This window comes from Psychrobacter sp. Arc29 (assembly GCF_041431175.1).
In the GTDB taxonomy this organism is placed as follows: Bacteria; Pseudomonadota; Gammaproteobacteria; order Pseudomonadales; family Moraxellaceae; genus Psychrobacter.
In genome coordinates this window covers 528,971-586,641 of sequence record NZ_JASMRR010000001.1, presented here as the reverse complement: position 1 = coordinate 586,641, position 57,671 = coordinate 528,971, and the positions used below count along the sequence as shown (strand labels likewise).

Sequence of the window (57,671 nt, the reverse complement as noted above, 5' to 3'; positions counted from 1 at the left end):
CCTGACGCATTCAGCATTGACTTCAAATCAATACTGGCGCCAGCGCAAATCAATGCTAATGGCAATGCGACCGCTGCCAACAAATCACCAGTCGTGTGAATCACACCCGTAAGTGGCGGCAATGGCAGCGCCTTATAGGCAAATGCTGATAGCAATGCTAATATCAGTGGATTAGTAAATACCTTTTTGATGATCATAATACTGCGACTGATCAAAGTATCATCCACACTTTTAGAGACACGACTTAACGTAATGACCGCTAAAATATTGAACAATATGGTGACTACGCCCATATAGACCGCACCAATACTTAAACCACGCTCACCATAAGCATTAGCAACGGTTGCGAGGCCAATAATAGCCATGTTGCTACGGAAAATACCTTGTACGAACACGCCTTGGTCGGCAGGACATTTGACAAAACGCTTGGCATATAACTCTGCCCCAAAAAACAGGACAAATGTCACCAAAATACCAACAAAAATTAGCTTAACTTGCTGACCATAATCAACATCGCTATCAACCACGCTAAAAAACAACAAGCAAGGCAGGCAGTAGTTAAAAACAAAGCTGGATGCCTGATCAATGAAACTTTGGCTCGCTTCGCCACGTCTTTGCATAAAAAAACCCAACCACATCAAAGCAAGGTTGGGGAATACAATAGTAATAGCAAAAACAATAGCATCAATCATAAATAGGCTCAATTCGGTGACAAGCCCATCATGATATGAGCATCAACAAGAAAATTTAATAAGTAATAATCAGATTTTATGACCTAGTATAGAGACAAAGCAGCAAGTAAGACAAGTTTGAATGAGACTTTATTTCAATAATAGAGTAGATTTTAATAAACAAAAGCCCGTAATAATATTTTATTACGGGCTTTTTATTTCATGGATGCTTTGTTATAAAAGGCTTTAGCACACTACCGTTACGAGTCAAGCGCAGCCTTTGCTTTTTTGTGTTTTTTGACCGTCATCGCCAATAACTGTATGGCCGCAGGTGTGACACCACTGACGCGTCCCGCTTGAGCAAGCGTCGCAGGACGAACTTGCGTGAGTTTCTGTACAATCTCGTTTGATAGCCCTGACACGATACTATAGTCAAAATCTAGCGGTAGCGCCGTGTTTTCTAGGCGCTTCATTTGATCAATATCTTCTTGCTGACGATCAATGTAGCCGGCGTATTTGACAGAAATCTCGATCTGCTCGCCCACTTGTGCATCAACGGTTGAATTAGTGATAGCAGCAATATCTGCAAAGTGAATCTGCGGACGCTTGAGCAAATCAAAGGCCGTCGATTCTTTAGAGAGTACCTCACCCGTCTGCTCAGTCACTTGCTTACCTAGTGCGTTGGTAGGCGTGGCCCACATGTCTTTTAAACGTGACGTTTCTGTTGAGATCGCTTCCATTTTTTCTTGATAAGCTTGCCAGCGTACATCATCTACCAGTCCTAATTTACGACCCGTCTCAGTTAAACGCTGATCGGCATTGTCTTCACGTAAGAGCAAACGATACTCTGCGCGGCTCGTAAACATACGGTATGGCTCGGTGGTACCGTGCGTAATCAAATCATCGACCAGCACGCCAAGATACGCTTCATCGCGGCGCGGTGTCCATGTTTCAAACTCACTATTGTTGGTCGTGACCAATGCCGCATTGGTACCTGCGAGCAAACCTTGTACGCCCGCTTCTTCATAGCCTGTCGTACCATTAATCTGACCCGCAAAGTACAGACGATCAATCGATTTGGTCTCTAGCGTGGGCTTTAGATTTTGTGGATCAAAATAATCATACTCGATGGCATAGCCGGGACGAGTAATATGCGCGTTCTCTAAGCCTTTCATACTGTGAATAAAGTCTAACTGCACGTCAAATGGCAAGCTCGTTGAGATACCGTTCGGATACAGCTCATGCGTGGTCAAGCCTTCTGGCTCGATGAAAATCTGATGGCTGTCCTTATCCGCAAAACGATGAATTTTATCTTCAATCGATGGACAATAACGCGGGCCTACGCCTTCGATTTTGCCAGAGAACATTGGTGAACGGTCAAGGTTTTCACGAATAATGTCGTGAGTACGCGCATTGGTATGCGTGATATAGCAATTGACCTGCTCAGGATGCATAGAGACATCACCCATATAACTCATCACCGGCAATGGCGTATCACCCGGCTGTACCGTCATCACGCTAAAATCAACACTTCGTGCATCGATACGCGCTGGCGTACCTGTTTTTAGACGACCGACTGGTAGCTTAAGCTCACGCAAACGATCCGCAAGCTTGATAGACGGCTGGTCTCCTGCGCGTCCACCATTTGAGTTTTCCATACCGATATGAATGACACCGCCTAAAAAAGTCCCTGAGGTTAATACGACTGTTTCGGTCTTAAAAACAATACCTGTAGAAGTCACAACCGCTGTCGCACGACCATTTTCTACTAAGATATCATCAGCGGCTTGTTGAAATAAATCCAGATTGGGTTGGTTCTCTAGTGTATGGCGAATGGCGGCTTTATACAGGATACGATCTGCCTGCGCACGCGTGGCACGAACGGCAGCCCCTTTACGGCTATTTAGCACGCGAAATTGGATACCAGCCTTGTCTGTTGCTAATGCCATTGCACCGCCCAACGCATCAATCTCACGCACCAGATGCGATTTACCAATACCACCAATCGCAGGGTTACAGCTCATCTGCCCGAGCGTCTCAATGTTATGCGTCAACAATAAGGTCTGTGCGCCCATACGTGCAGATGCCAGCGCAGCTTCTGTGCCAGCATGACCACCACCGATCACTATCACGTCGTAATGTTTTGGGTATTGCATGTTTGCCTCACTTGACTCATAACGCTGCCGATGGTCATGTTCTATTAGTAAAGAACACGGCAATCGACAAATAAACGTCAGTCGTATTTATAAAAAAGATAACGACTCAGATAAGTCGTTCATAATTGGTCAGGGCGTGTTTTTATTTTGAAAATGGTGATAAAAATGAGATAAATTGCGGTCAAACAAGGAAAATAGTTCAGATAATATCAGGATATTAACCAGCTATTTGACATAGTTTGGCAATATTTAACCATTTTTAGCCCATTTAGATGCTTTCGTTCAGATTAAAGACACGCCCTAAATAACCTACTATTATAACAATTTTTTGATGCTTAAAAAACGCTAGGACAAAAACTATTATAATTAAGCGAAAAGATATTTATGCCAGCAATAACAATGTTAACCATAACATCGTCATTGCTGATGTAGCCGCCATCACTTTAGTGGTTAGCTTTTTAGTTTATGATGCTGTCTTAGCCATTACCGTTACCACGGCTCAGCGGTACAATTTGATCTGACTGACCACTAGACAGCATATGATGGCTACCATACCCTTCCGGATTGATCTGTAAATAGGCGTTCATTTGACCAATGGCATCGCCGTCATCACTTGCTAAGATCTGCGCTTTGATGAGTTCAACTGGGGGTAATGGCAAGTTTTTGAGTAAAGCCAAGCGTTGCTGGTTATCGCCTTTATTAACCACCAATTCAATGAGCTGGCGTGCATCAATAGGCAAATCCGGTGTGTTCTGTGCTAATAATGCCAAATGATAAGCGCCTGCAGGATCTTGATCTGCGACAATGCGCTGTTCTATAGCGATGTACGTTGCTTCTGTCGCGCCGCCTGCCACACTCAGCTGATGTATGCATTTTAGTGCGGAGTTTGATTCGCTATTGGCAATCTCAATGATGCGCGCAGATTCATTTTTTAGGCGCGCGCGACGCTTTTCGATTGCTGCTTGCTCAGCTGCTTGTTTTTGCTCATTTAACTGTTCACTAGTTTGGTTGTTCATAAAGCTCTCTTAATCATCTGATAATTATTATTTATATATATTTATATCTTGGACAATATATGGGGGTAAATCCTATAAAAACAACAGGGTGTAGAGACCATGATACAGAGGCAATAAAAAACCCAACTGGCCATTAAATGACCACTTGGGTTTGCTGTGCTTGTACCTTATAAAGGCTAATTGGACATTAAAGACATCCAAATAACACTAATAAGTATTAAGCTGCAGGGCTGTTTGCTTCAACCAATGGCTTTAACTCGCCTGACTGATACATCTGTAGGATGATATCTGATCCACCCATTAGCTCACCATCGACCCATAATTGTGGGAATGTTGGCCAATTAGCAATCTTTGGCAAGGTGGCACGGATTTCTGGGTTCTCTAGAATATTAACAAAAGCAAAGGGACGGCCGATTTGTGTCAGCACTTCAATGGCTTTGGCAGAAAAACCACACTGCGGAAACTGCGGCGTGCCTTTCATATACAAAATAACTTTGTTGTCACGGATTTGATCACGGATCAATTGTTCAACGTCGTTTGCAGCAGTATTTGGGGTTTGCTCACTCATAAAAGCTCCTATTGATAAAGCGGTTCATTAAAATATTATTTGTATAAAAATAATTATGTAAAGATATGGCTGATACATGGGGCGACTGCCACTATATTACAAGCACGAATTTTCGACCTATATAGGTTCAACAGCATTAGGGACTAATAATACCACGGCATTGGCCATGATGCCCTCTTGTCGACCAGTAAAACCCAACTTTTCCGTTGTGGTCGCTTTGACACTGATATTGCTAATATCCGTTTGCAAATCACTTGCGATATTGGCGCGCATCGCTTGATTGTGCGGTGCTAGCTTTGGACGCTCACACATCACCGTAATATCGGCATTACCTAGACGATAACCTGCCTCTTGTACTTTACTATAAACATAACGCAGCAAAATCCTTGAATCCAATCCTGCGTGGGCGGCATCCGTATCAGGAAAATGCTGACCAATATCACCAAGTGCCAATGCGCCAAGCAGTGCATCAGCAAGTGCATGGAGCACCACATCGCCATCAGAGTGTGCCAGCAAACTATGAGAATGCTCAATAGGCACGCCTGCTAACACGACGTATTGCTGCTGCTGACCGTTGTTATGAAAAGCGTGAACATCGATACCTTGACCAATTTTTATCATGGTTATTCCAAGCTAAGTTGAAGGGGATTAAAATAATTCAAAACCAGTATATAAATTTTCAAAGTGGTTTTGCCATTACCGAGACATCATCGGTCGCCACCCGTTTTAATTAACTGGTATAATGTGACGTTTATTTTATCATAATACCCGATCCAAAAGATAAGCTGACGTGGCTCTGCTAAGACTCCCTATTGTAGCAATGGCATGGTTTTTTGCGTCACCATCTCCTTTGGATAGTATATAAATAGTTGAGCCGCTCTATGTCAGCCTTACAAAACACATCAAGCACCACCGCTTCTGAGTCTTTCAATGCGCATCGCCCTCTCATACTTGCCGATATTGACAACCCTAGCACCAAACATGTAATCGTTGGTATGTCAGGTGGTGTCGACTCTTCTGTGTCCGCCGTACTACTTCAACAGGCAGGGTTTAAAGTCGAAGGCCTGTTTATGAAAAACTGGGAAGAAGATGACGGCACTGAATACTGTACGGCAATGGATGACCTAGCAGATGCGCAAGCGGTTTGTGACAAAATCGGTATCAAACTGCACACTGCTAACTTTGCGATGGAATACTGGGATCGCGTGTTTGAGCATTTTTTGGCGGAATATAAAGCAGGACGTACGCCAAACCCTGATATCTTGTGCAACAAAGAAATCAAATTTAAGGCGTTTTTGGACTATGCGTTGACCCTTGGGGCAGATTATATCGCAACCGGTCACTATACAAGGCGTAGCATCAATTATAAAAATGATAACGGCACTGAGGTCGCACAATTATTACGCGGCCTTGATAATAATAAAGACCAAAGTTACTTTTTACATGCGGTTGGCGGTGACAAAATTGCTAAAACGCTATTCCCAGTTGGTGAGCTTGAAAAACCTGTGGTGCGACAAATCGCTGAAGAGCATGATCTGGCTACTGCCAAAAAGAAAGATTCTACGGGTATCTGTTTCATTGGTGAGCGCCGTTTTAAAGACTTCTTGCAACAGTATTTGCCCGCCCAAAAAGGCGAAATCCTTACTGATGATAATAAAATCATCGGTACTCATGACGGCCTCATGTATTACACACTGGGTCAACGCGGCGGCATCGGCATTGGCGGTGTTAAAGACCGTGTAGAGGCACCGTGGTTTGTATTGGCAAAAGACTTGGAGAAAAATCGTTTAATCGTCGGTCAAGGGCATGAACATCCCATGCTAATGAGCAACGAGCTAAAAGCCTATAAGCTCGATTGGACTGACGGTCTACCGCCTGCGGATGTGTTTAGCGACGAAGGTCTAGCCTGTATGGAAAAATCTCGCTATCGCCAGCCAGATCAAGCGTGTCGAGTGTTTGCGACCAATGCTGATGGCAATGAAGTGCGTGTGGTATTTGATGAGCCGCAGCGCGCTGTGACCCCTGGACAGTCAGCGGTATTTTATATCGATGAAGTATGTCTGGGCGGCGGCGTGATTGAATCTATTGATGCGCCTTGTGGATTTTAGAGAGGATTAATTTAGTTTTTGACAGCGGCAGTAGTAACCGTTACTGTACTGCTTGTCATACCCTCGTCTGTATTTGAATTAGTATCATCAACTGTATATATTTGATAAGTCAGCTGCGCAACAGGCTGCAGCTCTGATGTAAATTGATAAAAACGAATGTCATAACTGCCTTTAAGCCAGCCATCGTCTGGCTTAAAGCTAACCCAATTTTGATTGCTGTTAGCAACAATATCTTTTTTCTCAAACAGTAATACTTGTCCTGTCTGATTATTGACCCATTTCACAAACACAAAAGGACTGGCTGGCACTTTGCCTGCGGTATCAAGATGCGCAAATATAGTGGCATTTTTTTCTATTGTTGAGGTATCCATGGATACCGATGGCATCACAGGCGTTAGTGACAACTTAACATCACCGACGAGTGGCTGATTGTCATTTTTTTTGTACAACTCCTCAACTGCACGCTGCGCAAATTGTCGCTTATCTGCAAGCGCCTCGCCTGCACCTTGTGACATAAACCGATCAATGTACTGTCCTAGCATATAGTCAGGCATTTTATTGACGATATCCATCGCTTGTTCTTCTGAGTAATCATGCATAGAACCTACTGGTTGCGATCCTACCGCTGGTATATTGCTACCATTTTGATGTTCAAGCGCTTGCAATTCTGCAGGTACAATACTTTCTTTTTTCTCAAACCCTGAATCAGTATTATCTTGCAGCGATGATATAGGCTGCTGCCTGCCCTGCATAACTTGATCCATCTGTTGCTTAGTCATCAATAAGTAAGTGCCTAGACTACCAAGGATAAAAGAAATAAGGATGGATGAGAAAAATAAAGTTTTGTCTTTCATAGTTATATTCTAGAGATAAGATACTTGAGTAATAGAGTTTGGTTCAATAAGCGCTATTAATATGGACAGCCTTTACTTTTAAGATGTTTTCATTTTTTATGAAAAAAGCCATTTTTATTTTTAATAAAAACGGCTTTTTTATTTTAAAACACCTGTTTTAACCAGAGAGCCCACTCGTTGGAAACTGACTGCTCATAGGTTTACAAATATAATCATATTTACCATTAGCACTTTCTATATCGCGCTTAATCTCATCACTATCACCATCTTTCGTAGTTATGATACTAAAGTTTACATAGCCACGAGGTGGCGTACCTACAATCTGACAGCTTAATGAGAATTTCTTGCCATTGTTGATATTAGATTTCTTAACTAAACAACCTCTACCAATCTCATTGACTGTAATGGTATTGCCACTGATTGCACAATTTGATAAGCCTTGAAACTGAACAGGCTCAGAAGATCCATATGAACCACTGCTATCACTATCACCGCCGCAAGCGCTAAGCACCAATGCTGAGCCTAACACTAAAACGCTAAAGAATTTATTCATGTATTGATTTCCATTTAGTGAACTATTGACGACAAAAGAAACATTAAATCACTTTTACATTAGAAAAACAATACCGTTACAAATATAATTGAATTATTTTCAATACAAAAGTTAGTAGTATTGAAAATAGTTAGTATTTCGATGAAACTAGAAAGCTCGCAGTCATTTCCTATATCAACAACCTTTTCAACTAATAATTCCTAAGCAATATCGCTAACTTTTTTGTATGAGTTTTTGCTATAATTGCGCCACCAAAATTTACTACTGTAGTAAGCATTCATTCACTTTCTGTTCACTCAAAGGCGATACCATGACCCCACTTACCGCACTCTCCCCAATCGATGGTCGTTACGCATCAAAGGCTGACAGCTTACGTCCTTATTTATCTGAATTTGGTCTAATCAAAGCTCGCGTTACGGTAGAAATTCGCTGGTTGCAGTCTTTAGCTGACAACAGCGCAATTGGTGAATTAGCAGCATTTGATGACCAGACCAACGCTTTTTTGAATGCAATCGTTGATGACTTTAGCGAAGCCGATGCTCAAGCTATCAAAGACATCGAAGCGACGACCAATCATGATGTAAAAGCGGTTGAGTACTTTATCAAAGACAAGTTCCGTGGTCAGGATGCCTTGATTGACTCACTTGAGTTTATTCACTTTGCCTGTACCAGTGAAGACATCAATAACCTATCGTATGCATTGATGCTCAAAGACAGCCGCGAGCTAGTCGTTGCCAAAATGCAGCAAGTGACTGATAGCGTCGTTGACTTATCTATTGCTCACGCTGATCAACCAATGCTATCACGCACCCATGGTCAGACAGCCAGTCCAACGACATTGGGTAAAGAGATGGCAAACGTGGCCTACCGCCTAGCCCGTCAAATCAAACAAATCAATCAAGTAGAACTATTAGGTAAAATCAACGGCGCCGTTGGTAACTATAATGCGCATTTTTCAGCGTACCCTGACGTCGACTGGCAGAGCCATGCTGAAACATTCATCAATCAGCGTTTAGAGTTAACATTTAACCCTTATACGACTCAAATTGAACCACACGACTATATCGCTGAGTTGTTTGATGCCGTTAAACGCTTTAATACAATCTTGATCGATTTTAACCGTGATATCTGGCAATATATTAGCTTAGGCTATTTCAAACAGCGCCTAAAAGACGGTGAAGTTGGCTCTTCTACCATGCCGCATAAAGTTAATCCAATTGACTTTGAAAACTCTGAAGGCAACTTAGGCGTTGCCAATGCGATGCTGGCCCATTTGGGTGAGAAGCTGCCTATCTCACGTATGCAGCGTGACCTATCTGACTCAACCGTATTGCGTAATATCGGTGTTGGTCTAGCACAGAGCATGATTGCATTTGATGCGTGCCTAAAAGGTGTGGGTAAACTTGAGCTAAATGCACAGCGTTTAAATGATGATTTGAATCAAGCGCAAGAAGTGTTGGCAGAGCCAATTCAAACGGTTATGCGTCGCTACCGTGTTGAAAACCCGTATGAAAAGCTAAAAGCCTTGACTCGCGGTAATGCCATGACTCGTGAAGCCATGCTAACCTTCGTCGAAAGTGATGAGCTATCGGCAGTTAGTGATGCGGACAAAGAACGCTTGCGTGCATTGACGCCTGCAACTTATACGGGTAATGCTGCCGAGCAAGCACGCGCTATTAAAGAATGGATCGCCAAGCTGTAATTTTAACGATTAATAGCAGCCAGCGAGCACTATGCATCAACATACAAAATCTGTGCTTGCTAGTACCATTGCGGTATTTGTCGTCATGGTACTAGCAAGCATTGAGCCTCTAGAGTGGTCGAGCTACCTGCTACATCAGCTCGGTACGCTATTTTTCTTAGCATTAATGCTAGGTGCTTATCGCTATCGCTACGTTAGCTCACGCTCCTATGTACTCGCTTCGCTGTTTTTAGTCATCCACATCATAGGAGCACGTTATCTATACTCTTATGTGCCCTATAATGACTGGACACAGCACCTATTCGGTATACGTTTAGACGAATTGTTTGGTTGGCAGCGCAATATGTACGATCGTCTTGTCCATTTTAGCTACGGGCTTTTACTGTTCAATGCGATGGTAGATGTCTCAAAATCTATCTTCAAAGTCCAATCCGTCAAACTACTCATCGCCCTTGCCCTCATGATTAATATGTCATCAAGTCTGCTCTACGAGCTACTCGAGTGGGGCATTGCAATGACGTTATCACCAGAAGCTACTGAAGCGTATAACGGTCAGCAGGGTGATGTTTGGGACGCCCACAAAGATATGGCTTTAGCATTGATCGGTGGGCTAATTGCGGCAGGTATTATACTATTTCAAACTTGTCAAAACCAAGTGGTATCTAATTAAGTGATTAGTCGTCTTTTTTATCATCATCGCTGTCGCCCGGTATGATGGCTTTACCTACAGCAACGGTTCCTTTGACCACACCTTTGGTGGTTTTATAAGCGATTTTGGCAGGTACGGTGACAATTTTATGTACACAAGCCTGTAGTAAAAATATGCTTGTGAGAATAACGATCAAATGCATTTTTTTCATAACTTTCCTACGATTCAGTGGCTGCTCTGATGATAGCCATCAGATAGGTGACAATCATAAACGATTAAAACCTTTCTATAAAGCATCTCTTACTATCAATCTCATACGCATTTAAAATATGGACTTGCCCATGACTTCTATTCCTCTTTGTCTACCCGACTCTATCACGCCTGAGCAGTTTTTGGCTGAATACTGGCAGAAGAAACCCTTACTTATCAAGCAAGGCTTAACGCAGCTGATTGATATGTTTGAGCCAGATGACATGATTGGTCTTGCTCTTGAAGAAGACGCTAGCGCACGCTTATTGACCCAAGCGGCAAGTAAAAAACAAGGTCAAGCGCAGTGGCAACTCAAAAAAAGCCCACTGAGCGAAACTGACTTTGACAACCTGCCAGAACAATGGACTGTACTGGTACAAAATCTAGAACAGTGGTCGCCAGAGCTCGGTCAGTTGTGGCAAGCGTTTGACTTTATTCCACAGTGGCAGCGTGACGATATTATGGTCTCTTATGCGCCAAAAGGTGGTTCCGTTGGTAAACATTATGACGACTACGATGTGTTTCTGGCACAAGGCTATGGCTCTAGGCGCTGGCAGTTGGGCAAATTCTGTGATGAGCAGACAGAGTTTGTCGCTGATGAGCCTATTCGCTTGTTTGATGACATGGGTGAGCTTATTTTTGATGAGATACTAGAAGCGGGTGATGTGCTTTATGTACCGCCTAAATTATCGCATTTCGGTGTGGCGCAAGACGACTGTCTGACTTTCTCTTTTGGCTGTCGTCGTCCAAATTTGATGCAAATCATCGATAGTGTGGCGGATATTGCAACCAATGACAGCCAGTTATTTATCCCTATGCTACTACCACAAGCGTTGCAAAATTCAGGTGAACTGCAAGCGGACAGCATCGCTGCGATCAAAGCGCAATTGCTAGAGATGCTACAATCTGAGCGCGGTGATGATATGATTCGTCAAGCCGTCTCTGAAGTGGTTGGTAAGCGTCAATATGATGCGCTCATGCCAGAGGAAACACTGGATACTGAAGCGCTCATGCAGGCATTGTCTGAGGGTGCGACACTACAAGCAGATTATAGCAATCGCCTACTCTATGGCAAAACTGATGATGGTATTGTGCTATATGCCAATGGGCAGCGTCTCGATGGACTTGATGATGCAGCAATAGCAGTGTTGGTACGTTTGGCTGATGGAGAGCTATTACAGCATACTGATGTGAAGGATATCGATGCAGATGATTTAAGCGAATGGTTAGAGAATGGCTGGATATGGATTGAAATGGCTGAATAAGACCGCGTCATTGTTTTCAGTTAAATCACTCAAATAAAAAAACCGCTATCTGATAATTACTCAGATAGCGGTTTTTTCTTATGCATATTATACAATTACTCGTTCAATACTCATGATGATGTATCAAACGCCGCTTAGTATTTATTAAAACCACTATAAACACTAAGCGGGTTGGTCGTTAATACTATTACTCTGTACCAAGCTCAAGCAAGCTCGCGTTACCACCGATTGCTGTGGTGTTAATAGTCTTAACACGCTCAGTGACAAAACGATGCAGATAATCAGGCGTTAACATTTCTGATAAGCCTTCCATATCAGTGACGCTAATCACTTGCGTCAAAATACCGTCTGTCTTAGCAAGCTCTTGACTGATGGCTTGTACTTCGCTGTGGTTACCAGAAACAGCCACTTGGGCAAGACGATCGATATACAGAAGCGTGGTGGTCTGAGAGTCATTAGCCACACTCAATACATCTTCACTAATACCTGTATCGTACAATATCTTAGCAGCTTCATTGCACATCTCATCTTGGCTTGGGCAATGCAATATGACTTCATTACCAGTCAATAATGCGGCTATCAGCTGCCCTAGCACTGCCATTGCTCTGGCAGACTCTTCACCAATGACCATTGTCTTACCACGACCAGTAACATATAAGTCATTCGACTCGCCAGTTGCGCCAGTCATACGATGCGTCTCATCCAAACTAGGAGCCGCGCTCAATAGGTGATTGAACAGACGCTTTGCTTTGTTAGCATCACCAGTCAATAGAGACAACTTTGGAATTGCCGCCTCTAGGTACGTTGCGCGATTGACCGCGCCAAGTAGTCGCCAAGATTCACAAACCTGGGCATGATTTTTTTTGAATTCAGTCGCCATGTTGCTACTCCTTATGCGAGTTCTGTTTGAGTGGTTGTTTGGGTGTTAGCATTTGTTTGGTTGCTGCCATTTGATTCTGAGCTAAGCTGCATCAGACGCGCAACATAATGCGGGCCACCAGCTTTAGGACCAGTACCAGATAGACCACAACCACCGAATGGCTGGACGTTTACGACCGCGCCGATTTGGTTACGGTTGATATAAGTGTTACCTACAAAAGCACGGCGCTCGATATGCTCAACAGTTTTTTCGATACGGCTATGGATGCCCATAGTCAAACCAAAGCCTGTGTTATTGATAGAATCAATGAGCTTATTCAGATCACGTGCTTTATAGCGCAATACATGTAGGATTGGGCCAAAATGCTCACCACCAATAACGTCTATGCTTTGTACTTCAATCGCTGTTGGCAGTACAAAGGTAGAGTTTTCTTGGCTGACAACCGAGCTTGAGCTCATTGGTGTTTGAGCCAAGATAGTCGCAGTTGGCTCAGCATCCATACGCGCGATGTGCGCCTCAAGTCCATTTTTAGCATCAGCATCAATCACTGGACCTACATCTGTGGCAGCGTATAGCGGGTTGCCAACAGAAAGCTCAGCCATATTACCTTGCAATAGCTCGATCAAATCATCAGCCATCTCTTCCTGTACACATAGTATACGGCAAGCTGAACAACGCTGACCTGCTGAACCAAATGCAGATAGAACAGCATCTTTAACGACTTGCTCTGGCAGTGCTGTTGAATCAACAATCATCGCGTTCTGACCACCAGTCTCAGCGATAAATACAGGCAGCTCGCCACTCGCTTGTGCATGATTATTCAAGCTTTGGTTGATACGCTGAGCAGTTTGAGTTGAGCCAGTAAATATCACACCTGCTATGTTGTCAGCAGCCGTTAGCGCTCCGCCCACGTCACCAGCACCTGTTACCAATTGCAGTGCTTCTGCTGGTACACCCGCTTGATACATTAGTTGCGCACCAAAATGAGCAATCAAGCTGGTTTGTTCAGCAGGCTTAGCAACTACGGTGTTACCTGCTGCCAGTGCCGCCACGATTTGACCCGTGTAGATGGCCAATGGGAAGTTCCATGGGCTAATACACACAAAAGTGCCACGTGGTTTATAAACTTGACGAGATTGCTTACCAGACAAATCTGTAAACTCATGCACGACATCGTCTAGGCGCTCTGCTTCATCAGCGTAAAAACGACAGAAATCAACGGCTTCTTTGATTTCATCGATACTGTCTTGCATGGTCTTACCAGCTTCGACTTGGCAGAGTACCATTAGCTCAGCGTAGTTTTCTTCAAATAGCTCAGCCATCTTACGCAAGATTGCTGCACGTTTGGCTACTGTCACGTTCTGCCACGTACTTTGACCAGCAACAGCGACATCAATCGCTTGACGAGCCAGTTCTGCGTTGGCATATTTGACTTCACCAGCGCTTACGTCATGATTCCAAGGCGCAAGTACAGGCTGAGCATCAAGCTGATGGGTGACACCATCTACTTCATATTCATTCACTGCTTGACCGTTGATGATAGGTGTCGCTGACCATTTTTTATTGAGATGGCTATCAATAGCTGCTTTAAACGGCAACCACTGTGACTCTACAAATATGTTAGGGCCAAAACTTGCACGTCGCGAACCATAAATCTCTAATGGTAGCGGGATATCTGGGTTGTGCAATGTTGGATTGGCAAGTAGCTTGTCATATGGATGTACAGTTAGTTTTTCAATCGGATACGACTTGTCTAATAACTGATGGACAAACGAGCTGTTGGCACCGTTCTCTAACAAACGACGTACCAAATATGGTAGCAAGTCTTTGTGCGCGCCAACTGGTGCATAGATACGTACAGGAATCTCATAAGCTTGCAAAATATGGTCATAAAGTGCATCACCCATACCGTGCAAACGCTGGAACTCAAACTCTTTATGCTGACTCATGGTCATGATTGAAGAAAGCGTGTGCGCATTATGCGTTGCAAACTGTGGCCAGATAAGACCGCGCAGATGATCTGACAACAAGAAGCGTGCACAAGCAAGATATGCGGTATCTGTACCTTCTTTACGCGTCCAAACAGGATAGCCTGACAGACCTTTTTGCTGCGCAAGTTTGATCTCAGTATCCCAATAAGCGCCTTTTACCAGACGTACTGGAATGCGATCACCGACTTCAGAAGACAAACGAGCAAGCCAAGCCAATACAGCGATAGCACGTTTAGAATAACCCTGTACAACGATACCTAGGCCATCCCAACCAGCTGTTGAGTTATCACGGTACAGAGACTCAAACAGTTTTAAAGAAATCTCAAGACGATCGGCTTCTTCGGCATCAATACTAAGATCAACATTGACTTCGCGTGCCGCTTCAATAAGGAGCAAGCAGCGTTGACGCAATAGACCCATGACCTGAGCTTCTTGTGTCGCTTCATAGCGAGGATGTAGCGCAGACAATTTGATAGATACTGATGGCTTTGGCATACCTTCTTTGACTTTGACGTTGGCCGTCGCTTTGATCGCATGCAAGTAGTCATTGAAGTATTTTTCAGCATCTCTATGCGTGATAGCCGCTTCACCTAGCATATCGAATGAATAGGTATAACCTTTATTACGATATGGCTGGCTGTTTTTATTGGCGTCTTCAATGGTTTCGCCCAATACAAACTGGTGGCCCATGATACGCATGGCCTTTTGCATGGCACTACGAATGACAGGCTCGCCCATCTTTTTGGTCATGCGATCCAAGAAACCTGATGCAGTGGTGCTGCTATCAATACTGACGACACGGCCTGTCATCATCATGCCCCAAGTAGAGGCATTGACCATGAAACCATTGTCATTTTTGATGTGCTTTTTCCAATCAGCCACACTCATTTTGTCATGAATCAATGCATCAGCAGTATAATTGTCTGGCACTCGAATCAAAGCTTCTGCCAAGCTCATGAGCAAGATACCTTCTTGGGTATCAAGGCTATACTCAAGCAATAATGAGTCAACCATCTTGACGGCTTTACCATCGTTACGCACATGCTCAACCAGCTTGCGTGTCTGCTCAGCGGCAGCATCACGCTCTTGTGTACTAGGCTTGGCAAGTGGCAATAAATCAGACAACCAACGCTGTTCATCAACGCTATATAGTGGCGAAATACGCTTATATAGCTCTTCTATTGGCTGGGCAAGATACTCTGGCGACAGCATATCAACAGGATTGAACAAAATCGGCTCTTGCGGGGTAAACTGGTCTACTGGGTTCATAACAACTCCATAACTATCGTTTAAAAACCATAATAAATGGTGCTTTAGGAAGTCTGATCGTCCTGCATAACTGCTCGTAACCGCTATCAAAATAGAGGTTATTGACGGATATTCACAGCAATAATCAAAAGACCAAACGGCGCCATCACAAAACTAGAAAATCCAGCACATGCTGGAGATGGTTAAGTAGGTCGTTCAACTGTTAAACGGGCTACGTTAACAATACAAAGGCAACAACGAAAAATTAAGCGGCATTAGTGCCTTCTTCTTGTTAGTAGTGAAAGGAGTGTGATGGACAAATATCGCTTGAATGAAGTGATAGAAAATCACTTGAACAAGCCCAAACATACCATCTTAAATGTGCAAATTCACTGTAAGAAAAACCTCTACGGCGTTGATTGAGGTGATGCGCTTAACTCGGCTATAATATCATGAAAAAAAAATTCAAACTAACGATTTTTTTTATTTTTATAAATTAATTTGCCTTTAAATAACAAAGACTTACAAGCACTTTATCAGTCATGACGCTTTGGTTATATTTTTTAGTTTACTATTACTGATTAATTATTACCAAAATTTTGGGTTCTAATCTCACAAATTTTAGGCTCACTAGTAAGCTAAGTACTGTCTCCAAATAATAAAAACCCTCTTTACCATCAAGTGATAAAGAGGGTTCTATTGTTAGGTCTCATACCTAGCACAATACGCCTTACAAGAAGATGATTTTAACCAATAGCACAAGGGTCAAAAGCCATACAGCAATGCTGATATCAGCGAACTTGCCAGCGATTGCTTTGACCGCGGTAAAGGTGATAAAACCAAGCGCGATGCCATCAGCGATAGAGTATGTCAGCGGTGTGAACAGCAATACAACCACAACAGGCGCCGCTTCTGTTAAGTCGCTCCAGTCGATGTCTTTTAAGGTGCCCATCATCAGTACGGCAACATAAAATATGGCACCGGCCGTCGCGTAGGCTGGGATCATACCGGCTAATGGAGAAAAGAAAATGCTTAGTAAAAATAACACACCAACAGTGACTGCCATCAACCCTGTACGGCCACCTGAGGCAATGCCAGAGATACTTTCAATATAACTGGTTGTCGATGACGTACCAAGTAAAGAGCCTGCGACCGTCGCTGTTGAGTCTGCTAATAGCGCCTTGCCCATATTCGGGATATTGCCGTCTTTATCAGTTAACTTGGCTTGGCTAGTGGTTGCAATGAGCGTACCTGCAGTATCAAATAAATCCACAAATAAGAAAGCGAAGATCACACTGATCATACCGACATCAAATGCGCCAGCGATATCGAGCTGCATCAGTGTTGGCGCGATTGAAGGTGGTGCCGATATGATACCGGTAAACTGTGTATAGCCCATTAGCAAGCTAATCAGAGCAACCAGCAAAATACCAATGGTTACCGCGCCTGGGACTCTTTTATAAGACAGACCGATAATGACGACAAAACCTAATGAAGCCAATACAGGGCCAAATGACGTCATATCACCAAGGGCAACCAAGGTCGCATCATGATTGACGATGATACCTGCACTCTGCAAAGCAATAAAAGCCAAGAATGCACCAATACCAGCGACCACGCCGTTTTTGAGAGAGTTTGGAATCGCATTAATGATCGCTTCACGAATTTTAAATAGACTTAATAGTACAAAGATACAACCTGACAAGAACACCGCACCCAGTGCGGTTTGCCATGCATAGCCCATACCTAGAACCACGCCATACGTAAAGAAGGCATTAAGTCCCATGCCTGGCGCTAACGCTACTGGTAGTCGGGCATAAATACCCATGATAAAACAACCTACCGCTGCGGCCAAACAAGTTGCAACAAATACAGCCCCTTTATCCATACCCGCATCGGCTAAGACATTAGGGTTAACAAAGATGATATAAGCCATCGTTAAAAACGTGGTTATACCAGCGACGATTTCTGTTTTGATTGTGGTATTGTCACCATTAATCCCAAAATAGCGTTCAATTGCATTCATAAGTGTCGCCCCCGACTGGATAATAAAAAGTCACCACTACCTAAAATCAAACATAACCTCAGCAAGAATAGCAATGCCGCAGTAAGAATAATGTAGTAACAAAGCGTAACATATTAGACGAGTTATCTTACAAACTCAATCGCTGATAATGTCTAACTCGTATAAAAAAGCAGTTAAAAACATCACTTTTATAACGACGAAAAGTCTATACAAATTTGAATTTTCTTATATCCTCTAGATCAAATCATTTGTGCATATTAATAATAAGATAGTGAGTTACCATCACAACGTTAAGATACTTAATATTTGATATTTCGTACTTTTCATCTGGTTAACACATTAATAATGACGTTTCTTTCATTTAGAAGTAAACTAACAGGCTATTATGTTGATGTCTCAGTGGTTGAGCGTGGTCTCAAATAGTCTCTTACTAAACCAGATTGCCGAGATCTTTACTGCGCTTAAGATTCAACGATAAAGTATGCTTATTATTTTTAGGGTTCGTTTGGTTTGGATATCTTTATTTAAACCAGCTGTTGTCAATTATCCGTGAGTCCATTACATGCCTGAATCATTAAATATTATTGATCTTATTACCCAAGCCAGTCTATTGGTACAGATTGTGATGGCATTATTGCTGTTAGCTTCTTTGTTCAGTTGGGTCATTATTTTCCGTATGAGTGCGCGACTCGGTACGGCCAAAAACTTTGATCAACAATTTGAAACTTGGTTTTGGTCAGGCGAAGATTTAGCAAAGCTGTATCAAGGCGTACAAGGCTCACCTGATCGCCAAGGACTTGAGCAGATTTTTTATGTGGGTTTTTCAGAATATCTAAGAATGCATAAAAAGCGTCAACCTAAAGATGACATCATCGACGGTGTCGAGCGTAAACTGCGCGTCGGCTTGGGCCGTCAGCAGCAATTACTCGAGTCAGGACTGACGACACTAGCAAGTGTCGGCTCGGTAGCTCCTTACATCGGACTGTTTGGAACCGTTTGGGGCATCATGAATGCGTTTTTGGGACTGTCGCAAACGGAGCAAGCCACCCTAGCCTCTGTCGCGCCTGGTATTGCTGAGGCGCTAATTGCGACAGCAATGGGCTTGTTTGCCGCTATTCCTGCTGTATTGGCATACAACCATTTTACGGCAAAATCGAGCCGTCTTTATGATTCACGAGCATTGTTCTGTGACGAGATGACAGGCATGCTACAGCGCGAGACCAGTGTACAAAGCCCTGTTACGAGAGAAACCCAAGTGAGTGCCACTCAGGTGAATGGGTTATGAAACCAAATCCCTATCGCCGTGAGAAAAAAGCGCTGAATGCAGAGATGAACGTCGTTCCTTACATCGACGTTATGCTGGTGCTATTGGTGATATTTATGGTGACCGCACCCATGCTCATTACGGGTGTCGATGTTGATTTGCCAAAAGAGCAAACCAATACCATGAGTCAGAGCCAGTTGCCCGTCATTGTCTCATTGACTGACAGTGGTGAGATTTTTATCAGTTATGAAAATAATATCGACCTGCCTATTAGTGAGCCTGAGCTAATTAACACTTTGTCGAACTTACAATCTCAGAGCGGTAATACTGATGCCGAGCCATTGCAAGTGATGATTAATGCTGATCAAAATAACCAATATGGCGCTATCATGACGCTCATGGCAACTTTGCAGCAGGCAGGTATTGAAAAAGTAGGGTTATTGACTGGTGCGCCTCTACCGACGCCATCGCTTCAATAGCTATATCTTCTATATAGGCATGTCACATCATAGCAGCCAATCCGATAAACCACGTTCATGAGTATCCATACCATGCATAATGCGCCTGCCGTCTATGTCCCCACCGAACCTGAAGGTAACGGGCTAACATTGCCTACGTTACTCAGTTTGCTAGCACATGGTCTTATAATCGGCATACTGGTTTATAACTATCAAACCACTGAGGTTGAGACTGCGGGTAGTATTGAGACGGTCATGGTATCTCCTGAGCAGCTCGCTGAAATGCAAGGACAGATATTGGCCAATCGTGCAGCAGCCAGCGCCATGCAAATGGACAGCAGCACCAGCGACTCAGCCAGTAGCGCTCAACAAGAAACCTCAAGCAGTAGTAGCACAAGCGCTCAAAATCCAAGCCAGCCGAACTCTCAGCGTGTCCCTGTGTTTACGCGATCTGATGAGCCTGCCAGTCAGCCCATGCTTATGAGTGAAGAGCAACATCAACGCTTGCGTGAACAAAACCAAGAGTATGAGCGCAGAATGGCAGAGTGGGCAGCGCAGCTAGACGAATCCGCGATAGAGGAGCTTGATCAAGTAGAGCAAGACAAAAGAGAGCAGATGATCGAGGAGCAAAAACGGCTTGGAGATTTTCGTCAAAAGCAAAACAATCCACCCAAGATTAAACGCCCTACTGCTAACGATCGTAACATAGAGATTGATACCGATGGCTCTGGCAACGCAGGCAGAACCTTTAGCCTGTCAGATGGCCAGTCAACCCTCTCTGGCGACACATCAACCTCTAGCACCTCGAAAGGTAGTAGTCGCTCTGCCTCAAGTGGTAGCCGCGGTGCCAGTAACAGTGAGATCATAAACCTAATCAAACGTAATTATACCCCGCCGACCGCAGCGAGAGGCTCTACCCAGCGTGCAACGTTGACGATCACCGTCAATGCAAATGGCGATGTGGTCAATGTCACCGCATCTGGTCCTGATAGCGTCGTTAACGAAGCCGCCAGACAAGCAGTGCTCAACACAGGCAGCTTACCGATTGATGCTGATGACCCTAAATACCCTACCTTTACCATACAGTTTAAAGGTAGCAATTAATCAGTTGCTAGAGCCTTGTATTATTGATAACGTGACATTAAACGGCTTGTATCGCATAGGTTTTTGTTTCATCTAAATGCTTGCCTAATCGACTATAAAAATGACTATCATATTAATTTTAGGAGCGCCATTGACCCATGCATACTCATAAAAAACTACTAGCCTCTTTACTTGCGGGTAGTTCAGCATTACTTATCTCGCAAAACGTGCTCGCAGCCCCTGTCGTATTAGAATTGGACTATGAAATTCCTGTCCAACAAAACCAAGTCGCGTTTGTACCATTTGCAGGTGATTCTGTTTTGTCCCCTATTATTTTAAATGATTTGAATAATACAGAACTAAAAGTCACCAGCCAAAACCTACCGCAGCAGCCACGCAGCAGTAGCGAGCTGGCAGGCACACTGCCAGTATGGCAAAGCATGGGCATACCTTATTTGGTCGTCGGCAGCACTCGTACCAATCGCGGCAAAATCGTCACCGATTACGAAGTCATCGATGTCAAATCTGGTCGCGTGATAGAGGGCAAGCAAAGCCTAACCGCTGACAATAATAGAGAAAGCATGCGCTACGCCGGTCACGTCATCGCAGATAAAGTCTATGAGCTGATTACGGGCATTCCAGGGGATTTCTCAGGGCGTATTGCTTATATAGAAGAAACAGGGACTGGCAAACAAAAAGTCTCTCGTCTAAAAGTGATGGATGCAGATGGCGAAAATGCCAAAACCATCACTGAGGTAGCAGGGTCTATCTTCTCACCAGCATGGTCACCTGATGGCAATCGCATTGCCTACTCAGTACAACGCGAAAAATCATATCCTGTTATCTACATTCAAAATGTCAGTGGTGGCGGCGCAAGTGCGCTCACGCCTTTCGCTGGTAGTAACATGAGTCCGTCGTTCTCTCCTGATGGTAGCAAGATACTATTCTCTAGTAGCTTTGAGGGCAGTGCCGATATTTATGAGATGAGCGCAAGCGGCGGCACTCCTAGACGACTCACTAATTTGCCAAGCAGTGAAGTGCAACCAAGCTACGCCCCTGATGGCAAGTCATTCGTATTTGTCAGTGACAAAACTGGCTTTAACAAACCACAAGTCTATCGTTATGAATTTGGCTCGGGACGCATGACCAAAGTATCAAATGGTGGCTATGCGACTAGCCCGCAGTTCAGTAGTGACGGGACACAAATTGCCTTTTTAAGTGGACGCTCAGCCGCTATTATGAATAGTAATGGTGCGGTAACGACCAACCTTGGTAATACGGGTATCGATGAAGCCCCAAGCTTCTCACCCAATGGCAAGCGCGTGGTCTATGCGTCTACCCAAGGCGGCAAAGGCGTACTAACGATTAAATCATTGAATGGTGGCGAAGCGTTCGGTAAATCAGGACAAGGCATCATCCGCTCACCTGTGTGGTCATCAAGTCCAAAGTAATCTAGGCGGCTTAGGCAACTGAGTCATAACGTTAGAGTTTACTCATACAAAAAAGCCTCAATCATATTCATTATGATTGAGGCTTTTTTGTATGAGCTGTTAGAAGAAAAGTAATGAAGCCTACTGTTAGTAAAACCTGCTCGCTATCTTATGCACTTTTCTTAGGCACTCTTCATTCGGACTTGTTTTTATTTTTTACTAGTAACAAACCCGTAAACCGGTTAGTACCAAAAAAAACATTGCATTAACTTTCATTTTACCTATATCCTAAATAGGTCTGACTAATTGGTCAGGTTATCTCAATAAAAGCCAACAAATATAAACTATTTTTATTGTCTATTTTAAGGTCGGGAACTTACCCCTATTATTCGAATCGATAAAAAACAGGTCAAGGATTGGATTTTAATTTTTATCTAATGATTTGTTACGTTGTCAGATGTCTACAGTTAACTGGGTGCTAAGCAGTTATTCTAGGAGGAAACCACCATGAGTGAAAACGTTCCAGCAAATACCGATTTACTGTATAGACTTCATGACCGCCCCACCCCTCTCAAAGCATTTTTAGGTGCTATACAGCATGTACTTGCTGCTTTCGTTGGTATTATTACTCCCTCATTAATCATAGGTGGCACTTTAGGTCTAGGGGAACATATTCCTTATCTTCTTAGCATGTCCTTGATCGTATCTGGGGTAGCGACTTTTATTCAAACTCGAAAAGTAGGACCAATTGGCTCTGGCCTTATGGCATTACAAGGCACCAGTTTTGGTTTTTTGGCGGCAGTATTGACAGCAGGATTTGTAGTAAAAAATCGCGGTGGTAGTCCTGAAGAGATTTTATCCGTTATCTTTGGTGTGTCGTTTCTCGGTGCATTTGTTGAGATATTTTTGAGTCAATTTATCACCAAACTCAAATCGTTTATGAGCCCTATTGTTACTGGCTGTGTGATTGTTACGATTGGTTTGTCCCTAACAAAGGTAGGTCTCACTGATTTGGCAGGTGGGTTTGGTGCTGAGGATTTCGGTAGTATTCCAAACCTACTCTTAGGTGGTGGCGTACTCGTCAGTGTGGTACTCATTAGCATTATTAACAATAAGGTTGTTCGCTCAAGTGCTATCTTTATCGGTCTGATGTTAGGCCTGCTCGCTGCAGTATTTATGGGACGTATTGATTTTTCATTGGTGTCTGAAGCGGCTTTTTTTACCGTCCCCACTCCCTTCAAATATGGTTTTGGTTTTGATTGGCAGGCATTTATTCCTATTGCCTTTATGTACATCATTACCAGTATTGAGACCTCGGGTGATTTGACCGCTACCTCCATGATTTCAGGTGAGCCAATCAAAGGCCCTCTCTATGAGAAGCGCATCAAAGGGGGTGTATTGGGTGATGGTGTCAACTCTCTGATTGCGGCCGTCTTCAATACTTTTCCTGTGACAACCTTTAGCCAAAACAATGGCGTGATTCAAATGACAGGTATTGCCAGTCGCTATGTTGGCTTTTATGTTGGGGGTATCTTGTGCCTGATGGGTCTATTTCCCGTCCTCGGTGCGATTTTTACACAGCTGCCCAAGCCTGTCGTTGGCGGGGTCACGCTACTGATGTTTGCCACTGTCGCAACTGCGGGTATTCGTATACTATCCACCGTGGATTTTACCCATCGTAATGTCTTGATTATCGCAACATCACTAGGATTAGCAACGGGTATTGCATTCGTTCCTGATGTACTCTCACAAACGCCGCAGTTTTTCCAAAACATCTTTGGCTCAGCGGTGACGATGTCCGGTATTGTGGCAATCACGCTTGATATGATTCTACCAAAAAACTACGGTGTGGAATTTGATACTGCGGAACAACATGCCGAAGATGGCTTAAAAACAGCGCAAAAAGTGGCATAAATTTGAATATTTAGCCCTATCTAAAAGTAAAACGAGGTGCCATAAAATTTGTTTATGCACCTCGTCTGCTATGATCGTTTAATCGTCATTACTTAAATACATATAATCATTCAAGTCCACAGCCTCGTAAAATAAAAGGCACTAGAAAATCTGCTGCGCGCGCTTCATCTTCTGCATCATAAGCTGTTTTGTCCATCAAGCCGACAATTTCAATCTCAAATTCAGCGTAACGCTGAGTCGTCGCCCATATCAAAATTAGTAGTTGCAAGGGATCTGTAATTCCAATCTTGCCTTGCTTGTGCCACTCTTTCATGACTTGCGCTTTATCATTTACCCAATCTTTCATCGTTGTGGACATAAATTCGTGCAAGTGAGGCGCACCGCCGATGACTTCAATGGCAAACAACTTATGGCGACTAGGATTGACAAAAGCTTGATGCAGCTTGGTACGGACAAATTTTTCAATGACGGTTTTTGGATCGCTGTCCACTGTCATTGTCACCAAACCGTCATTCCATTCTTCAATAATTGAACGTAGCACAGCCATATATAGGTTTTTTTTGTTTTTAAAATAATAGTGAACGTTGGCTTTAGGCAGTCCTGCTCGATCAGCAATGCCTTGCATCGTAGCACCGCGATAGCTTTGGAGCACGAACTCCTCTTCAGCCGCTGCCAGTATCAGAGCTTGATTGTGCGCGCGCGTAACTTGTTGACTACGATGCGATGGCGCATCAGTAGTCAGGATATCCTCTTTCTGATTGTCTTGAGTCATAACAATGGTATCTCACTCCAAGTGGCTGGTTCGACAAAATAGTCGCTATATTTTTGAATGTTTTTATATATCAATGCACAAATTTTCGCAGTATTAGCCACTAAACAAAAAAATTTCTTATAAAACAGTTGACCAATTAGTCAGGTTTTAGCAGAATGGTAACTATAAATCAAACATATTACGACCGAATCTATACTGCCATGTCATTTTTGCGGCTAAATTATCAGTATTTTCTCAAAAAACACATTCTGTATCGTCAATTTATCATGATTAGAAAGCTAGCAACTTGAATATGGCCTGTGGGCTTACCTAGCTAAAAATGCAAAAGTCGAAGAATTAAAAAATGAACCATAAAAATATCGATTGATATCGCTAAGTTTAAGCAAAAAACTACCATGTATAAACCTTTATTAAACAATAGTTATCCAGTACACATAATGGACTGTCATATCACAAAAAAAGGATATCACCATGAGCTTAACCTTAGCGCAATTTAATGATTTGTCTCAGGAGGTAGCCGTTGCCCAGCTTTTAATCTGCTGTACCAGTAGCGTTTGGGCAAATAAGCTTGCCGATGCGCGTCCTTTTGTAGATTTCGATGCGCTCTTAGCGAGTAGCGATGCTATCTGGCATGACGTGCAAACCAATGAGGCCAATTTGCTAGAAGCGTTCGATGGACATCCGCAAATCGGTAATGTGGCTTCTTTAAAAGAGAAATATCGCAACACGCAAAGTAGCGCCGCCCATGAACAGTCTGGCGCTAACAATGCTGCAGATGAAGTGCTCGAAGCCCTCGCCAAAGGCAATCGAGACTATCTTGATAAATTTGGTTTTATTTTTATTGTTTTTGCGACCGGCAAAAGCGCACAGCAAATGCTGGATCTGCTATTAACGCGCCTACCAAATGATCGAGCGACAGAACTGGCTAATGCAGCCGCTGAGCAAAATAAAATCACACGTTTACGTCTAAACAAACTATTAGGCAATGCCTAGTTAAACCAGTTGTTGATTAGCAATTTGATAGCTAATTAGTAATACACCGTATTATCAGTGCTCATACAACATCCTAATTATAAGCTGCGCTAGCCTTACCACCCTATTTACGTTTCTACTGAATACAAAGGAAGCATTATGTCTGCCACTCTATCATCACATATCTTAGATACTCATTTGGGCACGCCTGCCGCGGATATCGCCGTCACCTTACATCGCATACAAGACAACGGTGTCGCTACACTACTAGCGCATGGGACGACCAATAGCGATGGCCGCGTGACACCAGATGCTTGGCAGTTTGATGCAGCCATTGATGACGATGAAGGTAAGCTCGCTATCGGGCGCTATACGGTGACGTTCGATACTCAGTCTTATTTTGATGCCCAGCAGCTGACAGCATTTTACCCGCAAGTGGTTATCGACTTTGTGGTAAAAGACGCTAGCCACTATCACGTGCCATTACTTCTGAGTGCGCATGGTTATAGTACCTACCGCGGATCATAACCGAACCTTATTATCAAAAAAATGTGAGCGAAAATCGTTATCCGCTCACAAATATTTTATTAAGACACTGTCATATTAAAGGACACTTACCACATGGGCGCCTACCTTCTCGAATGGTTGAGTTTATTTTTTCGCTGGTTTCATGTTATCGCAGGGGTGGCATGGATTGGTGCATCGTTTTATTTTGTGTGGCTGGATCTGAGCCTACGCAAACCGCCACAGTGGAAAGCAGACAAAGGTATCTCAGGTGATCTGTGGGCCGTTCATGGTGGCGGGTTTTATGAGATTGCCAAATACAAACTCGAACCGGAGGAGATGCCAAAGACGCTACATTGGTTTAAGTGGGAAGCGTATACCACGTGGCTGACGGGTGCGGCGATGATGTCGATTGTCTATTATGCCAATGCAACTGCCTACCTGATCGATCCAAGCAAAGTGCCTTTTACCAGTATCGGTGCCATTGCGACAAGCTTGCTGTTTTTATTCGGTAGTTACTTTATTTATGAAGTCATTGTGCGCAGTCATTTGGGTAAAAATGCCTTTATTTTTAGCACCCTGATTTTTATTTTACTGGTCATCGCAAGCTGGGGGTCTTATCAGCTGTTTAGTGATCGCGCCTCATTTATACATATCGGTGCTATCTTAGGCACAGTGATGGTCGGTAACGTATTCTTCGGTATCATGCCAGCGCAGCGTGCGCTCGTAGACTGTGTGCGGCGCGGCGAAAAACCTGGCAAAGAAGTCGCTGAATTGGCACTGCAAGCCAAAAACCGCTCACTGATGAATAATTACTTTACCCTACCGCTCATCTTTACCATGATTAGCAACCATTATCCGATGATGTATGCTCATGAAAAAGGTTGGTTGGTCTTGGTTTTCGTTGGCGTTATCACCGCAACGGCACGTCATTATTTCAATCAAAAACATTTAGGTCATAAAAAACCACGCTACTTGGTTATCCCAGCCATACTGACCGTATTGTTGATTATTTGGATGCGACCTGAACCGATTAAGCCAGCGCCTGCAATACCTGCTACCGCGGCAGTAGCACCTACAACGACTGATAGCACGCCGCCAGCTACAAGCACGACTACCAATACAAACACTGATACCGTCACTAATGCTAATAACAGTGTTAGTAATGATGCAGCTACTGCTGAAGCCGTACCAGTCAACGCTTCGGCAGATGACGCTATGATGGATGTCGTGCATACGCGCTGTAGCACCTGTCATGCGGTGCAACCGACACAACAAGGTTTTGCTGCTCCTCCAGCCGGTATCATCTTGCAAACACCAGAAGACCTAAAAATACACAAAGCAAAAATAGTTACTGCGGTACAAACTGGCTATATGCCACTTGGCAATATTACTCAGCTAACAGATACAGAACGTCAGCAGCTTGTAGCGTACGCATCATCCCTGTAGTTTGTGATTAGTAAATAACTTTCCTTGGCGAGCAGTATTCAAACAAATATTTAAGGCTCCACGAGATATAGGAACATAAATAATGAGCAAGAAAATCACCAGTGATTTTGATCAAAGCACGTATCCCCGCGACCTAAAAGGCTATGCTGGTAACCCACCAAAAGCGGACTGGCCGGGTGGCGCGAAAATCGCCGTACAGTTTGTATTAAACATCGAAGAAGGTGCTGAAAATAGCGTCATTCATGGCGATGGACAATCAGAGCGCTTTTTGTCAGATATCCTAGGTACACCCGAATTTAACAATCGTCACCAGTCTATCGAGTCAGCATTTGAATACGGTAGCCGTGTCGGTGTGTGGCGTGTATTAGATGTCTTTAAAGAGTACGGTGTGCCCATCACCACGTTTACCTGTGCTGCCGCTGCCGAAAAAACCCCGCATATTATTGAGCGCGTATTAGAAGACGGTCATGAGATTGCCAGTCACGGTCTACGCTGGATTACTTATCAATATATGTACCGCGAGACGGAACGTGAGCACATTCGCCGTGCTACCAACATATTTGAGCGCATGCTCGGCAAGCAGCCACTCGGCTGGTACACGGGACGCGACAGCCCAAACACGCGTGAGTTGGTCGTCGAACAAGGTGGCTATCACTATGACTCTGACTCATACGGCGATGAGCTGCCCTACTGGCTCAATGTCAAAACCCAAGAAGGCGATCTAATCACACGCAAGCCGCATTTGGTCATCCCTTATAGTTTAGAGACCAATGACATGCGCTTTTCTTCTAGTCCAGGGTTTACTCACGCCGAGCCGTTTTATCAATACCTCAAAGACAGCTTTGATACCCTGTACGAAGAAGGCGAGCACACCCCAAAAATGCTAACCATCGGTTTGCATTGCCGTATTATCGGACGGGCAGGACGTATCAAGGCGCTAAAACAGTTTTTGCAATACATCACCAGCAAGCCTGACGTGTGGCTATGCCGCCGTGATGAGATTGCCAAACACTGGTATGAGAACCACCCTGCGACACCAGACAATACAGCCAACTGGATGTAGCTTTTGCCATTGCCTCGCTCATTGAGTACGTCGCAGTGTGTCGAATAACTAAAACAAACGGCACACCATCAATCAACGCTACTATCAAACAAAAGGAATCATGATGAATCAAAATACTTCAGAAGTAGGACAAATTATCTCAGCAAATAATCTACCTGAGAGCCTGCCAGCCTTTACTAAAAAATCAAACGTGGCTGACAGTCGCTTAGGTGCCAAAGCGCTATTCGCGACCGATGACTTTTTTGCAGATAAAAGCCGTATTTTAAACCCTGATGCGCCTATTTTTGTGGTCGGAAAATTTGACGATAACGGTAAATGGATGGACGGCTGGGAGACGCGCCGCAAGCGTCATTTGGGCTATGATTATTTAATCATCCAACTGGCGCGTCCGACCAAAATCGCGGGTCTCGATATCGATACCAGTCACTTTACGGGTAACTTCCCCTCTTCCGCTAGTGTCGATGCTTTGTATGCGCCAGAGCTACTACAGCAAGATGAAACTGAGCTTACTAGCCTCAATAAAGAAGACTGGGACAGCAAAAACTGGCAGCCCCTTGTCGGCATGACCCCACTACAGGGCAATCATCATGAGTTTGTTGAGACTGATGATGAGCAAACAGTCACCCATATCCGTCTGAATATCTATCCAGATGGCGGCGTGGCTCGGCTGCGTGTCTATGGTGACATTCAGCTCGATGCCAGCCTAAACACTCAAGGTGAGATGCTTGACTTGGCAGGCGCGTTAAATGGTGGTCGTGCGATTGCCAGTAACGACGCACATTTTGGTGCCGCCAGCAATCTACTGTTACCAACCAAAGCGCCCAATATGGGTGATGGCTGGGAGACGCGTCGTCGCCGTGAGCCAGGCAACGACTGGTGCATTATTGCCTTAGGTCAAGCAGGTGTTGTCGATTCTATCGAAATCGATACCGCTTACTTCAAAGGCAACTACCCTGATAAAGTATCCATTCAAGCCGTCTACTCGCCAAATACCCCAGAGCAAACCTTGGTCACTCAAAGTATGTTTTGGGACACGTTGCTTGAGCCACAAAAGACCAATGCGGATGACGTCCATACCTTTGGTAACGATAAGCTCCTAATAGACCAGCCTATCACCCATATCCGAGTCAATATCTTCCCCGATGGTGGTATCAGCCGCGTGCGCGTGTTTGGCAAAGTGGTAGATCAGGCGGGTACTACTGCTGATGCAGAGGTCAAATAATGAGTGTCATCCTAACGGCTCAGCCTTTGACCAAAGCCAACTTTGCCCCTTACGGCTCGGTTATCGAGCGCTATAGTGAGGAGGAGCAAACCGCTGACAATACTTATCAGATCAATAATGGCTATGCGGTTCGCCATCATGCGCTAGCCGAGAGTCAACTTGAGGGTGGCACAGTCGGTATGAGTATCTTTCGAGCCAAGAAACGTGAGAATCCGATTGCCCTCTCCGTCATGGAGTATCATCCATTTGGCACGCAAGCGTTTGTGTCGATGGAGGGTCAGGACTATGTCATCGTTGTTGCCAAAGCAGGCACGCCACCGCAGTCGACAGATGATCTAGCCGTGTTTTATGCCAAGTCTCATCAGGGTGTACAGTACGATGCCAACGTTTGGCATCATCCTCTACTCGCTCTTGGGCGTGACAGTGATTTCTTAGTTATTGATCGTATCAATGGTGAGGGTAATAATTGTCATGAGATAGATATTACGGATTGGCATGTGTCTATTGAGTTAGAAAATGAATCCAGTTAACTGAATAGAAGATAGTCGCATCCAACATGTACAGAATTAACGCCAGCTAATGTCTATTAGCTGGTTTTTTTATGTTTATTGCGTTGTTAAATCATATGCTTATCAATTGATTAAATCCCATCAGACGACCCAATTTGGGGCACATGGATATCCATCTTGGTGCTGTTATCGCGCATCTGATACTTCGAAAAACATTGTTTGCCACATGTATCTAAATTCATGGACACTGTCTCTCTCATTTGAGAATAGTTAAGGACTATTTTGCTTATTTTTACCTTTATTAATGGCCAATAAGACTAAAAGTTAAACAACTCTGTAGATGATAGCTTTTCAGCTCATTTGTGGCACAGTTATTGAATGCTCTTTAGTAGTAAGCATTTAAGCGCTATCACTCAACTGTTATCTGACAGACAGTGGGTTAATAGTTTGTTTACTGGCAAATAATAACGATGCAGTTTTAGGGCAATCAACAATCAATTGTACATAAAGGGGTCATATTTTGCGTTTTGATTTATTAACGAGCTTATCCTGTCATACCAAATCATCTAGCCAGAAGCTAGCTTTACTCAAACCATTGTCGATAGCAGCTGTTACTATCGCTACTTTGGGTAGTATGTCTAGCATCCATGCCAAGACCTTCTTTACTGATACGAGTGTCTCCGTACTTTACGGCGGTGATTATGACCTCGTAGAAGATGGTGAACTGACGACCGTTACATTAGAGCATGCTTCTGCGCACGACTGGGGCGGTGTGTTCTTCTTTGTCGATCGAAACCAAGGTGCCGATGACATTGAAAACAATAGATTTAGAGAAACTTATGGTGAGCTGTCTCCTACGTTCAAAATAGCAACTTTTAATGATAGCTTTATTAAGCAAGTCAATTTAGCCGCTACTTATGAATTTGGCTCAAACAGTACTGGGTTTGATCAAGACAACTATTTGGTTGGTATTGGTGCAGATCTAAATATCCCTATTCCAGGAACAACATACGCGTCTGCAACGCTATACCATGCTTTTAATGACAATATCGATGATGATCAACAAATCACCTTGACCTACGGTTGGGAGCGTAACAATTTTGTAGTGGACGGTTTTATCGATTATTCATTTAACAACGATGATATTGAAGATAATATTCATATCAATCCGCAAATCAAATACAATCTACAAGAGGTGCTCGGTATTGATAACCGCCTAGAAGTCGGCATGGAGTATAGTTATTGGAAAAACAAATACGGTGTCGATGGTGTCAATCAAAGCGCCCCTAGCGCCCTCGTAAAGTTCCATTTTTAACACCAGATAGAGACCTTTATTCGTAAAAACCCCCTGCTCCTATTTGGTAGAAGCAGGGGGTTTATTCTTAAGAGATATCTACTGGCTGCACTATTGGTGCAAGCACACACTGATATATCTGTCCTATAAGGCAGCGCTGCAATAGCGACTCACGCCTGCAACGACTGTCTGTTCGATCACTCTATCATCACCCAGCATCATGAGTACAAACAGCTGCTCCTCAAGTGATTTGGTCTGTGCCATACGTCGCTCAAGCAGCTCGGTCGCCTTCATATCGATGACGACAAAATCGGCTTCTTTATTGGGCATAAAGTTACCAATCTTATCATCCAATAGCAGCGACTGTGCATTGCCCAAAGTAATCTGATATAACCCTTGGTGCGCTGACAACTGATTGCTCTGTAGTTGCTGGATTTTGTACGCCTCTGATAACGTCATGAGCATAGACAAACTCGTGCCTGCTCCAACATCAGTGGCGATACTGACACCGGTATAACTTAAGGTCTTGGGTAAATCGAACAGCCCACTACCCAAAAACAGATTAGACGTTGGACAATGTGATATCTGTGTGCCAGTCTCGCGTAGACGCTCGTATTCTGGGGTCTCAAGGTAGATACCATGCGCCAAAGTCGTGCGCCGACCTAACAGACCCATATCATCATAGACATCGAGATAACCTTTGTGATTGGGATACAGCTGCTGAACAAAAGCAACCTCATCGCGGTTTTCTGCTAGATGCGTCTGCAAATAGACACTATCGTAGCTGGCATATAACTCGCCTGCTAGCCGTAGCTGCTTCGGTGTCGAGGTAATCGCAAAGCGCGGGGTAATGGCAACATGCTGACGTCCGCGCTCATGCCAGTTATCAATGATGTTTTGCGTGTCACGGATACTTTGCTCAGCAGGAACGCACAGTTGCGCAGGCGCATTTTGGTCCATCAAGACATTGCCCGTGATCATACGCGTATTGAGCCTATGGCTTTCAGCAAAAAACGCCTCGGCGGATAATGGATGACTGGTCGCAAAAACCATCGCACTGGTCGTGCCATTGGCAAGTAATTGGTTCAAAAAAAACTGCGCGGTGTCATGTGCCACTTTTGGATCACCAAAGTTGGCTTCCGTCACAAAGGTATAATTATTGAGCCAGTCGAGCAGTTGCTCACCATAAGCGGCGATCATATCTATCTGCGGATAGTGAACATGGGTATCGATAAAACCCGGCATGATGAGTTTGTGCCGATGGTCATGAATCTGTACTGGTTCTTGACTGTTATTAGTAGCGGTCAGCACATAATTTGCTAACATCGCCTCTCGACTGCCATAATTGATAACCAGTCCAGTCTCATCATCAATAACAAGTGCGCCGTCGGCAATATACTCAGGGTAAACACGCACGCCTGCAATTACTGGAAGCAACGTTGTATCTTTATCAACGGTCAGATTTACGAGAAAGTCAGGAATTCTAGTATCGGGGGATTCAGCAGCCGTACGCTTAGCAAGGTCATCTTCGCTAATATAATGTAATAAATGAGCTTGATAAATATGTAGGGTCATTGAATGGTCTCACATGGCTTGGTAATGCGGAGCATGTTAATAAATAATGCTGAACATTTTGATAAATAGTGCTGAGCGTTTAATAATTCGACGGAAAATAACGATGCTAAAACGGGGCTATATTGAGTATAAAAACTCAGCGTTCAGCCTGATGATACTGCTGTAGTAGCTGTGCCACAATAGATACAGCCACCGCCATCGGCTCTTTGCCGCCGATGGGTAATCCGATTGGCATGGTGAGCTGATTGACTAGTTGCTCACTATAGCCACGCTGAATCAAACGGTCTCTAAAACGTTTGGCTTTGGTGGATGAGGCAATACAGCCTATATAGGGTAATGAGATATCTGAGCGCTTACTATCAGCTAAGCCAGTATTAGAAATAGTATCTAATGCTGCGCGCACCAGCTCAAAATCCACACTATGGTCATGCGTCATAACTAGAATAAAACGCTGACCACCCTGCTCAATAAATGGACGCACAAAATCGACAGGCTCCTCATCAATATGTGGACGAATATGCCTTGGTAGCTGGTAGGATGGTGATCGGTTCGGTGTGGGGTTTTGGTAGGTACTGTCTACTTGGTCCGTTTTACTGGAGTTATCTTTATCCATTAAATAACGCGCAAACATTTCTGGCCGACTGTCCACCCAATCTACCTGACATGGCAATTCAGCAAGGATGGTCATGAGTGCTGAGGCCACATGCCCTGCCCCAAATACCAGTACTGACATCGGCGGTGTCACATTAAAGCACTCGAACATAACAGTGACGCTACCGCCGCAGCATTGGGCCAATTTTGCGCCCAGCGGGTAATGTTTGGTATAAACCGTGTCACGGCGTACCGCTTTAGAAGAGGTTGGCACGCTTGTATCATTAGCTTCAGAAACTTTTGGTTTGACTTCTTTTGATATGGTCGCTGCTATCTCACCGTTTAGCAGTTGACGAGCAGTAGTAATCACATCGTGCTCAAGACCGCCGCCGCCCAACGTATCTACGATGCCATCCTGCGTGACGATCATCTTTGCCTGTAGTGCACGCGGGGCCGAACCATTTACAGCCACGACCGTTGCCAACACATGAGCCATGCCTTGCTGCTGATATCGTGCCAAACCTTCATACCAGATGACTGGCGGTGCCAATGACTCACTCACTGTGCGCAGGACCTCTTGCCCCTGCGACATTTGGGTGCTCTATCGCTTCTGGCTGCTCATCAGTCTGTTTGCCTGCCACCTCTTTTGGATCGATATCTTTGGCATGGCGTACATCTTGCGGCATGACTTTGTCGTTATAGAGATCGCCCTTTTCTTCTACACCTTCAACAAGGCTATCCATCGTATCCTTGTCCGCTTTGGTCTCTAGATCCCAAGACGAACCTTCCATACGCATAACTGCTTTTAATACGGCTTCTGGTGTCGCAGGCATTGTCAGCTCTGGATTTTTTTGATAATCACCAAGGCTAGCCACCGCGTTATTGATGGCACACCAGACACTGGCAGCCAACATAAACGGCGGCTCGCCCACAGCTTTAGAATTATAGATAGTTTGTTCTTCGTTTTTGCGGTCATACAGTTTCACATTCCACTGCTTAGGCAAGTCATGTGCGGTTGGGATTTTATAATTGGCAGGACTGTCGGATGCCAGCTTTCCTTTATCATTCCAGATCAGCTCTTCTGCTGTGAGCCAGCCCATTCCTTGCACAAAACCGCCTTCAATCTGACCGATGTCAATGGCAGGATTGATCGATTGCCCTGCATCGTGTAGCACGTCACAGCGCAGCACTTTGTACTCCCCTGTCAGCGTATCAATCTCAACCTCAGCGCAGGCAGCACCTAATGCAAAGTAAAAGAATGGACGTCCCCATGCTTTAGAACGATCATAAAATATCTTTGGTGTTTTGTAGTAGCCAGTAGACGATAGACTGATACGGTTTTGATACGATAGCTGAATCATTTCGGCAAAGGTTAGTGTCTCTTTGTCACCGATATAGACATGGTTTTTCTCAAAGCGTATATCTTCTTTTGCCACCTTAAAATGCTCAGCTGCAAACTCAACGATGCGCGCTTTGATGCTCAAGCAAGCATTTTGCGCCGCCTTACCATTAATATCGGTACCTGATGACGCTGCCGTTGGTGAAGTATTAGGCACTTTATCCGTACGAGTTGCGGATACTTTAACTGTGTCCAGATCCACATCAAATTCATTGGCGACAATCTGGGCGATTTTGATATATAGCCCTTGCCCCATCTCCGTACCACCGTGATTGAGATGAATACTGCCATCGGTATAAATATGTACCAGTGCGCCTGCCTGATTGAGCGTCTGCACCGTAAATGAGATACCGAATTTTACTGGCGTCAATGCAAGCCCTAAGCGTTTATCACTACCTTCTGCAGCGGCTTGTTTATTGGCTGTTATAATTTGCTGACGGCGCTTGTCGTAATCACAATCTTCTGCCAGTGTGCTCATAATAGTCGCCAAATCAAAATGCTCAATGGTCTGACCGTAATGCGTGCTTTGACCATCTTGATATAAGTTTGCTAGGCGCACTTGCAATGGATCTTGACCCAAGGTATAAGCAATGTGATCCATCATATATTCAGCAGTCATCAGCCCTTGTGGCCCGCCAAACCCTCGATAGGCCGTATTGGATACGGTATGCGTCTTGCAGCGATGACCTGCTACATGAGCCGCTGGATAATAATAGGCATTGTCACAATGGAACATTGCTCTATCAACGATGGCATCAGACAAATCTGGCGCGTAACCACACAAGCCAGCCAATTGCATATCGACGCCCAATATACGACCAGACTCGTCTAAACCAACCTCATAACGATTGGCAAACTCATGGCGTTTGCCGGTCACGACCATATCATCCTGACGATCTAACCTCATACTGACAGGAACGTTATGACGTTTGGCAACGATACCGCACAGACAGGCCCATGCAGCGGCTTGCGTTTCTTTGCCGCCAAAACCGCCGCCCATACGGCGCACAACTGTATTGACCGCATTGAATGGCAAGTCTGTCACTTCGGCGACCAGCTGCTGTACTTCGCTTGGATGCTGTGACGACGTGTACACTTCTAAGCCACCATCATCACACGGCACCACATAAGACACTTGTCCTTCTAGATAAAAGTGCTCTTGCCCACGCATATGAATATGGCCTTCGATGCGAATCGGTGAGTCCTCAAGCGCAGTCGCCGCGTCACCACGCTTCATAAAATGACTCGGACGCACAAAAAACTCTTGCTCTAGCGCTTTATCGATACTAAGTACCGCTGGCAATGGCTCATACTCCACCACTGCCTTGGTGGCCGCTTTTTTGGCAGCGCGATGACTGTTCGCCACCACTACAAACAGTGTCTGACCCACATACTCTGTGGTGTCATCCACCATCAATGGCTCGCCGTCGAACACCGCACCGATATCGGTCTGCGCCGGTAAATCTTTAAAACTTAAAACATCTACCACCCCATCTGCATCTTTGACAGCGCTCAAATCCATACTTAATACACGTGCGTGAGCGTGGCTGCTTTTACCTACTGCCAGATGTAGCGTGCCTTGCGGTTTTGCAATATCATCCACATAAGTTGCTGTCCCCATGACATGGCTAATCGCACTATCATGCTTAGCCGAGGTACCAATTTTGTTTTTTGGCGGACGCACGCGGCGGATACTATAACTGTCAAATAAGGACGAATGATGGCTCATAGCAAATCTCTTCTATTAGTACGCATTTATCGATGCGCTTTTTTATTTCTGACAAATACACTCATGAAGCAATATCGATACTCAATTACGCTCGCACTCAAGCACTCTCAGTTTGCATCTCTGCTACCAATTGCTTACCACATTTCACCAGTAGACGCTGTACCACATGCATGCGGTATTCACGGCTGGCTCTGACGTCAGTCATCGGCGTGACATCTTTAGATAGGATTTGTGCCGCCTGCTCAAAACTTGCAACATCAACCACTTGTCCGATCAGTGCTTGCTGACACTTGGTCGCTAGCAATGGTATAGCCGCCATTCCGCCAAGTCCAAGCTTTGCATTCTCGATAATTGCACCATCTGCTGACACATCAAGTCGCGCCGCAAGCAAGCAAGCTGAAATATCATCTTCGTAGCGTTTGCTAATCTTATGAATAAATAAGTGCTGATTGTCGTGCATCAGAGGAACATGGATAGCGACTACGTAACTGCCTGCTTGCAGTTTGGTCTTTTTATAATCTAAGAAAAATTCTGATAAAGGTATGATTTCATCTATACAAATCGAATCGCTATTATCTAAATCGTTACCTGATTCTGCACGATTAGGCGCGCAATGACGCAGATGGATTGACGCATCTAGTGCCAATAAAATCGGTGGTAAATCACCAATTGGAGATGCATTGGCTATATTGCCGCCGATAGTGCCCATATTACGGATTTGCGGAGAGGCAATGCGCTCAAATACTTGCGCAAAGCTTGGAAAATACTGCTCAAGCACAGGCAACATCTGCTGATAGCTCATGCCAGCACCTAGTACTAGCGACTGACTTTGAGTTTGTCCGCCAGTCGATGTGTCACTAGTTGCATCTGATAGCGACCAAGATTTTAGCGCCTCAATACCTGATAGCTGAATAATGACCTCGTGATCGATTAGATGCTGCGTCACACTCAATCCCAAATCCGTACCGCCTGCCCAAATGGTAGCTTTTGGATGGGTAGCTAATACCTGATTAAGCTCATCTAATGTTTTAGGCATATATAACTGTCGCCCAGCATCATTAAGTGCAGGGGCAATCGCTTTCGACTCTTCATTCTTTAATTCGACGTTATCTGGCACGTTTTCAGATATTGCTGATTCTTTTATACTACACATCGCGTCTGTGGCTAGACTGATAGTCAAGTCTTTCACCGCTGAATGCTCCGCCTCTCTCTGCTGACCGATATCGCTCATCAGTAGGCCTGCCTCGATAATCGGACGATAACCTGTACAGCGACATAGGTTACCAGATATCGACGCAACCACTTCATCATAGCTCAACTGCTTGGCATCACTCTGACTTGCTGCTTCTGAACTTGTCTGCATACGATTATTTTCGTAGACGCAGGCCAGTGACATCACAAACCCAGGGGTACAAAAACCGCACTGTGATCCGTGACATTCAACCATCGCTTGCTGCGCTGGATGTAATAGGGCGCGCTCTGGATGATGCTCAGGATTGTCCGCCAAATAAGAGGCCGTCATAAGATGATGACCGTCCATCAGGGACACTAGCGTAATACAGGAATTAATCGTATGGAATGGTGGCGTAGCATTTTTTTCGTTGCCATTTTCAGCATTAAGCGTTTGCTGACTAGTGCTAGGCAGGCGCTGAACCATTACCGTACAGGCACCGCAATCACCACTACCACAGCCTTCCTTCGTATCCGTTTGGCCTTCATGCAATCGTAGATACTCAAGCACTGTCGTATTGGGGTTAAGCTGGGTTAGCTCATGGTATTTTCCATTGAGATAAAAACTAATCATAGCAAGGCTCGGCTAAAATAATGAAAGTGATTATAAGACTGAGAGGCATTAGTGGCTTGGGTAAGAAAGGTAAGCGCTTAATCTATATTTTGCTGCAACCGCTCAAGTAAGTTTATCGGCAAGTACGTTTTTAGTTTTTAATATACTTACTATTTATTCTATGTCGCATTTGTAGCATGTCGATGATTTTGATATCGCACACTCTTTTATAGCAAATAAATCGACCATAAGTAGCAGTAATTATCAGAAGCTTTTGCCAAAAACTAGCACTAGAATATACCTGACTATTTGGTCAGCTTTCAACATATTATCACTATTCTTATTTACAATACAACCCATTCAAATATCTGTCGATACTGCCAAAGAATTGACCTTCAATCTGCTATCTGATAGCCGCTATCAATCCTAACAGCAGAGATTTATAAGACTTGTAATGTTAGTCATTGATATAGCTAATGCAAACGCACAGTAGACAAGTTACGTCATGACTGAATAAATAATCTCTTTGAAAACAAAGATAAGCACATGCACCGCTTTTAAATTTATATAACCGACCTGTTTTTATATATAATACCTAAAAATAAACCTTACTTTCGACTGTCATCGCTTCTGACGATAGACAGACAAGATATATTATTGGGTAATATATCGTCTCTGAGATACTATTATGAAGTCACTTACCTCTATTTGTCTGCTGATAGCGACGCTGATGCTGACCGGTTGCCAATACTTCCAATTTGTTGACAATCCTATTCCTGTTAAGCCTGTACGGACTAATCTGGTTGCTCCATAAACTGGTCACGCCATAACATTGACATAAAAAAAGCAGACATCAATGGTGTCTGCTTTTTTACTGGATTAGCCTGTCACCTACGGTATTATCTAGCGCTTACTATCCGCTGGCTGATGTTTAATAATAGTTTTAGCCAAATGATCACCAAACCAAATAGCCGTATCAATATCTCCTTTCCCTGGCGTTTCTTCAGGTGGCCCATCAAGCGACTGCGTCATCAAACCCAAAAAGCTAGATAGACGGTTGAGATCGTACGCCTCATGACCTGTCGGCATGAGTGGCAGACCAATCCAATTCATACCATGCTGCATGGCATATAGAGAAATCTGCTGTAGTACGGCAAGTTTATCACCGCTTAGGCCGCCTGAGTTGGCAAAAGCTGCGGCCCACTTGCCTTCCCACGTGCGGTTATACCAACGCTTTGAGGTTTCATCCATAAAGGTTTTGAATTCAGCAGTTACGCTGCCCATATATACCGCGCTACCAAAAACCAATAGATCTGCCTGATCTAAGTAATCCCAGTCAATATCATAAATATCAACAGCTTTTGCTTGCGCCTCTGGTAATTGCTGATGCGCGCCTTGTACAATCGCTTCAGCGACACGCTTGGTATGACCATAATTGCTATGGAAAATCACGGCAATTGATACGTTAGGCGTACTATCAGTAGATATTTTTGAGGATTCGCTAGTTGTATTCATACAGACTCTAATAATGACAATAATGGTTAAATAAAAATAATATAGTGTACGAGTGCAAAACGACTCAGCGTACTCAATAGGTTTGTTAGTTGTAAGCTGACATTTACGTAGCGGCGCGGCGCACAATCACGAGCGCCATACGTCCCGTTGCAGGCTGCTGCATATGCGTTTGACGACGATAAGAATAGTAATACCTATCTGCATAGCTACAGCTGATAGGTTCTTTATTATCTATCGACACGCCAGCGGCTTTTAATTGATCAGCGGCCAGTTTTGGTAAGTTTAGCTTAACTTTATCCGTGTGTACTGTAGCGCAATTCGATAGTTTATCAACTGTCTTATGTAAATGCTGAGTCTCACTTTGATTTTCAAGACCACTATCTGAGCGCATTACGTATAAACTGTCAAAATTAACACCATCTGACGCCGTTAGTAATTGATTATCTAAGCAACCAGTCAATAATTGGTCACGGACTTGATGACCAACTTCATAATTTACCTGACTGATACACACCCCTATCCAAGCCTGTATAGCCCCTGAATCGGTAAAGCGATTAACAGTCTCTCGAATCACGCCGCACGCCAATCCTTGCCAACCTGCATGAATGGCAGCGATTTTACCGCTGGCGGGCTGGTATAAAACAATCGGCACACAATCTGCCGTCATTATCGCCAGTCCACGACCATTTTGCTTGCTAATTATGGCGTCAGCCGCCATTGGTGCCATGCTCAAAGGCGTCCTATCAATATCATGGATCTGTTTGCCATGAACCTGACTGACCCAATGTAAGCTGTGAATAGCAGTATGTTGCTCAGCTTGTGATGACTCATTTGCCATCTGGGTATTAATCGCAGCCAACAGACTCATACGATTATCTAATACCTTTGCCGCGTCATCGTTGACATGCAGGCCTAGATTTAGCGCGCCATAATTTGCTTGATGGTTTGCTTGACTGTCAAGCCCTCTTTGCTGGCTTGCGGCAGCAGATTCGTCAATATTATTCGGCGCAAAAGCAGCCGTTTGGAAAACAGCCACGTCATCCATTTGCGCGAGCATGGTCATTGGAAAATTATCTGTCATCGGAAGCTTGTTTGTCACGACTGCCCCATCCTTTTATCTACTGACTGTCTAAAAATTGGCATCACGAAATCACTACTATAAACTTGGCAATTGTCATAAACACCTTTAGACAGCCACTTTTCTCAATAGCGTTTACTCGTCATCATAACCGTCGCTTAATACGGCTATTAGCTTTTGCATGTCTTCTGGCAGTGGCGTCGTCACTTCCATATCCTCACCAGTCGTTGGATGCACAAACCCAAGGGTGTAAGCATGCAACGCTTGGCGAGGGAAATTGTTAATAGCTTGACGCTGTGCTTCTGTCAATCCTGCACGCAGTTGACGACGACCACCATAGATGCGATCCCCTACGAGCGGATAGGTCACATGGCTCAAATGTACGCGAATCTGGTGCGTACGACCCGTCTCAAGCCCGACATCTAACAGACAGTAGTTGTCATTCAGCGGCGTGACATTTAATAGATGGGTTACCGCTTCACGGCCGGCTGTCATGACTGTCATTTTGGTACGCTGAGTGCGATGTCGCCCAATTGGCGCATCAATACGGCGATGACGTAGCAAGCTTGCTTGATCGCCTGCTACCACACACTGATAATGACGATAAACAGATTTGTCTTTTAGCTGCTCCATCAGTGCCATTTGAGCCGGCTTGGTTTTACCAATGAGCAATAATCCAGAGGTGTCTTTGTCAATACGGTGTACCAAACCTGCACGCGGCAAGTGATGCTGCTGCGGATAATGGTATAGCAAGGCATTGACCAAAGTGCCTGTTTGGTTGCCAGCGCCCGGATGAACCACCATACCGACAGGCTTGTTGATCACCAGTACGTCGTCATCTTCATAGACCACATCGATATCTATATTTTCTGGCTGGTCTTCACTATGCTGCTGCAACGTTGTCGATAGATGTAGCACGTCATCTGCTTTGACACGGACTTTTGGTTTTTGTACACTGCCGTTATAGAGTAAGCTACCGTCCGTGATCCAACCTTGTAATTGCACGCGCGAAAAGTCTGCGAACACCTGTGAAGCGACTTTATCAATGCGTAGGCCAGACTGATCTTCTGTGACGACATGCGTCATATCCACCACTACTGGCACCGCTTGGCCAGCTACTGGCGCTTCATCGTCGTCGCCTTCATCCATGTCGCCATCGTCAAGTTCTTCATCAATATCGCTATCTTCTTCGAGCAAGTCGTCGTTATCAAGAGCATCAGTGTGCTCGTCCATTATTTCCTGCTCATCCATCATTTCTTGATTGTCAGGCTCGTCATTATTTAAAACGTTATTTGGCATTGGTGACTCTTGTGCTGATGAATCAGTCTCTAACGATTGATTCGGTGATAAATGGGTAGTCATGGCATCATTATTCATAGTGGATTGATACCTAGCAAAGTTTCTAACTATATAAAGTTACTAACTATATTTTGTCAGGTGACTTCAAAGATAAAATGATAAAAAATTGTCGTTTTTTGAACGCTAGCTGATAATAAAAGCTATGCAGGTCAAAAAAGCGGAGACAATACCGTCCTAGTGTATCATGTCACGCGTCCAAGCCCTATAAAAGTGCATGCTATCTGTGAATTTTTGAGCGCTTCTGAGATGCCGAGCCTTATTGCTTAGCTCTCTAGAACATGACATTGCTGTAATTTACTGTATATTTGTTCCTGCCAGCGATATTCGATATCGCTCGCGATAGCCGCTCATGTTAAACTGCCTGTAAAATATAGATAGCGAAAAAATAGACGAAGCAAACGTTATTCTATAAAGTATAGCCATGTTTTGCTGTATGCTATGGCACTGTATTCCTATGCCATATTCAAATACAGTATGAAAATACCATTGGGTTTTATTGACAGTGTTTGCCATTTAAACCGTTTGAATATGATTAAATGCATTTGATCTATTACAGGCTTACTATAAAAGCTCTATGTATCAGACCCAATCTACCAGTACAATACGTCATAACAAAAACTGCATTCGATGAAAAACGTGTTGCTTGTGCATTGCTGAATACTCAGCATCGTTTTTTATCACTAACCTTTTATATAGCATGATAGCACTGCTGCTATTATGCGTCTTGTGTCGGAGAAGAAGTATGCAAGCTGTTGGCAATACGTTTATCAAACTGTCCTCAATAACCTTACTTGCGCTTAGCGTCAATCTAGTAGGTTGCCAGACATTCAAAAACCTCACTGGCGCCAAAGATGTCGACGCGGTAGAAACAGCGGAAAAGTCAGAGCAAGGTTACTATAACGATGCCATCGCTCAAATCGATAAAGGTCGCTATGTTCAAGGTGTTGAAGAGCTGACCAATCTACGTACCTTTTATCCAACTGGGCAATACGCCGAACAGGCATTACTTGATATGATGTATGCACAGTATCAAGGCGATAAATACGAGATGGCAGCAGCGAGTGCTGAGCAATTCATCCGTCTGTATCCTTCTAATCCGCAAGTCAGCTATGCTTACTATGTACGCGGCGTTGCCAATATGGAAGGCTCGTCTGAGAGTTTGAAGCTGTTTAAATTAAATCAAGCGGAGCGTGACACTGCGTATCTACGTATTGCCTTTGCCAATTTCCAAGAGCTTATTAGCAAATACCCAAACAGCCCCTATGCGCCAGATGCCGCCCAGCGCATGACATTTATCTATAACCAGTTTGCTGAAAGCGAGATGAGCGCAGCCAACTGGTATATCGAGCGTGAAGCTTATGTGGCAGCTGTCAACCGTGCCAAATGGGTCTTCCAGTACTATCCGCTTAGTGAGTCAATACCAGATGCCATTGCAGTCCTAGCATATAGCCACGAAAAACTTGGTCTGACGGATTTGGCAAATGAGTACAAGACCCTATTGCAAATCAACTATCCAAACATGCTGACTAGCAACGGCAAAGTCAAACTGAGCACCAAACGTGATCGCACTTGGCTCAACAGGATTACCTTTGGGCAGCTTGGTCGCTCAAATACGACGGATACATCAGTGGCAACTGGCGAATATAACGGCGCGACCAAAACGCAAATGATTCGCAACGCAAATCAACTAAGATTGCCAAGTGATAATACTGCTCGTGCAACCACTGCCAACACCTCTGCAGCTTTTAGCAGTAATAATAGTAACGGCATCAATATTGGTTTGGGTCTGCCGGAAGCGTCAGCTGAGCGAGTGACCAGCCAATCAAGCACTGGCTCGACAGCGAGAGAAGCCAATGTTGATCCACAAAATATCAATCCAACACGCCGCACCACGCTTGAGAACGACAGCAATAGTATCCTACTAGCGCCATCAGATATGGACAACGAATAAGCACGTTCAGTGACTTGATTGCGTCAACACCGTCTATATGATTAATAATAAGGCCAACACTATGTTGGCCTTATTTTTCTAGTGGTATGCTATTCACCCTGCCCCAATATAATTGACCTATGGTAAACTGTTTTTTGTATGAGCATTCCCAACCATATTCTTGAACAACTTAATAGCCAAGCTGACCTGATCAGCATCATTGGTCGACATACCACGCTCAAACGCGCTGGTAGTGAGTTTAAGGGCTGTTGCCCCTTTCACGGTGAAAAATCTCCATCCTTTTATGTCAATCCACAAAAAAACATCTATCACTGTTTTGGCTGTAGCGTCGGTGGCAATGCCATCAGTTTTTTGCGTGATTACGAAAATCTCACCTTCATTGAAGCAGTCAATGAACTATCAAAACAAACAGGTATCGAAGTACCACAAGAAGAGCAACAGAACGTCAGCTATCAACGTCGTACGCCAAAACCTATCGTACCGCCAGTTCACAATGTGCCTAGCTCAACGATAGAACACAGCAGAGTAGATCAAGGCGGTGCAAACCAAAACAACTATCAAAACAACCGTCAAGCCAGTCATCAAAACAATATCGCCCAAAACGACCAAAACTACATCGACCAGCCTAGTTACGATGACGCTCAGGGTTACGATAATTTCCCGCCGTTAGACGCTTACGAGTCAGCGCCTTATTCGATGGACTCGTATCCATCAGAGCCGTATTTATCAAACCATGTGGATGATGATGGCTATCCGCCAGTGTGGCTGACAGATAACGATGCAAGTATGGCTAGTATCGATCAGAACGCTGATCAAGATGGCAACCTGTACGAATTGCTAGAGCAGATCCAGCAGTTCTATCAGCATAATCTACACACTCACCCTCATGCCAAGCAATACTTTTTGTCACGCGGACTCACTGAAGAGACTTTTGAGACTTTTGGTTTAGGTTACGCGCCATTTGGCTGGCAACATCTTGAGCACCAGTTTCCGCAAGATATTGAAGGTCTTAAGGCCTTAGGGCTCGTGCGCCAATCAGAGTCTGGTCGTGACTACGATCTATTGCGTGATCGGGTTATTTTTCCTATTCGTGATAACCAAGGCCGCACGATTGGTTTTGGTGGTCGGGCGCTCGACGATGAGGTCAAGCCCAAATACATCAACTCCTCAGACTCGCCCGTCTTTCATAAGCAGCACGTACTCTATGGCTATTACGAATCACGGCAGCAGCGTGCTAACGACTGGCTAGTAGTCGAAGGCTATATGGATGTCATTGCCCTCTATCAAGCGGGCATCTATGGGGCAGTCGCCTCGATGGGTACGGCGATCAATGAAAGCCAAATATCGCGGCTATTGACACTCAATCCAACGCTGACTTTGAGTTTTGATGGCGACAGTGCCGGACAAAAAGCTGCTTGGCGTACGCTTGAAGTTGCCCTGCCTGTGCTTGCTGATGATAAAGAGCTGCGGTTTTTAACCCTGCCTAATAATCATGATCCTGATACGTTTATTAAGAGTCAGGGTAGCGATGCCATGCGTGAGCAAATCGCTAATGCCATGCCGTTATCGCAGTATATTTTTGCGTACTTAAGTGAGCGTTACGATATGAGTCTGGCTGAAGGCAAAGCCAAGCTCATGTCGCAAGTACGCTCATTGACGACCGCTTTGCCCAAAGGCAGTAGCTTTCGCTATTTGCTTAACAATGACGTTTATCAAAAGCTTGGCGGCAGGCGCAGTCAGAATGTCGAGGCCAAAGATGCGCTGCTAGATTTTGATGGTGACATGACCATCAGTCAGCAATTGCAGCTTTGTTTTTTGTTTCAGCCCCGTGCATTAATTGATGACCCTATTGAATCGATTTGGCAACAGTCAGGGATAAATGGCTTACACCTACCTGCGCATATCAAACAAAAAGCTTCACCCGATACGCTGCGTCCGCTTGCTTGGGAAGACCTGCAAGATGCTGCTCTGCTTGATATCGTGAGCACTATCAAGCGCTGCCTTAATTACCTGCCAAAAGATGCCAACGCAGCAGCGCATTTTATTTTATCAAATGTGAAGCCTGCGACCCAAGACATGCTGAGCCGTAATTGGGGCGGCTTTTATAAAGCACTAACCGCACGCAATATCTTGGGGCTGGATGGCTTAATTGAAGAATTGGTTAGCCAACTGCTTGAGCGCAACATGAAGAAAAAAATACAAGAACTGATAAAAAACCCTGATCATATTAAGCTTGCGATCGTCCGCAAGCAAACCCAATTGTTGAACGATTGGCTACGGGCACAGCAGGCAGAGCAATCGGCACAGATGGTCACTGTGCAGTCTTAATTTTTAATTATCAAATCATGCCCCTTTAAAATTCTAGCCACTGCCCCCACTACTAATGATTATGCCCAGTAGCATGAGTCACTCCTAAATCATTTAGCGGATGGCAAATAATCGGCAAAAAATGGTCGGTAGCTATCACTAGCTCGTGCTTGACGACTGCGGTCTGTGTTAAACTGTGTCGCTGTATATTGACAGCATTGCTTGGTGAATGATTGTGAGCATGCATCGTTAAGCACAAATTTTAGGTATTATTTTACGTATCAGCTTTTAGATACTATTTTTGAGTATTAAATTTTAAGTACTACATTCTTTTAGGTACTGTATTGAAGTCTTTTTAGTTTTTCTAATTTTTAGCTGTTTTTTAGCATTGTTATTGTAGTGTTTTGAGCCTTTATTCATATCAACTCATTTTTGATATTATTGACAACCTCTACGCCATATTTTGATCAATCGATTGATAAGATCAACGCAAAGAGCGAGCGATAGCGAGTCACAATATAAAAATGTCCGATGCAAGTAAGCGAGTATTTATGAACGATAAGTCAGTTTCTAAGTCCACATCTCAACTGGCCACCTTAATCCAAATGGGCAAAGAGCAAGGGTATCTTACCTACGCTGAGGTGAATGACCAGCTGCCCGACTCTATTACCGAAAGCGATCAGATCGAAGATATTGTGCAGATGCTAACCGATGTTGGTATCAAAATCTTTGAATCAGCTCCTGATGCCGATGACATCTTGATGAACGATGATTCAAGTGATGATGACATGGCAGCAGATGAAGCAGCGGCGGTACTCGCCTCTGTTGAGACTGAGCCTGGTCGTACCACTGACCCTGTCCGTATGTATATGCGTGAGATGGGTACGGTTGACCTTCTCACCCGTGAAGGTGAGATATCCATTGCTAAGCGTATCGAAGAAGGTATTCGTGATGTGCAGCATGCTATGTCTTATTGGCCTGGCACCGTACAGTTCGTCCTTGATGAATACCAAAAAGTACAAGATGGCGAAAAGAAGCTATCTGATGTTATCACTGGTTTCTTAGATCCTGAAACCGAAGAAGACAAAATCGCCGCTCAAGAAGCCAAAGATGCGGCAAAAGAAGAACGTGAGCGCATCAAAGAAGAAAAAGAAAACCCGCCTATCATCAAAGCTAAAGTGAATGCCAAAGCAGCCGCACTTGATGACGATGATGATGAAGACGAAGACGACGTGGAAGAAGAAGCTGAAGAAGAAACCAGCGGTCTCGATCCAGAAGAAGTACGTTTGCGTCTGGAAGAGATTGAGCATCTATTTATTAAAGCCAAGCAAGCGCTGCTTGATTATGGCCGTGGTAGCGTACAGGCTGATACCGCGTATGCCCTACTTGCTGAACGTTTTATGATGCTAAAGCTCAATAACCGCTTGTCAGACCAAGTCATGGCTATCATGCATGACGTCTACGACGACGTACGTAAGCAAGAGCGTCAAATCATGCGTTTGGTAATTCGCCGTGGTCGTATGCCGCGTGAGGAGTTCCGTAAGACCTTCCCTAGCAATGAAACCAACGTTGATTGGTTGATTGAACGTATCAAAGGTAAGCCTGCATTTGCTGGCACGCTAGAAAAAGTTACTGACGACGTTATTTTACTCCAGCGCCGTATCCGTGACTACGAGCAGCAGCTCGACATGAAAATCCACGACATGAAAGATGTGGCACGTCGTATGGCTGTTGGTGAAGCAAAAGCTCGCCGCGCGAAAAAAGAAATGGTTGAGGCCAACCTACGTTTGGTTATCTCTATCGCCAAAAAATATACCAACCGCGGTCTACAGTTCTTGGATCTTATCCAAGAAGGTAACATCGGCCTGATGAAAGCGGTTGATAAGTTTGAATATCGCCGTGGTTATAAGTTCTCGACGTACGCCACATGGTGGATTCGTCAGGCGATTACCCGTTCTATCGCTGACCAAGCGCGTACCATTCGTATCCCTGTGCATATGATTGAGACAATCAACAAGATCAACCGTGTCTCACGTCAATTGTTACAAGAAATGGGACGCGAGCCAACACCTGAGGAATTAGGCGAACGCTTAGAGATGGACGAAGTCAAAGTCCGTAAAGTGCTTAAAATTGCCAAAGAGCCTATCTCTATGGAAACCCCTATCGGTGATGATGAAGACTCACACCTAGGTGATTTCATCGAAGATGGTACCATCTCAAGTCCTGTTGACGATGCGACGGCGGCTGGTCTACAAGAAGCGACTCGTGATGTATTGGGTAACCTTACCGAGCGCGAAGCACGTGTCCTAAAAATGCGTTTTGGTATCGACATGCCAACTGACCACACCTTGGAAGAAGTCGGTAAACAGTTTGATGTCACGCGTGAGCGTATTCGTCAGATTGAGGCAAAAGCACTACGTAAATTGCGTCATCCATCACGTTCTGAGCACCTACGTTCTTTCTTAGAAAATGACTAAGCCTTTAATTAGTTAAGTATAAAAAAAGCCGAGTTTATCTCGGCTTTTTTGTGTCTGTTAATCTATTATATCAATGCGCGCCTAAACCTTGCTCAGCATCTGGCTTATCATGCACACCGAAATTGTCTATCATCGTCTGGCTTGCTTGGTTCAAACCGATAAGCTCTACCTCAGTGCCCTCACGGCGAAACTTAATAATCACTTTATCAATCGCAGCGATTGCCGTCACATCCCACAAATGTGCTCGCGACACGTCAATAACTACTTTAGAGACAGATTCTTTAATATCAAAGGAGTCAATCATACGCTCTGCTGATGAGAAAAATACTTGACCATCAACGTGATAATAACGTGTTCGTTCTGCTTCATCCATATGACTATGCACGCTCATATAACGTTCAATTTTATTCGCAAAGAACAGTGCTGACAACAACACACCTATCAATACGCCATAGGCCAAATTATGCGTTGCGACTACCACAGCAACCGTCGTCAGCATCACGACGTTACTTTGTAGCGGTTTGGTTTTTAGCTCTCTAAAAGAACCCCAGTTAAAGGTACCAATAGATACCATAATCATCACAGCGACGAGCGCAGCCATTGGGATAATCCTTAACCAATCACTTAAAAACACAACCATTAATAACAAGAACACCCCTGCTATTAAGGTAGAGAGACGCGTATAGCCGCCAGACTTCACATTGATGATAGATTGACCAATCATCGCACAGCCTGCCATACCACCAAAGAAACCACTTATAACATTGGCAATACCTTGACCTTTGCATTCTTGGGTACGATCACCTTTGGTATCGGTCAAATCATCCACAATGGTCATGGTCATCATAGACTCAAGTAAGCCAACTATCGCCAGACTAATAGAATATGGAAAAATAATCAGTAAAGTATCTAAGTTCAACGGGATATCAGGTATCAAAAATATCGGCAAGGTATCAGGGAGTTGACCCATATCATTGATGGTTCGAGCCTCTGCGCCCAATAGAATGGCTACAGCCGTTACCAGCACAATACTGACCAGTGGCGATGGAATGATTTTGCCAATTTTTGGAATGTATGGATAGCCATAAATAATCACTAGGCCTAGTGCCACAAGACCATATACATGTATCAAATTTGAGCCTGCTTGTGGCATCAGCTCAGGAATTTGCGACATAAAAATCAAAATAGCCAAGGCATTGATGAAGCCTAGCACCACCGATTGAGACACATATTTCATCAGATTACCCAGCTTTAAGAAGCCAAAGATAATCTGTATCACACCTGTCAGGACACTGGCTGCTAGCAAGTATTGCAAGCCATAATCTTTGACCAGTGTGACCATGAGTAGTGCCATCGCGCCAGTTGCTGCTGAAATCATCGCTGGACGTCCACCGACGAAGGCAATCACTACAGCGATACAAAATGAGGCGTAAAGACCTACTTGGGGATCAACACCGGCGATGATGGAAAAAGCGATGGCTTCAGGAATAAGCGCTAAAGCGACGACCATCCCAGCTAGGACATCGCCTCTCACATTGGCTAGCCAATGTTCTTTAATCGTATTTAACATGTTTAACTCAGTTTTTTAGGAACTGCTTTAGTCTGCCAATAAACAACGTATCTAACAAATCTCTAGGAGATATATAAGGAATATCTAACATGAAAAGTCTGACACATCTCTATCTAGGCACATTGCCCATCAAATAATAAATATAAAAATGTGAACTGTCATCGTTAGCGAGTTATTGTCATAACTTACTTTAGTAGTTCGATCTTAATGATCCAATCGATACATCGAATAATGATACAAACGTTAAAGCAGTGCATATGCACAAGAAAAAGCGTCAGACGCTTTATGAGATTCATTGCTGTCGAGAGCAATGTTTACTGAGGAGGGGTACAACTAGGGTGGCGTATTCATCTTTGTAGTAGACAGCTTTTATAGATTTATGAAGTGAGATTTTTGCCATTTTAACACGTATTGACCAGTCAATAAAACTGCATCCCTCTTGCCTGCTTCCAGCAATAACTGTCTTTTTGCCAAGCAATTCTAATCCTGAAAGCTCCAAGCATTGCTCAGTTTTTATATAGGTCTAAACTTAAATCATTATGTAAATATTAATTTTTAACACAGACACTTCGCAGAATACTTAAGCCATTTGTTTTTATAGAAAAAATTCTTATTTTCCAATATACGGTTTCTATATTCGCTAATGCTACCACGATTAACACTACTGCTTTTGCTTGCTTCAACAGTGCCATCATCTTCCCACTCACAATATTTACATATATCATAACCTGTACCTTTACAGGCATCGTAAATTTCTGACAAGGTTCTAAAGCCGCAACAAGGACAAACAAGCAGCTGTTGTATCTCACCAATAACTTCGACTTTATCCCCAGTTAATGTCAAATAAAAATCTGATAGAAAGCCATTTGAACACCCACTCAGCTCATGATAAACCATATCAAAAATACCAGACTCTATATTCTCAAAATTACCCTCCAATTCATCAATGAGCTTATCTCTAGCAATAAATGCCAACCGATATTTGGTTATTAATTCAATAACATCATTTCTTGAGATATTTTTCATCATAACTACCTTTTTCTATACTCAATTACAGTCTCTTCTTTTGCCAGCGACAAAACAAGCTTTACAGATTTCGATTCTATATTAGCATCACATGGGGTACTTAATAGTATACTCACAGACCCCATCGCTAGGAAGCTGACATGATTGTCCGGCAAACACCAAACGCGCTCAAAATATTTTTTACCCTGCGCGGATCCATCATTCCGAAAATCTATCCTTAAATTTTGCTTACCACCATAGTAAAAGTATGAAGAATAATCATTATCCATCATCATACTTGGACCATCATCTATAGAATATCGTGATCTAAAGTCAAATTCTACTTCCGTGGTTCTAAGCTTCAATTTACCTCTATTGATAAACTTATATCGATCATACTTTACAATATCTATGGAAGGCACGCTCTCGCACCATTTAATAAGGTCTTTTGCATTAGTAAACGGGCTATACCAAATATACCCCTCAGCGCTGTAATCAACTTAAATTGGAATAATTAAATTAGTCACTAAACATTTACTCTTTTATTCTTAATATATTATCTTTACGGTTATATCAACCGTAAAGATAATAAGTCGTTTTATTTTTCTCGGCTGTGGCTACACCATTCAGCTGTCATTAACATTATAGTTCAACGATCCTTGCACCAAAATCCACAAGAAAATCCAAAAATTCTGCGGGCTTTACCCCCAAACTCTCGGGTGTGTACAATGTCGCCTTATAATCTGACTGCCATTTTTTAATAAACTCATTCAGTAATAAGCTTGAACACAGTCCGGTTAGCGCAGACTGACCTTTAGGAAACTCAATGGCTAGTTTGCGAGTGCTCTCTACCCCAGCGTGACTTCCCGTTATGGATACAATAATTTCGGCCGCAGCCTTATCTTGTGTGTTTCTAAAAGAAGAGGCCTCACTGGCAATATCAAACCTAATATTTTTTGCACCTGTTACGGCTCGTAAACTCACTGTATCAAGTGAACCAAAGGACGTTCCTATAACCTCTCGACCATCAATCGTAGATATTTTATGATGTATAGCATCCTCGATTAACCACTTTCTCTTTCCATTCTCATAAGAAAATGCTGAGGGGACACCTGATTGTAATCGCTCCATATCCTCGAATGCAGCAGGACCATAGATATCTTCTGGATCGAGCACCACACCGACATTAAGTGTAGAAACTGAATTAAACTGCTCTGCCAAGTGTAGTGCTAAAAATGTCGAAGCACCTGCAGCCCAATGGCTGGCGAGTAGTACTGGGCCTGAGGTGGTCAATGCATATTCTGCCAACTCAGCACCAATCTCAACCATGCCAGTCACAACATTCATATAAGATATCTTGCGATTTTGTGCAAGGCGTAAACCATGAGTACCAGAATCTGGAGCAAGCATCAAAACAGCACCGATCTCGATACGATCGTCTATCCCTAAGTTGGGCTGCTCTACATCAATTGCGAGTGACGATGCGTTTCCTACTTTAAAAGCGAGTTCATCAGCGAGCGCCATATTTCTACCACCAACGTAAATGGTTTGCTCAGGATTAATCGCGCGAAACCACTCTATCGCTTGCTGACCAACAACGCCTGTCGCACCGGCAAAGAGTATAGGATATTTAGTATTCAAAATTTCTCTCCTTTCATATATAAGAAAACGCATTTAAGCTTTTATGACACAAAAAGCCCAAATTTATTTTTGCGTTCTTGTCGCTTATTTCGCTTCATTTGGCAGTCGAGCAATCACTTTTATCTCAAAATCAAAACCAGCAAGCCAAGTCACACCAATTGCGGTCCAAGCTGGATAAGGCGCTTCTTTAAAAATAGTGTTTTTTATTTTCAGTATTGAATCAAGTTGATTTTCGGGATCCGTATGAAAGGTTGTCACATCTACAATATCCTCAAACGTACAGCCCGCCGCCTCTAATGTATGATGCAAATTCTCAAAAGCAAGTGCAACTTGCTTCTCAAAATCTGGCTCTGCACTGCCGTCCTGAAGGCTGCCTACTTGACCTGAAACGAATAGTAAATCTTTTGATTGTATGGCGGCAGAATAACCATGTTTCTCATAGAGAGAATGTCTACCCGCTGGAAATACTGCTTTTCCTTGAGACATAATTTGCTCCAACATGTTTGAATTGATATATATTGAGGATTAAAAGACATATAGCCCTTATAATGGTGCTTATTGTCAGTTAACATACATTGCGTATGTAAAAATAACACATACGTGGCGTATGTCAAGTTAATATACGTGACGTATGTAATTTTTATTATTCAATTTTTAGGGCAAGATTATGTCAAAACGTGCATTAAAAATGGCTGAAACTAGGAAAAATATAATCGCTGCGGCGAGAAAATCATTTGCCGAATATGGTTATTCAGAGACATCAATGGATAAGTTGACAGCCGATGTCAATTTGACTAGAGGGGCGCTCTACCATAACTTTGGAAATAAAAAAGGACTGTTTTCAGCGGTTGTTGAACAAATAGATTTGGAAATGGTAGAAAATGCAAAGGCTAGAGCAGCAGGTTGCGAGAATCTTTGGGAAGGATTGCTCATTGAGGCACAAACGTACATTGAAAGTGCGCTTGATCCAGAAATTCAAAGAATTATCTTGTTGGATGGGCCTGCTGTATTGGGCGACCCTTCTCTTTGGCCCAGTCAAAATCGCTGTTTATTGTCTACCAAGCAGATTGTGATGCAGTTAATTGCAGAAGGTAAAATGAAGGAGGTAGATCCGGAAGCTGCTGCTATGCTCATTAATGGTGCTGCTATGAACGCTGCGCTTTGGATTGCAGCGAGTACTGATCCAGAAGTTGCTTTACCCAATACAGTGGCTGCCTTTAGCACCATGTTATCTGGGTTTAGAGCGTGACGTTAAGGTTTTGTGGCACCCGATTGACATGAAACATGACTGTGTTTGAGCAAAACCTATTTCAGCAAGACGCTATTTAACCTGCATCTTTTTTATTCTAGATTGGCTATATCTCTATCGCTAGGAAAACCCATGATTGTCCGGCAAACACCCCACCCTTTTAAGATATTTTTCGCCCTTCGCGGTTCAATCATTCCAAAAATCTATCCGCAGCTGCTATTAGTTACCATCCTTAGTACGCTTATCACGATTATTCAGCACTGGCTTCCTGACTCTTTTCCTTATTATGGTATCGCGACTTTTACCTTATTAGGGATTGCTCTATCGTTGTTTCTTGGGTTTCGGAACAATGCCAGCTATCAGCGTTGGTGGGAAGCGCGCGGACTATGGGGTCAGTTGGTCTATGACTCTCGTAGCTTAACGCGCCAAGTGCTCTCTTTTATAGACGAGAAAGACGAGGCTGGACAACAAGCACAGCGAAACATGATTTACCTGACTATTGCATTTGCTCATGCGGTGCGCCACAGACTACGTGGCACTGAGCCTTGGCAAGATATCGAACGCTTTGTAGACCCTATACACCATGACCGTATGCGCCAAGCGAAAAATGTACCTGATTATATAATGCGCCTCATGGGTAAGCAGCTCGGCGATATTCGGCGTCAAGGACTGGTATCGGAGCAAGTCATACAAAATATGGATGAGCGCCTGACCTCTATGACCATTGTCTTGGCAGCGTGCGAGCGCATTCTCAACACACCACTGCCCTTTGCTTATATGCTGCTGGTACATCGCACAACCTACCTGTATTGCATCATGTTACCTTTTGGCTTAGTAGCCTCCCTCGGCTGGGCGACTCCGTTAATTTGCGCGGTAATTGCTTATACTTTTTTTGGGTTAGATGCATTGAGTGAAGAGCTAGAAGAGCCTTTTGGGTTGGCGGCTAATCAGTTACCTCTGACCGCTTTGTCACGTACGATCGAGATCAACTTGCGAGAAGCGCTGGGAGAAACCAACATCCCGCCTGATATCACGCCTATCGATGGCTATTTACCGTAAGCATTTGAGTCATCCCCAAGCGTGACAAGGCAAACTAGAGGCAAAGGCAACTTGAATAATCCACCCCACGCCACTATAAATAGCAGACAAAGATACTGTAGGTAAAATCTCTACTCTAACCAGCTGATCTATTCAAAAATATTATCTATAAAAGCGAGGCTCATATCATGAGTGATGATTCAAAAGACAATAACGACAACGTCGACAACAGCGCAAATAACCCAACCAGCAATCAGCCATCAGTGAAAGTCACTGATTTGACGCCAAATAAAGGCGCGTTGGTAGGCAAAAAGACTGATATTCAAAACCCAGAGCTTTGGGAGTTCCCAATGAACTACCCTCTCAGCATCATTGGTCATGAAGGTGAGCACGAGAGTTTGCTCAATGAAATCAAGCTTATCTTGGGTAGCCAATTCCCTGATTTTGATTTGGCCTCTATCGAAGTGAAGCCTTCTAGAACGGGTCGTTTTCACTCAGCACGGGTCAATCTGTACCTAACAGCAGCTGAGCAAGTCAATACACTTTATGCCGCGCTTGATAACGCCAAGACGGTTCGCATGGTTTTGTAAATCGTTCAGACAGGTTTAGCGCCTTTTTGGTCCAAGTCGTCACTCATACGGGTGGCGATTTTTTGTAGTTTGATGTACAATCTGCGCCCGAATTATTGCTGCCATGATTAGCGTTATTGGTCGACAATAACCGAGAGAATGAAAAGCAAACGGCTGCACTATTTTTACAAAAATTTTATTATTGACCGCATTTGCGTCTAACCCTTATCCCATCGTCCTTTGCCAAAATTTGGACTGCCTACAACCTTGTAGCAACATAGTTTTATCCTAAAATCAATATAGTATTTTCAGAATTTTCCCGCTATATTGTGCCTACCAATTAACAAACACGCTATATGTAGTACTCAGTGATTTTAATCGTCACTACGAGTAGTGGTAGCTTTTTGCCTAAAAAACAGCTAGCACAACCCAGCATAATAGCGTTATAAAGAATGTCTGCCGCTGCTTTGGCGCGCGACATCACAATAAGCAATCAAAATAGAGGCCAGCATGACACATATTGATAAAATCCAAGTAACCAAGCGTGATGGACGTTTAGAGCCTATTGATTTAGACAAAATTCACAAGGTAATCGCGTGGGCGGCTGATGGTTTAGAAAATGTGTCAGTATCACAAGTTGAGCTAAAGTCGCACATTCAGTTCTATGAAGGTATCAAGACTCGTGACATTCACGAAACCATCATCAAGTCGGCCGCTGATCTGATCTCTGAAACCACACCTGATTATCAGTACCTCGCTGCGCGCTTGGCCATCTTCCATTTGCGTAAGATTGCGTACAACAGATTCACGCCGCCGCATCTGTATGATCATGTAAAAAAACTCACTGACGCTGCCAAATACGATCAGCATATCCTAGCGGACTACAGCCGTGCTGAGTTTGATGAGTTAGAAGAATACCTTGATCACTGGCGCGATATGAATCTTGCCTATGCCGCTGTTGAGCA

47 protein-coding genes (2 of these 47 running past the window's edge) are annotated in these 57,671 nt (G+C 43.9%); 23 read left to right on the top strand and 24 right to left on the bottom strand.

What is annotated here, in order from left to right; genetic code table 11:
- From QO189_RS02490 to ispF, 5 genes are all read right to left on the bottom strand, one after another.
- A protein-coding gene (locus tag QO189_RS02490) for an AEC family transporter (protein WP_371531366.1) crosses the window boundary here: on the bottom strand, nucleotides 1–692 show its 5' portion. Its footprint begins 268 nt before the window's first position; the window shows 692 of its 960 coding nt (coding positions 1–692); its start codon is at nucleotides 690–692; the stop codon falls past the left edge of the window.
- Nucleotides 693–931: 239 nt separating this feature from the next.
- The gene (gene mnmG / locus QO189_RS02485; RefSeq protein ID WP_371531365.1) at nucleotides 932–2,827 is read right to left on the bottom strand and encodes a tRNA uridine-5-carboxymethylaminomethyl(34) synthesis enzyme MnmG; all 1,896 of its coding nucleotides are present in this window, start codon (nucleotides 2,825–2,827) and stop codon (nucleotides 932–934) included.
- Between the two features lie 476 nt (nucleotides 2,828–3,303).
- Nucleotides 3,304–3,843, bottom strand: a complete 540-nt coding sequence (locus QO189_RS02480; RefSeq protein WP_371531364.1) for a hypothetical protein — start codon at nucleotides 3,841–3,843, stop codon at nucleotides 3,304–3,306.
- Nucleotides 3,844–4,060: 217 nt separating this feature from the next.
- On the bottom strand, nucleotides 4,061–4,411 hold the full coding sequence (gene grxD / locus QO189_RS02475) for a Grx4 family monothiol glutaredoxin (protein ID WP_371531363.1): 351 nt from the start codon (nucleotides 4,409–4,411) through the stop codon (nucleotides 4,061–4,063).
- A 117-nt stretch (nucleotides 4,412–4,528) separates the two neighbouring features.
- On the bottom strand, nucleotides 4,529–5,032 hold the full coding sequence (gene ispF, locus QO189_RS02470; protein WP_371531362.1) for a 2-C-methyl-D-erythritol 2,4-cyclodiphosphate synthase: 504 nt from the start codon (nucleotides 5,030–5,032) through the stop codon (nucleotides 4,529–4,531).
- Between the two features lie 374 nt (nucleotides 5,033–5,406).
- Between ispF and mnmA the strand changes: the two genes are divergently transcribed.
- Entirely contained in the window at nucleotides 5,407–6,519 is a 1,113-nt protein-coding gene (gene mnmA, locus QO189_RS02465; RefSeq protein WP_371531457.1) for a tRNA 2-thiouridine(34) synthase MnmA, read from the top strand.
- A gap of 11 nt (nucleotides 6,520–6,530) precedes the next feature.
- On the opposite strand, the gene QO189_RS02460 is transcribed toward mnmA, so the two are convergent.
- Together QO189_RS02460 and QO189_RS02455 are read right to left on the bottom strand one after the other, a co-directional pair.
- Nucleotides 6,531–7,373 carry a hypothetical protein gene (locus tag QO189_RS02460; protein WP_371531361.1) on the bottom strand — a complete coding sequence of 281 codons (843 nt, stop codon included), beginning with the start codon at nucleotides 7,371–7,373 and terminating at the stop codon, nucleotides 6,531–6,533.
- A 157-nt stretch (nucleotides 7,374–7,530) separates the two neighbouring features.
- Entirely contained in the window at nucleotides 7,531–7,926 is a 396-nt protein-coding gene (locus QO189_RS02455) for a hypothetical protein (RefSeq protein ID WP_371531360.1), read from the bottom strand.
- Between the two features lie 310 nt (nucleotides 7,927–8,236).
- Here QO189_RS02455 and purB point away from each other — a divergent pair, with 310 nt between their 5' ends.
- A complete protein-coding gene (gene purB, locus QO189_RS02450; protein WP_371531359.1) occupies nucleotides 8,237–9,628 on the top strand; it encodes an adenylosuccinate lyase in 1,392 nt (463 codons plus the stop codon).
- Between the two features lie 31 nt (nucleotides 9,629–9,659).
- Nucleotides 9,660–10,298: a DUF2238 domain-containing protein gene (locus tag QO189_RS02445; protein ID WP_371531358.1), complete on the top strand. Its 639-nt coding sequence runs from the start codon at nucleotides 9,660–9,662 to the stop codon at nucleotides 10,296–10,298.
- Between the two features lie 4 nt (nucleotides 10,299–10,302).
- Here the strand turns inward: QO189_RS02445 and QO189_RS02440 are convergent, their stop codons facing one another.
- On the bottom strand, nucleotides 10,303–10,488 hold the full coding sequence (locus QO189_RS02440; RefSeq protein ID WP_371531357.1) for an NF038104 family lipoprotein: 186 nt from the start codon (nucleotides 10,486–10,488) through the stop codon (nucleotides 10,303–10,305).
- Between the two features lie 130 nt (nucleotides 10,489–10,618).
- On the opposite strand from QO189_RS02440, the gene QO189_RS02435 reads away from it, so the two are divergent.
- Nucleotides 10,619–11,791 carry a JmjC domain-containing protein gene (locus QO189_RS02435; protein ID WP_371531356.1) on the top strand — a complete coding sequence of 391 codons (1,173 nt, stop codon included), beginning with the start codon at nucleotides 10,619–10,621 and terminating at the stop codon, nucleotides 11,789–11,791.
- Nucleotides 11,792–11,978: 187 nt separating this feature from the next.
- Here QO189_RS02435 and QO189_RS02430 read toward each other — a convergent pair whose 3' ends face one another.
- The 3 genes from QO189_RS02430 to QO189_RS02420 form a co-directional block, all read right to left on the bottom strand.
- Nucleotides 11,979–12,671, bottom strand: a complete 693-nt coding sequence (locus QO189_RS02430) for a 1-pyrroline-5-carboxylate dehydrogenase (protein WP_201600568.1) — start codon at nucleotides 12,669–12,671, stop codon at nucleotides 11,979–11,981.
- 11 nt (nucleotides 12,672–12,682) lie between these two features.
- Nucleotides 12,683–15,931 (bottom strand): bifunctional proline dehydrogenase/L-glutamate gamma-semialdehyde dehydrogenase PutA, encoded by a 3,249-nt coding sequence (gene putA, locus QO189_RS02425; RefSeq protein ID WP_371531355.1) that lies wholly within the window; start codon nucleotides 15,929–15,931, stop codon nucleotides 12,683–12,685.
- Nucleotides 15,932–16,640: 709 nt separating this feature from the next.
- Nucleotides 16,641–17,936, bottom strand: coding sequence for an NCS2 family permease (locus QO189_RS02420; protein ID WP_238037667.1), 1,296 nt, complete (start codon nucleotides 17,934–17,936; stop codon nucleotides 16,641–16,643).
- Nucleotides 17,937–18,498: 562 nt separating this feature from the next.
- Here QO189_RS02420 and tolQ point away from each other — a divergent pair.
- The 5 genes from tolQ to QO189_RS02395 all read left to right on the top strand — a co-directional run bounded on the left by tolQ (nucleotide 18,499) and on the right by QO189_RS02395 (nucleotide 24,085).
- Nucleotides 18,499–19,221 (top strand): protein TolQ, encoded by a 723-nt coding sequence (tolQ, locus tag QO189_RS02415; RefSeq protein WP_371531354.1) that lies wholly within the window; start codon nucleotides 18,499–18,501, stop codon nucleotides 19,219–19,221.
- Nucleotides 19,218–19,679: a protein TolR gene (tolR, locus tag QO189_RS02410; protein WP_371531353.1), complete on the top strand. Its 462-nt coding sequence runs from the start codon at nucleotides 19,218–19,220 to the stop codon at nucleotides 19,677–19,679. Before tolQ ends, tolR begins: the two co-directional genes overlap by 4 nt.
- 57 nt (nucleotides 19,680–19,736) lie before the next feature.
- Nucleotides 19,737–20,762 (top strand): energy transducer TonB, encoded by a 1,026-nt coding sequence (locus QO189_RS02405; protein WP_371531352.1) that lies wholly within the window; start codon nucleotides 19,737–19,739, stop codon nucleotides 20,760–20,762.
- Nucleotides 20,763–20,899: 137 nt separating this feature from the next.
- Nucleotides 20,900–22,192 (top strand): translocation protein TolB, encoded by a 1,293-nt coding sequence (locus QO189_RS02400; protein ID WP_371531351.1) that lies wholly within the window; start codon nucleotides 20,900–20,902, stop codon nucleotides 22,190–22,192.
- A gap of 486 nt (nucleotides 22,193–22,678) precedes the next feature.
- Nucleotides 22,679–24,085 (top strand): nucleobase:cation symporter-2 family protein, encoded by a 1,407-nt coding sequence (locus tag QO189_RS02395; protein WP_371531350.1) that lies wholly within the window; start codon nucleotides 22,679–22,681, stop codon nucleotides 24,083–24,085.
- Nucleotides 24,086–24,191: 106 nt separating this feature from the next.
- Here QO189_RS02395 and QO189_RS02390 read toward each other — a convergent pair whose 3' ends face one another.
- Nucleotides 24,192–24,857, bottom strand: a complete 666-nt coding sequence (locus QO189_RS02390) for a TetR/AcrR family transcriptional regulator (RefSeq protein WP_071001416.1) — start codon at nucleotides 24,855–24,857, stop codon at nucleotides 24,192–24,194.
- A gap of 471 nt (nucleotides 24,858–25,328) precedes the next feature.
- On the opposite strand from QO189_RS02390, the gene uraD reads away from it, so the two are divergent.
- The 7 genes from uraD (at nucleotide 25,329) to QO189_RS02355 (ending at nucleotide 31,891) form a co-directional block, all read left to right on the top strand.
- Nucleotides 25,329–25,850 carry a 2-oxo-4-hydroxy-4-carboxy-5-ureidoimidazoline decarboxylase gene (gene uraD, locus QO189_RS02385; RefSeq protein ID WP_371531349.1) on the top strand — a complete coding sequence of 174 codons (522 nt, stop codon included), beginning with the start codon at nucleotides 25,329–25,331 and terminating at the stop codon, nucleotides 25,848–25,850.
- Nucleotides 25,851–25,988: 138 nt separating this feature from the next.
- Nucleotides 25,989–26,357, top strand: a complete 369-nt coding sequence (gene uraH / locus QO189_RS02380; RefSeq protein ID WP_371531348.1) for a hydroxyisourate hydrolase — start codon at nucleotides 25,989–25,991, stop codon at nucleotides 26,355–26,357.
- A gap of 93 nt (nucleotides 26,358–26,450) precedes the next feature.
- Nucleotides 26,451–27,782: a urate hydroxylase PuuD gene (locus tag QO189_RS02375; protein WP_371531347.1), complete on the top strand. Its 1,332-nt coding sequence runs from the start codon at nucleotides 26,451–26,453 to the stop codon at nucleotides 27,780–27,782.
- Between the two features lie 82 nt (nucleotides 27,783–27,864).
- On the top strand, nucleotides 27,865–28,845 hold the full coding sequence (puuE, locus tag QO189_RS02370) for an allantoinase PuuE (protein WP_371531346.1): 981 nt from the start codon (nucleotides 27,865–27,867) through the stop codon (nucleotides 28,843–28,845).
- 103 nt (nucleotides 28,846–28,948) lie between these two features.
- Nucleotides 28,949–30,067 (top strand): allantoicase, encoded by a 1,119-nt coding sequence (gene alc, locus QO189_RS02365; protein WP_371531345.1) that lies wholly within the window; start codon nucleotides 28,949–28,951, stop codon nucleotides 30,065–30,067.
- Nucleotides 30,067–30,597: an ureidoglycolate lyase gene (locus QO189_RS02360; RefSeq protein ID WP_371531344.1), complete on the top strand. Its 531-nt coding sequence runs from the start codon at nucleotides 30,067–30,069 to the stop codon at nucleotides 30,595–30,597. Before alc ends, QO189_RS02360 begins: the two co-directional genes overlap by 1 nt.
- 499 nt (nucleotides 30,598–31,096) lie before the next feature.
- Nucleotides 31,097–31,891 carry a DUF5020 family protein gene (locus QO189_RS02355; RefSeq protein WP_371531343.1) on the top strand — a complete coding sequence of 265 codons (795 nt, stop codon included), beginning with the start codon at nucleotides 31,097–31,099 and terminating at the stop codon, nucleotides 31,889–31,891.
- A gap of 123 nt (nucleotides 31,892–32,014) precedes the next feature.
- Here QO189_RS02355 and guaD read toward each other — a convergent pair whose 3' ends face one another.
- The 7 genes from guaD to QO189_RS02320 all read right to left on the bottom strand — a co-directional run bounded on the left by guaD (nucleotide 32,015) and on the right by QO189_RS02320 (nucleotide 42,917).
- Nucleotides 32,015–33,445 (bottom strand): guanine deaminase, encoded by a 1,431-nt coding sequence (gene guaD / locus QO189_RS02350; protein WP_371531342.1) that lies wholly within the window; start codon nucleotides 33,443–33,445, stop codon nucleotides 32,015–32,017.
- 136 nt (nucleotides 33,446–33,581) lie between these two features.
- Nucleotides 33,582–34,628 (bottom strand): XdhC family protein, encoded by a 1,047-nt coding sequence (locus QO189_RS02345; protein WP_371531341.1) that lies wholly within the window; start codon nucleotides 34,626–34,628, stop codon nucleotides 33,582–33,584.
- Entirely contained in the window at nucleotides 34,591–37,164 is a 2,574-nt protein-coding gene (gene xdhB, locus QO189_RS02340) for a xanthine dehydrogenase molybdopterin binding subunit (RefSeq protein WP_371531340.1), read from the bottom strand. Before xdhB ends, QO189_RS02345 begins: the two co-directional genes overlap by 38 nt.
- Nucleotides 37,165–37,261: 97 nt before the next feature.
- Entirely contained in the window at nucleotides 37,262–38,968 is a 1,707-nt protein-coding gene (locus QO189_RS02335) for a xanthine dehydrogenase small subunit (protein WP_371531339.1), read from the bottom strand.
- A gap of 882 nt (nucleotides 38,969–39,850) precedes the next feature.
- A complete protein-coding gene (locus QO189_RS02330; RefSeq protein WP_371531338.1) occupies nucleotides 39,851–40,462 on the bottom strand; it encodes a flavodoxin family protein in 612 nt (203 codons plus the stop codon).
- A 103-nt stretch (nucleotides 40,463–40,565) separates the two neighbouring features.
- A complete protein-coding gene (locus QO189_RS02325; RefSeq protein ID WP_371531337.1) occupies nucleotides 40,566–41,561 on the bottom strand; it encodes a polyphenol oxidase family protein in 996 nt (331 codons plus the stop codon).
- Between the two features lie 114 nt (nucleotides 41,562–41,675).
- Nucleotides 41,676–42,917, bottom strand: coding sequence for an RluA family pseudouridine synthase (locus QO189_RS02320; RefSeq protein WP_371531336.1), 1,242 nt, complete (start codon nucleotides 42,915–42,917; stop codon nucleotides 41,676–41,678).
- Nucleotides 42,918–43,641: 724 nt separating this feature from the next.
- Here QO189_RS02320 and QO189_RS02315 point away from each other — a divergent pair.
- The 3 genes from QO189_RS02315 to rpoD all read left to right on the top strand — a co-directional run bounded on the left by QO189_RS02315 (nucleotide 43,642) and on the right by rpoD (nucleotide 49,634).
- Nucleotides 43,642–44,850, top strand: a complete 1,209-nt coding sequence (locus QO189_RS02315; protein WP_371531335.1) for an outer membrane protein assembly factor BamD — start codon at nucleotides 43,642–43,644, stop codon at nucleotides 44,848–44,850.
- Between the two features lie 138 nt (nucleotides 44,851–44,988).
- Complete coding sequence (locus QO189_RS02310; protein ID WP_371531334.1) at nucleotides 44,989–47,178, top strand: DNA primase; 2,190 nt, start codon at nucleotides 44,989–44,991, stop codon at nucleotides 47,176–47,178.
- A gap of 530 nt (nucleotides 47,179–47,708) precedes the next feature.
- A complete protein-coding gene (rpoD, locus tag QO189_RS02305; RefSeq protein ID WP_371531333.1) occupies nucleotides 47,709–49,634 on the top strand; it encodes an RNA polymerase sigma factor RpoD in 1,926 nt (641 codons plus the stop codon).
- Between the two features lie 70 nt (nucleotides 49,635–49,704).
- Here rpoD and QO189_RS02300 read toward each other — a convergent pair whose 3' ends face one another.
- The 5 genes from QO189_RS02300 to QO189_RS02280 form a co-directional block, all read right to left on the bottom strand.
- Nucleotides 49,705–51,204 (bottom strand): SulP family inorganic anion transporter, encoded by a 1,500-nt coding sequence (locus QO189_RS02300; RefSeq protein ID WP_371531332.1) that lies wholly within the window; start codon nucleotides 51,202–51,204, stop codon nucleotides 49,705–49,707.
- Between the two features lie 555 nt (nucleotides 51,205–51,759).
- Nucleotides 51,760–52,230 (bottom strand): CPCC family cysteine-rich protein, encoded by a 471-nt coding sequence (locus QO189_RS02295; protein ID WP_371531331.1) that lies wholly within the window; start codon nucleotides 52,228–52,230, stop codon nucleotides 51,760–51,762.
- A gap of 5 nt (nucleotides 52,231–52,235) precedes the next feature.
- A complete protein-coding gene (locus tag QO189_RS02290; protein ID WP_371531330.1) occupies nucleotides 52,236–52,505 on the bottom strand; it encodes a hypothetical protein in 270 nt (89 codons plus the stop codon).
- A 346-nt stretch (nucleotides 52,506–52,851) separates the two neighbouring features.
- Nucleotides 52,852–53,850, bottom strand: a complete 999-nt coding sequence (locus tag QO189_RS02285; protein ID WP_371531329.1) for a hypothetical protein — start codon at nucleotides 53,848–53,850, stop codon at nucleotides 52,852–52,854.
- Between the two features lie 84 nt (nucleotides 53,851–53,934).
- Nucleotides 53,935–54,336 (bottom strand): RidA family protein, encoded by a 402-nt coding sequence (locus QO189_RS02280; protein WP_371531328.1) that lies wholly within the window; start codon nucleotides 54,334–54,336, stop codon nucleotides 53,935–53,937.
- A gap of 181 nt (nucleotides 54,337–54,517) precedes the next feature.
- Between QO189_RS02280 and QO189_RS02275 the strand changes: the two genes are divergently transcribed.
- The 4 genes from QO189_RS02275 to nrdA form a co-directional block, all read left to right on the top strand.
- Entirely contained in the window at nucleotides 54,518–55,099 is a 582-nt protein-coding gene (locus tag QO189_RS02275; protein WP_371531327.1) for a TetR/AcrR family transcriptional regulator, read from the top strand.
- Between the two features lie 132 nt (nucleotides 55,100–55,231).
- Nucleotides 55,232–56,158: a bestrophin family protein gene (locus tag QO189_RS02270; RefSeq protein ID WP_371531326.1), complete on the top strand. Its 927-nt coding sequence runs from the start codon at nucleotides 55,232–55,234 to the stop codon at nucleotides 56,156–56,158.
- A gap of 278 nt (nucleotides 56,159–56,436) precedes the next feature.
- Complete coding sequence (locus tag QO189_RS02265) at nucleotides 56,437–56,727, top strand: YbeD family protein (RefSeq protein WP_371531456.1); 291 nt, start codon at nucleotides 56,437–56,439, stop codon at nucleotides 56,725–56,727.
- Nucleotides 56,728–57,216: 489 nt separating this feature from the next.
- Nucleotides 57,217–57,671: the start of a class 1a ribonucleoside-diphosphate reductase subunit alpha gene (gene nrdA, locus QO189_RS02260; protein ID WP_371531325.1), read on the top strand. 1,822 nt of this gene lie beyond the right edge of the window; the window shows 455 of its 2,277 coding nt (coding positions 1–455); the start codon lies at nucleotides 57,217–57,219; its stop codon lies off the right edge, out of view.

Bases quoted from the DNA above. Each gene is read 5' to 3' on its own strand.
- mnmG (WP_371531365.1), bottom strand. From the start codon at position 2,827: ATGCAATACCCAAAACATTACGACGTGATAGTGATCGGTGGTGGTCAT.
- QO189_RS02480 (WP_371531364.1), bottom strand. From the start codon at position 3,843: ATGAACAACCAAACTAGTGAACAGTTAAATGAGCAAAAACAAGCAGCT.
- grxD (WP_371531363.1), bottom strand. From the start codon at position 4,411: ATGAGTGAGCAAACCCCAAATACTGCTGCAAACGACGTTGAACAATTG.
- ispF (WP_371531362.1), bottom strand. From the start codon at position 5,032: ATGATAAAAATTGGTCAAGGTATCGATGTTCACGCTTTTCATAACAAC.
- mnmA (WP_371531457.1), top strand. From the start codon at position 5,407: ATGTCAGGTGGTGTCGACTCTTCTGTGTCCGCCGTACTACTTCAACAG.
- QO189_RS02460 (WP_371531361.1), bottom strand. From the start codon at position 7,373: ATGAAAGACAAAACTTTATTTTTCTCATCCATCCTTATTTCTTTTATC.
- QO189_RS02455 (WP_371531360.1), bottom strand. From the start codon at position 7,926: ATGAATAAATTCTTTAGCGTTTTAGTGTTAGGCTCAGCATTGGTGCTT.
- purB (WP_371531359.1), top strand. From the start codon at position 8,237: ATGACCCCACTTACCGCACTCTCCCCAATCGATGGTCGTTACGCATCA.
- QO189_RS02445 (WP_371531358.1), top strand. From the start codon at position 9,660: ATGCATCAACATACAAAATCTGTGCTTGCTAGTACCATTGCGGTATTT.
- QO189_RS02440 (WP_371531357.1), bottom strand. From the start codon at position 10,488: ATGAAAAAAATGCATTTGATCGTTATTCTCACAAGCATATTTTTACTA.
- QO189_RS02435 (WP_371531356.1), top strand. From the start codon at position 10,619: ATGACTTCTATTCCTCTTTGTCTACCCGACTCTATCACGCCTGAGCAG.
- QO189_RS02430 (WP_201600568.1), bottom strand. From the start codon at position 12,671: ATGGCGACTGAATTCAAAAAAAATCATGCCCAGGTTTGTGAATCTTGG.
- putA (WP_371531355.1), bottom strand. From the start codon at position 15,931: ATGAACCCAGTAGACCAGTTTACCCCGCAAGAGCCGATTTTGTTCAAT.
- QO189_RS02420 (WP_238037667.1), bottom strand. From the start codon at position 17,936: ATGAATGCAATTGAACGCTATTTTGGGATTAATGGTGACAATACCACA.
- tolQ (WP_371531354.1), top strand. From the start codon at position 18,499: ATGCCTGAATCATTAAATATTATTGATCTTATTACCCAAGCCAGTCTA.
- tolR (WP_371531353.1), top strand. From the start codon at position 19,218: ATGAAACCAAATCCCTATCGCCGTGAGAAAAAAGCGCTGAATGCAGAG.
- QO189_RS02405 (WP_371531352.1), top strand. From the start codon at position 19,737: ATGAGTATCCATACCATGCATAATGCGCCTGCCGTCTATGTCCCCACC.
- QO189_RS02400 (WP_371531351.1), top strand. From the start codon at position 20,900: ATGCATACTCATAAAAAACTACTAGCCTCTTTACTTGCGGGTAGTTCA.
- QO189_RS02395 (WP_371531350.1), top strand. From the start codon at position 22,679: ATGAGTGAAAACGTTCCAGCAAATACCGATTTACTGTATAGACTTCAT.
- QO189_RS02390 (WP_071001416.1), bottom strand. From the start codon at position 24,857: ATGACTCAAGACAATCAGAAAGAGGATATCCTGACTACTGATGCGCCA.
- uraD (WP_371531349.1), top strand. From the start codon at position 25,329: ATGAGCTTAACCTTAGCGCAATTTAATGATTTGTCTCAGGAGGTAGCC.
- uraH (WP_371531348.1), top strand. From the start codon at position 25,989: ATGTCTGCCACTCTATCATCACATATCTTAGATACTCATTTGGGCACG.
- QO189_RS02375 (WP_371531347.1), top strand. From the start codon at position 26,451: ATGGGCGCCTACCTTCTCGAATGGTTGAGTTTATTTTTTCGCTGGTTT.
- puuE (WP_371531346.1), top strand. From the start codon at position 27,865: ATGAGCAAGAAAATCACCAGTGATTTTGATCAAAGCACGTATCCCCGC.
- alc (WP_371531345.1), top strand. From the start codon at position 28,949: ATGAATCAAAATACTTCAGAAGTAGGACAAATTATCTCAGCAAATAAT.
- QO189_RS02360 (WP_371531344.1), top strand. From the start codon at position 30,067: ATGAGTGTCATCCTAACGGCTCAGCCTTTGACCAAAGCCAACTTTGCC.
- guaD (WP_371531342.1), bottom strand. From the start codon at position 33,445: ATGACCCTACATATTTATCAAGCTCATTTATTACATTATATTAGCGAA.
- QO189_RS02345 (WP_371531341.1), bottom strand. From the start codon at position 34,628: ATGTCGCAGGGGCAAGAGGTCCTGCGCACAGTGAGTGAGTCATTGGCA.
- xdhB (WP_371531340.1), bottom strand. From the start codon at position 37,164: ATGAGCCATCATTCGTCCTTATTTGACAGTTATAGTATCCGCCGCGTG.
- QO189_RS02335 (WP_371531339.1), bottom strand. From the start codon at position 38,968: ATGATTAGTTTTTATCTCAATGGAAAATACCATGAGCTAACCCAGCTT.
- QO189_RS02330 (WP_371531338.1), bottom strand. From the start codon at position 40,462: ATGAATACAACTAGCGAATCCTCAAAAATATCTACTGATAGTACGCCT.
- QO189_RS02320 (WP_371531336.1), bottom strand. From the start codon at position 42,917: ATGAATAATGATGCCATGACTACCCATTTATCACCGAATCAATCGTTA.
- QO189_RS02315 (WP_371531335.1), top strand. From the start codon at position 43,642: ATGCAAGCTGTTGGCAATACGTTTATCAAACTGTCCTCAATAACCTTA.
- QO189_RS02310 (WP_371531334.1), top strand. From the start codon at position 44,989: ATGAGCATTCCCAACCATATTCTTGAACAACTTAATAGCCAAGCTGAC.
- rpoD (WP_371531333.1), top strand. From the start codon at position 47,709: ATGAACGATAAGTCAGTTTCTAAGTCCACATCTCAACTGGCCACCTTA.
- QO189_RS02300 (WP_371531332.1), bottom strand. From the start codon at position 51,204: ATGTTAAATACGATTAAAGAACATTGGCTAGCCAATGTGAGAGGCGAT.
- QO189_RS02295 (WP_371531331.1), bottom strand. From the start codon at position 52,230: ATGAAAAATATCTCAAGAAATGATGTTATTGAATTAATAACCAAATAT.
- QO189_RS02290 (WP_371531330.1), bottom strand. From the start codon at position 52,505: ATGATGATGGATAATGATTATTCTTCATACTTTTACTATGGTGGTAAG.
- QO189_RS02280 (WP_371531328.1), bottom strand. From the start codon at position 54,336: ATGTCTCAAGGAAAAGCAGTATTTCCAGCGGGTAGACATTCTCTCTAT.
- QO189_RS02275 (WP_371531327.1), top strand. From the start codon at position 54,518: ATGTCAAAACGTGCATTAAAAATGGCTGAAACTAGGAAAAATATAATC.
- QO189_RS02270 (WP_371531326.1), top strand. From the start codon at position 55,232: ATGATTGTCCGGCAAACACCCCACCCTTTTAAGATATTTTTCGCCCTT.